The sequence below is a fragment of the Cloacibacillus sp. genome (genome assembly GCA_036655895.1).
In the GTDB taxonomy this organism is placed as follows: domain Bacteria; phylum Synergistota; class Synergistia; order Synergistales; family Synergistaceae; genus JAVVPF01.
Genome location: JAVVPF010000004.1, coordinates 1 through 57,671, shown reverse-complemented (window position 1 = coordinate 57,671; position 57,671 = coordinate 1). Strand labels below are relative to the sequence as shown.

The window sequence follows — 57,671 nt, the reverse complement described above, 5'->3', positions numbered from 1 at the left end:
CTTCAAAGAGGCGGACGAGCCCTGTTTTTACGCCGCCACCCACAAGTCGGAAGAGGTGCTCATGCGCTCCACATCGGGAGGCGCTTTTACCGCGCTTTCGGACGTCGTCCTGCGGCGTGGCGGCGTAGTATACGGAGCGGACTTTGACGACGAACTGTGCGTTGTCCACCGCGCCGCGCGCGCTTCGGAAGGACGCGACCGAATGCGCCTTTCAAAATATGTCCAAAGCGACATCCGCTCCGTTCTTGCTGCAATAAAAGAAGATGCCGCGCGCGGCCCCGCGCTCTTTACCGGCACTCCATGCCAGTGCGCCGCGGTGCGCGCTCTCTTTGACGGCGCGGAGCCGGCGGAGCTTTTTATATGCGACCTCATCTGCCACAGCGTGCCCAGTCCGCTCATCTGGGAGGAATATAAAAAACTTCTGGGCCGCGAACGCGGCGGCAAGGTGACCGCAGCGCAGTTTCGTTCAAAAAAATACGAGTGGAACAGAGACAACAGCAACAAGGGCTTCATCTATAGGGTCGAGGGCGCGCAAGAAGAATTTGAAGATGAAAGATACTACCGCCTCTTCGTGCGCGAGCGCCTCATATCGCGCCCCTCATGCGGCGTCTGCCCCTTCACCGACACCAGACGCCCGTCGGACATGACGATCGCCGACTGCTGGGGAATAGAAAAATATGCACCCGAACTGTGCGACAGACGAGGCGTCTCCCTAATCATGACAAACACGAAAAAAGGCGGCGAGATGCTTGACGCAATGTCAAAGGATATTTCCATCTTTTTGCGTCCCAAAGAGGAGATAACGGCGGAGCAGCAGCGGCTCTCGAAAGCCGTCCCGTTCCCGCAGGAACGAGCCGCCTTTTGGGAGGCCTTCCGGCGCTTCGGCTTTGATGAAGCGCTGAAAATCTATGGGAACGACCGCTGACAGGACACTAAAAATCTGACCGGCGACTTTCCGCCGCGGCAGCATTGTTTGCCCGGTCTTGTTCAAAGGGCGCGCGCTTTTCTTGCGGCCTCCTGTGGCATATAATGCCTCTATAGTTTTATCAAAGCTGATGATTATGGAGGCTCGTTGAATAAATGAAATATCTGATAATCGGCGCGGGCGGCGTCGGAGGGACGCTTGCTGCATACATGGGCCGAGGCGGGTTCGACGTTACGCTCATCGCGCGCGGCGCGCACCTTGCCGCTATAAAGACGGCCGGAGGCGTCACCGTGGAAGAGGCAGGCGGCTTCTGCTTCACAGCGCCGCTTGCGGCCTGTGAGATGGAAAATTACGATGCGCGCCCCGACGTCATCTTTATCTGCGTAAAGGGCTACTCGATGCCGGAGGTCATGCCCTTTATAGAGCGCGCGGCGGCGCACGGCTGCGCCGTCATACCGCTGCTCAACATCTACGGCACAGGCAGCGCCATAGCGCGCCGGCTTCCCGCGGCCGTCACCGCCGAGGGCTGCGTCTACATCGCCTCTCAGATAAAAGAGCCGGGAAAGATTGCGATGAATGGGAAAATCTTCCGCGTAGTCTTCGGGCTGCCGGACGGCAGCGAATCTGAAATCCTGACACGGACGGCGGACGACCTGCGCGCGGCCGGCATAGAGACTGTGCTATCCCGCGACATAAAACGCGACGCATTCCGCAAATTCACCTTTGTTTCAGCTATGGCGGCCTGCGGCCAGTATCACGACGTGCTCGCCGACGCGATGCAGCGAGCGGGGGAGGAGCGCCGGCTCTTCACAGCCCTCGTGCGCGAACTCGTTCTGCTGGCCGACGCCTCCGGCATAAAATTGCCCGTAGAGATGGAGGCGGCAAACCTCAAGATATTGGACGCGCTTGCGCCCGACGCCTCGACCTCGATGCAGCGCGACATCCGCGCCGGAGGACGTTCCGAAATAGACGGCCTCGTCTACGAAGTGCCGCGCATGGCAAAACGTGCGGGCGCCTCCGCTCCGTTATACGAAAAGATAACTGCGGAATTAAAAGCGCGCGGGCTGTAAAAGAACGCCCGCTGAAAACAAGGCCGCTCGTCTTGCAAGCGGCCTTGTTTGTATAATCAATGCCTACGAACAGCCAGATTCTTTTTTATTATTTCTTTTTGCGTATAACAATCGGCATCAATAACGTAAGGGCAAAGATTCCTAGACCAGTGTTGCAGCCGCCGCTCGAACTTTCGCTTGGCGCTGGTGTTGGTGGCGGCAGAATTTCTTTGGTTGCCACAAATAATAATGTTTGCCGTTTCTGCCAGCTGGCGAGTTGAATCCTGCCTTGCCGCCAGAAGCTCCCTAGATGATGTCCGCGCCAAGACAGTTTTCGGTTATTCCATAGTTGCGCCCAGCTACTCTGCCAGAATAGCAAGGCCTTTTAAATAGTTTTGCGTATTTGCTTGTTTTGTAGGTTTCATGGTTGATGCGACCAGTTATGAGATATATAATAGATAGCAAATAGATATTATATAAAGGAGAGCGATGACAATGGCCGTTTCCAGCGTGGAGATCATTACAGTGAGGATAAAAAAAGATGTGAAAAAACAGGCGATGGAAAACGCGGCGGCTGTGGGCATTCCTCTTGCCTCTCTCATCAACGCCTTTGTTACAAAATTCGCGGCAGAGGGAAGGGTTCCTTTTGAGATTTCAGTGCCTCAGAGGCCGAATAAAAGCGTAAGAGCCGCGATAGACGAACTGGAGTCCGGCGGCGGCGAACGCTGCGCCTCAATCGAGGATATGTATAGGGTGGCGGGAATAAAAAGCTGATGCGAGAGCTGGTCCTCTCCGCCAGGTTCAGAAAAGATTTGAAACGCATCTGCCGCCAGCAAGCGCCGCTGGGCGTTATTGACGAAGCTGTGGCCCTCTTGATGAACGATGCGGATATTCCAGCGTCATTCAAAGACCACGCTCTCATAGGCGGATGGAAGAGCTACAGGGAATTGCACCTTGCTCCTGATTTACTGCTGATATATAAAAAAGGTGATGATAACACTTTAAAGCTTGCGGCGGCGGGGAGCCATTCGGAACTTTTTGATAAATAGATTTTTTGCAGATAGTTTTAGAAAACGAGAGGCGCTCCTGATTTTACGGCGGCCTCTCGTTTTAGTTGGTATTGGGTAGTTCTTCCGGGGTTATTCCTCCGGCTTTACCGCGAGGAATCTCAGGCGGACGTAGTCCGCGGTCCATCCCTTTTCTTTGTCAAAAAGCAGCGGGCGGCAGTAGTCCTCCACCTCTTTGTAGAACGACTCTTTCTCGTCCTGCGTGAAGCCGGCGGTGTGGCTTGCCGTGAAGACCTCGAGCCATCCACGGAGGCCCTTTTCAAGGGGTGTGGGACGGTCTATCCTCGCTATGAATTTTACCTTGAAGCCCTGGCTCTCCAGAATGTCGGAGAAGGTTCCAAGCTCAGGATATTTCCACGGGTTGCGCGCCTTATAGTCGATGCCGCGCTTTATGAGCGCAATTTTTATGCCTTCGCGGATGATGCGCACGCAGCCCTCTCCGCCGCATTCGGCTGCAAAGCGGCCGCCCGGCTTCAGAAGGTTCCAGACGCGGCGCACTACGGCGTAGTGGTCAGGCATCCAGTGGATGGCGGCGTTGCTGATCACCGCGTCGAATTTCTCATCCATCTTCAGCGTCTGCGCGTCGGCAACGCGCGCGTCGATGCCAAGCTCCTTTGCGGCCTCAACCATCTCGGGGCTTGAATCCGTCCCGATGACTGAACAGCCCATATCGGCAAGTTCTTTGGTGAGTACGCCCGTGCCGCAGCCGAGATCGAGCACTCTTTCTCCAGCCTTTGGTTCAAGCAGTTCTATAACGGGGCGTCCAAACTTCGGCACGAAGTCCGCGCTGTTTTTGTAACTTTCCGGGTTCCAGATCTGATTCATAGACGGCACCTCTTTCTTTCTATCGCGCCTCATGCGCGGCGCGGCGTTATTTTATTCCGCCTCTACATTATATCGGACTTGTCCGCACTCTGCACTGTTTTACCGCCTATTTTCGCCGGAAAATAAAACGGCGCGCCGCTTGCGTGCGGGGCGCGCCGTTTCTTGACGAAAGGGCGCTCTTTGTTATAATCATAAGTGAAATTAAGTAGATATAACCCCGAGTCTTATTTCCTGTGGAAATCATCTTTCTATGGAGAAAGACCGTTGGGTGTCTCTGGAAACGGAGGCGCCTCCCAGTTGGAAAGGGGAAGCCCGTCATCTGCCCGGCAGCTGCCGTGTCCCTTCCTGATGTCATCATTTTATGAGAGGAGAAAGTGGCATATGCGCAGTTTAAAGGTACTCATTGCCGAATCAGACCCGCTTCTTCAGAAACTATACGCCGACGTTATCAATAACGATAACGCCTTCATGCTTCTTAAGTGCGTCTCTACGGGAACCGCGATGTTTGAGGCCATGCGCTGCATCGATGTCGATGTCGTGCTGCTGGACCTCTATTTGAAGGATTTCAGCCCGGAGGCCGGGCTTGGCGAGCTGCGCAGCGAATTTCCGCGCACCGATTATATCGTCGTCTCTTCCGGCGACAACCCAGAGCTTGTGCGAAAGGCGCTCTGCTCCGGCGTCTTTGAATTTCTTGTGAAGCCCTTTTCCTTTGAGAGGCTGCGGGCGGCGCTGAAAAATTATCAGCTCTACCATCATTCCCTGACTGGACGCACGCGCCCGTGGCAGCAGGAGGACCTTGACGCGCTCATCTCGATGAAGAGCCACGACGCCTCTTGGGCCAACAACCGCTCCATTCCGAAGGGGCTTCAGCTCAAATGCCTCAACGAGATAGAGAGCTTCCTCAAAGCGACGGAGGAGACCTACTCCGCGCAGGAGGTGGGCGATCAGCTTGGCATCTCTCGTTCTACGGCGCGCCGTTATCTTGAGTTTTTGACGATGAGCGAGCGCGTGGTGGTGGAGTACGCCTACCGTAAGGTCGGGCGTCCCGAAAAACGCTACCGCATGGCGCTCTTGTAGGGGCATTTTCTGTTAAGAGATAAAATGGCGCCGGCTGGACCTTTGCGTCCAGCCGGCGCTTTATCATGTCCGCAGCAAGATGCCGCCTATGCGTTTTCTTGGCTTACATCGCCGTTTTTTCCAGTTCTTTTTGTTTCAGCATCTTTAAAAAATAGTAGAGGAACGGAATGCTTGTGGCGAAGCTCAGAACGTCGGAGATGGGCTGCGTCGCCTCCACTCCCGTGAGGCCGAAGATGGCGGGCAGCAGCGTTATCAGCGGCAGGAAATAGATGCCCTGACGCGTGCAGGCCAGGAATGTGGCGCGTCCCGCCATGCCCGTGGACTGGTGCGCCATGTTCGTTGCCACAAAGAGCGGCTGAAGCAGCAGCGCCGCCGCCTGCCAGCGCATGGCGCGCGTGCCTATCGCTATGACCATTGCGTCCTCGCCGCGGAAGAATGCGATTATGTCGGGCGCGAAGAACCAGCAGACGGCAGAAAGCACGGCCATCATCGCCATTCCCGTTTTTACAGTGAACCAGAGGGCGTCGCGCACGCGGCGGTAGTTTCGCGCGCCGAAATTATATCCGGCGACTGGCTGAAAGCCCTGTCCCAATCCTATCATGACGGAGAGTATGAGCGCGAAGGTGCGCCCGACGATGGACATTGCGGCCACCGCTGCGTCCCCCCAGCCTCCGGCCGCCGTGTTGAGCGCCGCCGTCCCGACAGCCGCAAGCCCCTGCCGTGAAAGAGAGGGGCAGCCGAGGCGCAGGATGGAGAAAAAGACGGCGGCCCTGCGCGATATGTTCTTTGGCGAAAGCTTGATGACGCTCTTTCCGCGCGCGAAGAAAGAAAAGAGGATGGAGAAGCTGACGCACTGCGAAAGCAGCGTTGCGGCGGCCGCGCCCGATATGCCCCAGCCGAAGGCGAAGATGAATATAGGGTCGAGCGCCATATTCAGCACGCCTCCGCTCACAAGGCCGCACATGGCAAAGGCCGCCTTGCCCTCGGAGCGCAGGATGTTGTTCATAGAGAGCGAGCTGCAAATGACGGGCGCGCCAAGCAATATCCACCGCGCGTAGTCGCGGGCGTAGGGAAGTATCGTAGGCGTCGAGCCCAAAAGCCTCATCAGCGGGTCGAGAAAGAAAAGGCCGGCCGCGCAGATGACGGCGCCAGTGAACATCGCGGAAAAGAACGAAGTCGAGCCGTATTCGCTTGCCGCGCGCGCGTCGCCCGCGCCAAGCATCCTAGCTATGACGCTTGCGGCTCCCATGCCGAGCGTGAAGCCCGCCGCCTGAAAGATGGACATCAGAGAAAAGACGACGCCCACAGCGCCGCTTGCGCTCGTTCCAAGCTGCGAGACGAAGTAGGTATCCGCCGTATTATATATTGTGGTGACCAGCATACTTGCGATGGTGGGCAGCGCAAGAGAAACGATAAGCGGCCCCACCGGGCCGCAGGTCATGCGCGCGTGCTGCTCCACCGCGTTTTTTGCCGGAGCTTTGAAGAATTTCATTTCATCATTTCCTTCGGCTCTTCCTATTAAAGACGCTATATAGACGCTATGTAAAGTATATATCAATATTTCAGTAATGGCGTCTCTTTGTAAAATATATCAGCTCCTTGTGCGGCGCGTCCGTCGCCCTCTGCGGTTGACTTAATAAATAGTACGTGATAATATTATCCGTAGTCGTACTATATTTGGAGGTTTTAAAAATGTTCCACACAAAGAATTACAAAGAGCTGAACAGGCTGTTTCTTATGTTTGTCCTGCCGGCCATCGGCTCGCAGCTTTTGAGCGGAGTCTATACCATCGTCGACGGCTTTTTCGTCGGCTGGGGGATGGGCCAGCAGGGGCTTGCAGCCATTGGGCTCGCCTTTCCGTTCACGGTGCTGGTGACGGCGATAGGCGCGGGCATCGGTGTGGGCGGGGGCGCGCTCATCGCTATGAGCCTTGGAGAGAAGGACGACGCGCGCGCCGAGCGCATACTGGGGGCGATGGCGGCGATGACGCTTGCCGCGTCGCTTGCCGCAACTTTGCTGCTCACGCCGCTTGCAGAATATCTGCTTACCTATTACAAAGTTTCGCCGGACGTAGCGCGCATGGCTGACGAATACGCCTGGATACTTATAATTTCTTCGCCCGCTCAGGTGATAACGATGGCGATGCTGGGCGCCGTGCGCAATGACGGCTTTCCGCGCAAGGCGATGTATATCATGATAGGCGCCTTCTGCGTCAACATCGTGCTCGACTGGCTCTGGGTCATAGTGTTTCCGTTCCGCATAGCGGGCGCGGCGTGGGCCACCGTAGTCTCTCAGGCGGTGTCGGCCTTATTTCTTTCTTCGCATTTTCTGCTTGGCCGCTCGCACGTCAAGCTCAAACTTTCACGGCTGCGGCTGCCCTTTGATATAGTTAAAAAGATAATCGTCATGGGCGTTTCACCGTTTGGCGTGCAGATAGCGACGGCGGTCACTATGATACTTTACAACTGGCAGGCGCTAGCCTACGGCGGCGACATCGGCGTTGCCGCGTACGCCGTGGTGGGTTACATCGTTCCCGTCGGCGTCATGCTGGAAGAGGGGATAGCGGAGGGCATACAGCCGCTCATCAGCTTCTACCACGGCGCGAATCTCAAGGCTCGCAGGCGGCTGACGGCGCGCCTCGGCTTCAGTGCGGCTATCGGCGTGGGGCTCTTCTGTTCACTGCTGCTTTTCTGCAGCGATATGGTCATCCCCGACTTCTTCTCAATGAGGGGGACGGCGGCCGACGTCGCGGCGCGCGGGCTGCTGCTTTCAGTTCCGGTCTTCCCGTTCCTCGGGCTTGCCAAGGTCGGAGCCTCCTATTATCAGGCGATAGGGCAAAGCGGAAAGGCCTCGTTTCTGACCTACGGCGATCCGTTCGTGCTCCAGCCGCTCTTTTTGTGGACGCTGCCGCTTCTATTTGCTCTGGACGGAGTGTGGCTTTCAATGTTCTTCGCCAACTTTACTCTTGCCGCGATATTCCTTATCATGTGGAGGAACGGCAACTCAAAGCGTCTGCCGATGGCGCGCCGCGGTTCGGTTGTGATTTTTTGACGCGCCGCCTGCAATGCATCTGTAATGGAGGAAGATACATATAAATGGATGACAACGTAAAAGACAAGACGGAGGGGAAAAAGCTGAGCTTTGTGCAGGAGCTTTCCGATATATGGCGGCGCTACGACCAGGTCTATTCACGCTGGGCGGAGCGTCACGGGCTTTCCACAAACGCAATGTCGCTCGTTGAGGAGCTGCAGATGCGGCCCGAGGGAATGGAGCCGGCGGCGGTCGCAGATTATCTCGGCGTGCCGCGCCAGACGATGACCTCCACGCTCGACGCGCTTGAAAAGCGCGGAATAATAGAGCGTCTGCCCCATGCCACGGACCGACGCCGCAAAGTGATAAAGCTGACGGCCGAGGGCCAGACGATGGCGGACGGCCTCGTAGACGAACTCCACCGCTGGGTGACTAACGCGCTTTGCGCCGTGCCGCACGCAGACCGGGCGCGCGCGATGGCCGCGGTTCGCCTTTTCTGCGGAAGACTGGAGTCGACGCTTAGTAGTACTACGGGGGCTTTGAAAGATGAGGCGCTGTAATATTACGGGAGCGCCTGAAAGATGAGCGTCAAAAGGAGTGAGCGTAGTGGACAAAAGAGAGGAAAAGCGCCTTGAGCGGCAGGTCGAACGCGATACCTTCAAAACGGTCTGCGTAGTGACGGCGGTGGTCTTCGTAGTGATAAGCATAGTCTGGTCGTTTATGGGCTATTAACAGCGCCGGCAAACGAACATTGGGACATTGAGCGAAATGAACTGAAAATTTCCGGAGCGCCTTTTGCCTCTTGACGGCGGGGCGCGCCGGACTTATTGTTTTTATATGATCTTCCGGCGGAGGCGTAACGACGCCGCTTGCCTGTCGATATATATCTTTTTAGGAGGTAACTTTATGAACGCTTGGCTGGAAAAACAATTCAAGCTTTCCCAGAACCACACAGACGTGCGGACTGAAGTGCTTGCGGGCATCACCACATTCATGACCATGGCCTATATCATCTTTGTCAACCCCGGCATACTCTCCGCTACTGGAATGCCCTTTGGCTCGCTGCTGGTGGCGACATGCCTTGGCGCGTCGCTTGCCACCTTTTTGATGGCGTTTCTTGCGAACTATCCGTTCGCGCTTGCGCCCGGCATGGGGCTGAACGCGTTTTTTGCCTTCACCGTCGTGCTCGGTATGAAGATACCGTGGCAGACGGCGCTTGCCGCGGTCTTCATTGAGGGCGTCATCTTCATCGTACTCACCTGCACGAAGGTGCGCGAGCAGGTGGTCAACTCCATCCCAAAGACGCTCAAAATAGGCGTATCTGCGGGCATAGGCATCTTTATCACCTTCATCGGCCTCCAGAGCGCGGGGCTCATAGTCAACAACGACGCCGTGCTGGTGGGCCTTTCGCCTCTTGCGCACAACATCCCGGGGCTTCTGGCTCTTGCCGGAGTGCTGATAATGATAACGCTTGAAACGCGCCATGTAACGGGCGGCATCCTCATCGGGATAGTCATCATAACTCTTGTCGGCATCCCGCTTGGCGTTACGAAGATGCCGCAGGGCTTGATGTCGATGCCTCCGTCCATCTCGCCCATCTTTATGAAGATGGACTTCTCCATGATAGCGAAGCCGGAGTTCTGGGTCATAGTGCTGACCTTCTTCTTCGTGGACTTCTTTGACACGGTGGGGACGCTTGTCGGCGTCGCAAGCCGCGCGAACATGCTCGACAAAAACGGCAACCTGCCGAACGCAAGCCAGGCGCTCATGTCCGACGCAATAGGCACGACGGCGGGCGCGGTGCTCGGCACCTCCACCGTCACCACCTTCGTTGAAAGCGCAAGCGGCGTTGAGCAGGGCGGACGCACCGGCCTCACCGCGCTTGTCGTGGCGGTGCTCTTTTTGCTCGCCATGTTCTTCAGCCCGATAATAGCGGTCGTTCCCGCCTGCGCCACAGCGCCAGCCCTCATCATGGTCGGCGGCTATATGATGATGGGCTTCAAGGACATGGACTACAGCGACTGGACGGAGTTCTTCCCCGCCATCATCGCCTTCTTCATGATGCCCTTTGCCTACAGCATCGCGGCCGGCATCGAGTTTGGAATAGTCTCCTACGTCGCGCTCAAGGTGCTGATGGGACGCGGCAAAGAGATAAACTGGATGCTCTACGTGCTGGCTCTGCTCTTTATTTTGAACAGGGCGTTCCTGTAAGTTCAGGAGGACGACGCGAACAATGTTTTTTACCTTCAATCACTTCAACTTCAACGTCCTTGACCTTGACCGCAGCCTCAACTTCTACAAGTGCGCGCTGCATCTGCGCGAGGCGCACAGAAAGGAGCGTGAGGACTTCACGCTCGTCTACCTTGGCGACGGGGAGACCGGCTTTGAACTTGAACTGACGTGGCTCAAAGACCGTACGGAGCCGTATGCGCTGGGCGACAATGAATTTCATTTAGCGATGAGGGTCAAGGACTTTGACGCGGCCCACAGGCTTCACGAAGAGATGGGCTGCATCTGCTACGAGAACCGCGACATGGGCATCTATTTCATCGAAGACCCCGACGGATACTGGATCGAGATAGTGCCGGAAAGATAATCAATAAACTGTTATTTTAAAAAGAGGCTGTTTTCCCATTCATAAAATGGATGGGGAAACAGCCCTTTTTGTTGATGAGAACAAAAAATAGATGCGCTGCCGCGCTTAGTCTTGTGTAAATTGTGCTGGGCTACGAGAATTGCGTATAATAGATAAAAATATACTAATAATAATTTACAATTATCTATTTGTGAGATATAATCCGTTTGTCGAGTGAAAGCTTATTAATCTTAGTTTTTATCCGATACGCGCACAAGTAGTTATGTTCCATTCTCTGTTTTATCATTATATTAAAGGTAGGAGTTGGTTTTTATGGATCAGTTAACGGTACTGGTTTCAAAGGCAAACAGCTTCATCTGGGGACTTTACTGCCTCATTCCCCTTCTCTGCGGCACAGGGCTTTATTTCACGCTGAAACTTAATTTTGTTCAGATACGCAAGTTCGGCCTCGCCATCAAGTACACCTTCGGCGGCCTTACCCTTTTCGGCAAACGCGCCGACAAGGACGGAATGAGCTCGTTCCAGGCGCTGGCCACAGCTATCGCGGCACAGGTCGGAACGGGAAACCTCGCGGGAGCGGCCACGGCCATCGCGATGGGCGGCCCCGGCGCCATCTTCTGGATGTGGATAGCGGCCTTCTTCGGAATGGCTACCATCTTTGCAGAAGCGGTGCTCGCGCAGGTCTATAAGGAAAAGCTTCCCTCAGGGCAGGTCGTAGGCGGCCCGGCTTACTACATCTCACGCGGCCTCAAATGCCCGAAACTTGCGATGTTCTTCGCCGTCGCCCTCATCATCGCCCTTGGCTTCATCGGCAACATGGTGCAGTCGAACTCTATAGCTGATGCCTTCAACAACGCGTTCGGCGTAAACCGCCTCCTCGTCGGAGTCGCGGTCGCGGCCCTTGGCGGATTCGTCTTCTTCGGCGGCGTAGGCCGTATCGCCTCCATCACTGAAAAGATGGTTCCCATCATGGCGGCTGGCTATCTGCTCTTTGGCCTCTTCATACTCATCCGCTACGCCGGACACATCATCCCGGCCTTCGGAATGGTAATAGAGGGCGCCTTCAACCCTGCGGCGGCCACGGGCGGCCTCATCGGCGCCACGATGAAAGAAGCGATACGCTACGGCGTAGCGCGCGGCCTCTTCTCCAATGAGGCCGGTATGGGCTCCACGCCGCACGCCCACGCAATAGCAAAGGTCAAGAACCCCGCCGAACAGGGCTTCGTCGCTATCATGGGCGTCTTTGTAGACACCTTCCTCGTCCTCAACATGACGGCCTTCGTCATCTTCGTCACCGGCGCGCTCGATGGCAAGACAAGCGGCATCGCCCTCACGCAGAAGGCGTTCACGCTCGGCCTCGGCTCCTACGGTATGCCCTTCGTCGCAGTCTGCATGCTCTTCTTCGCCTTCTCAACGATAATCGGCTGGTACTTCTTCGGCGAGCAGAACATCATGTTCCTCTTCGGCGAAAAGGGCCTTACGCCGTACCGCGTCGTAGTCATGCTCTTCGTCTGCCTCGGCTCTGCGCTGAAGCTCGACCTCGTATGGGAGCTTGCGGACTTCTTCAACGGCATCATGGTCTTCCCGAACCTGCTCGCCCTCATCGGACTGAGCAAGGTGGTAAGCGAGGCTCTGAAGAATTTCGACGACCAGGGACGCCTGAAGGCGACGAAGTAACACAAGCGCCGCTTGTGCGAATAAACCCACAAAATAAAAGAGCCGTCCGTTCAGGGCGGCTCTTTTCTCATTTTTTACGCGTAATGTTTGGGAAATAGGCAATATAACGGACGGCTAGTTTATAATAGTCTGTCTATTTGTGTTACAAATGCTCTTTACAAGATATTTGTTAAGTGATAATCTTCTCCCATTTAAATTGCATAATTTAAATAGTTGAGGGGGAGTTTTTATGGATTGGTTTTGGAAGTTTAACGATTTTCTAAACGGGATAATCTGGGGACCCTGGATGCTGGCTCTTCTTGTCGGAACGGGAGTGTGGCTGACGCTGGTGCTTCGTTTTCCGCAGGTGCGCTATTTCGGTCTGATGTTCCGTGAGGTCTTTGGCAACATCACGAAAAAATCAGAGCACGCAGGCAGCATCTCTTCGTTTGCTGCAATGGCGACCGCGCTTGCGGCCACGGTAGGCACCGGAAATATCGCGGGCGTTGCTACGGCGCTTCATCTTGGCGGCCCTGGCGCGCTCGTTTGGATGATGATCTCCGCAATCTTTGGAATGACGACGAAGTTCAGCGAAGTGACGCTAGCGGTGAAATACAGAGAGCCTGACGAGAACGGCGGCTACCGCGGCGGCACGATGTACATCCTTGAAAAAGGGCTGGGCATGAAATGGCTCGCGATGGTTTTTGCCTTCCTCACATTCCTCGCCTCCTTCGGCATCGGCAACATGGTGCAGTCGAACTCAACGGCGGAAGGCATCTCTATGGGCTTTGGCGTGCCGCACCTTGTTACCGGCGTCGTCATAGCGGCTCTTGTCGGACTGGTAATATGGGGCGGCCTTACGAGGATAGCCACAGTTACGGTCTACATGGTGCCCTTTATGGCGATTTTTTACATCCTCGGCGCCTTTGCGATAATAGTCGCGCATTATGAGGCTATTCCCGGCGCGATCAGCAGCGCTTTCTACGGCGCGTTTTTCGACCCGATGGCGCTCCCCGGCGCTCTTGCCGGATGGTCGGTCAAGATAGCGATCACGCGCGGTATTTCACGCGGTGTCTTCTCAAACGAGGCCGGCCTTGGCTCCGCTCCTATGGTGCACTGCACGGCGCGTACAGACCACCCCGTGCGTCAGGGGCTTTACGGGCTGTTTGAAGTTTTCATGGACACGATAATCATCTGCAACCTCACCGCTATCACTATTCTTGCAACAGGCGTGCTGACGGGACAGCCCGAACTTACCGGCGCGCAGCTTTCGCTTGCGGCCTTCAGCTCCGTGCTTGGCCCCGCAGGCGTCATGATACTCTCTGTGGCGCTTTCGCTCTTCGCGCTTTCTACGATCCTTGGCTGGTACTGGTACGCTGAGACGGCGCTCGTCTATCTTTCGCATGGCAAAGGCACCTTCATCAAGCCGTTTAAGTTCTTCTGGATGCTGCTTATCGTGCTCGGCGCGTGGGGCGGTGGAGAAGCGCTTGCGAACCTTTGGAACCTCTCTGATACGCTGAACGGCATGATGGCTATCCCGAACCTTATCGGGCTCTTGCTTCTGACGAAGGAGCTGCGCGTCCTCGTTAAGGATTTCGACCAGAAACGCCGCGACGGAACGCTTAAGGTCTAAGTTTTAAAAATAACGCAGCGGATACGAAAAGAGCGGGCAAAGGCCCGCTCTTTTATATTGGCAAAGGTTTGCTGCCGCCCGCTGTCGTTAATGGCTTCCCATTCTTATCATGTCGCCCAAAAGCGCCTGCGCCGTTTCGCGGCGTCCCGCGCCGGGGCCCGATATGGTGATGTCGCCCAGGTTGTCGGTCTGGATGGTTATCGCGTTCGTCGCGCCGTTTATTGAGGCAAGCGGCGAGGCAAGCGATATTTCTTTCGGCATTACGTAGGGGTGCATACCGAAGCTGTCAAAGCGCACGCCGGCTATAAGCTTTATGGCGAAGCCCGCTTTGCGCGCCTCTTCTATCTGGCGCGGCGTTATCTGGGTGATGCCGATGCGCGTTATGTCCTTCACCTGGACCTCTTTGCCGTATATTATCTTTGAGAGTATCGCCACTTTGACGGCGGCGTCCCAGCCTTCTACGTCGCCGGAGGGGTCGGCCTCTGCGTATCCGAGCGAGGTGGCCTCGATGAGCGCGTCGGCGTAGGTGGCGCCTTCGCCCATTTTGGTCAGTATGAAGTTTGTCGTGCCGTTCAGTATGCCTTCAAAGCCGAGCACGGAGCAGCCCGCTATGCCGTTTTTGACCATGTCGATGAGCGGTGTGCCGCTCATGACGACGCCTTCGTAGGCGAGGCGCGCGCCGCATTCTTCGGCTGTGTGCGTCAGCTCGTCGAACGCTACGGCAAGCGGCCCCTTGTTTGTGGTGGCTACGCTTATGCCGCGCGCAAGCGCAGAGCGGAGGTGCACAAGGCCCGCGCCGCCGGTCTTCATGTCCGTTGGCGTGCATTCGGCAAGCAGCGTCGCTCCGGATTCGTGCAGCAGCTCGTCGAAGGGCACCGCCGCCTGCATGAAGCCGGAGAAGCTGCGGCGTTCGTGAAGCGCGGCAAGCACCGCGTCAAGATCAAGCCCCTCCGCGTTCATTACGACGCCCTTCATGAGGTCGCTTATGAGCACCACTTTGAATTCAAAGCCGTATTTTTCCCTGAGTTCGTCCTGTTTGTCGTGCAGCAGCTCTAGAAGCGCCGTTCCGACGTTGCCGCATCCGGCAAGCGCTATGTTGTTTATCATTATGATTCCTCCAAAAGTACGTTTGTAAATATAATTTGCAGATTATAACATATCCGAAAAATATGTGTAAAAATAAAAGAAAAAATTGTGGATGACAACAAAAAATACCGCGCGCGCAAGTTTTTTTGAGGACTTTCGCGGCGCGGCATTCAATATTTGTGATATTGACGCGTTGTTGTTGGCGAAAATTGAATTACTGTTCCTTTTTCTTTATGTGCTCCTTGATGTCGGTGAGGCTGACGCGCGTCAGCTCGGAGTTAGGCAGCGTGCCCAATATCTCCCATGCCATGTCGAGCGAGTAGCCGATCTCGCGGTCATCCTCTTTGCCCTGGCGCAGGAAGCGCTCTTCAAAGAGGCGGCCGAAGGATAGGAAGGCCTTGTCCGTCTTTGAGAGTTCGTCTTCTCCGACGACGCCTGCAAGCGAACGGACTTCCTGAACGCGGCTGTAGGAGGCGAAGAGCTGGCTTGCGACGCTCGGGTGGTCTTCGCGCGTGAAGCCTTTGCCTATGCCGTCCTTCATAAGCCTTGAGAGGCTTGTGAGGACGTCTATCGGCGGGTAGATGTTCTTTGCGTCGAGCTCGCGCGACAGCACTATCTGACCCTCGGTGATGAAGCCGGTGAGGTCGGGGATGGGGTGCGTGATGTCGTCGTTTGGCATCGTAAGTATCGGTATCTGCGTGACGCTTCCTTCGCGTCCGCGCACGACTCCGGCGCGCTCGTAGAGGGCGGCGAGGTCGCTGTAGAGGTAGGCGGGGTAGCCTTTGCGGCTGGGTACTTCGCCCGCCGCGACGCCAAGTTCGCGCAGCGCTTCGCAGTAGCTGGTCATGTCGGTCATTATGACGAGGACGTGCATTCCAAGCTCGTAGGCTAAATATTCGGCTGTGGAGAGCGCCATTCGCGGCGTCGCTATGCGTTCGATTACCGGGTCGTCCGCAAGGTTCAGGAAGGTGACGATGTTGTTTGAATGTCCGCGCGACGAAAGCTCCTGCGTGAAGTAGGCGGCGTCGTCATGTTTTACGCCGATGCCTGCGAAGACGACGGCGAAATCTTCCGATCCCATTACCTTCGACTGAGTGGCTATCTGCACGGCGAGCTGGTTGTGAGGCAGGCCGTTGCCGGAGAAGATGGGGAGCTTCTGCCCGCGTATGAGCGTCATCAGCGTGTCTATCGCGGATATCCCGGTGTGAATGAAGTCGCGCGGGTACTGGCGCGCCATCGGGTTCAGCGGCAGGCCGTTGATGTTGACGCGGCGTCCGCCGTATATTTCGCCGCAGCCGTCGCGCGGCTCGCCCAGGCCGTTGAAGGTGCGTCCGAGCATGTATTTTGAAAGGTGGACTTCAAGAGGCTTGCCCAGGAAGCGAACTTTCGTCGTGTTGGGGACAAGCTCTTCTGTGCCGGTGAAGACCTGCACGAGAGTCGCCTTTTCGCTGAGCGATTTGACCTGTCCGTGACGGCGGTTGCCTTTGCTGTCGCGTATGTCGACAAGTTCGCCGTAGCCCACGCCCTTTACGTTTTCAACGAGGATGAACGGCCCCTCAATATCTCTTACGCCAATATATTCAGGCTGTGCCATTCTTACTCACCTCTCAGCTTTCTTGTGCGCTCCGCGGCGACGCGGTCGAGGTGTTCGTCGATGCGTTTGCGCACGCCGTCGAAGCCCTCTTTGTCGTCAGGGGCCAGCTCGCGAAGGTGCGTGATGGCGTCCACGGATTCGTCCTCTTTTATGAGCGAGATCGGGATGTCCTTGCGGACCAACTCGATCGCCTTGTGGTAGAACTCAAGGATTATCTCAAGGATGTTGAAGCCCTTAAGCGGCGGCGAGTATGAGTCGGAGCCGAATGAGTTCTGCTGCAGGTAGCCGTTTTTGATGAGGAAGGCTGTGAAGGCGATGAGCCGCTGGTCGTCGGGGAGGACGTCCTCGCCGACTAGCTTTATGACCTGCTGTATTTTATTGTCTTCCGCGAGTATGTTGCGCACTTCGTCGCGAAGCTCGCCCCAGCGCGGGTCTACGTTGGTGCAGAACCAGCCGTCTACTTCCGCCGCGTACTCGCTGTAGGAGTCTGTCCACGAGATGGCGGGGTAGTGGCGCGCGTTTGCCAGGTTTTTGTCAAGCCCCCAGAAGCAGCGGATGAAGCGCTTCGTATGGCGCGTGACAGGCTCCGTAAAGTCGCCGCCCGGAGGTGAGACGGCTCCTATGACGCTTACGCTTCCGTTTTCTCCGCCGATGGTGACGACGCGGCCGGCGCGCTCGTAGAACTCAGCGAGGCGGCTTGGCAGGTAGGCGGGGAAGCCCTCTTCGGCCGGTATTTCTTCAAGGCGTCCTGAAAGCTCGCGCAGCGCCTCGGCCCAGCGTGAGGTGGAGTCGGCCATGATGGCGACGTCGTAGCCCATGTCGCGGAAGTATTCCGCTATTGTGATGCCTGTGTAGATGGAGGCTTCACGTGCGGCGACCGGCATGTTCGAGGTGTTTGCGATGAGTATGGTGCGCTCCATCAGCGGACGGCCAGAACGCGGGTCTTCCAGTACGGGGAACTGTTCAAGGACGTCCGTCATCTCGTTGCCGCGTTCGCCGCAGCCGATGTAGATGACGACCTGAGCGTCGCCCCATTTTGCCAGCTGATGCTGCGTCACCGTCTTGCCTGTGCCGAAACCGCCGGGGATGCAGGCGGTGCCGCCCTTAGCAAGCGGGAAGAGGCCGTCTATGACGCGCTGCCCCGTGACGAACGGCTCGTTGGGCAGCAGCCTTTCGCGGTAGGGGCGCGGCGTGCGCACCGGCCATTTCTGTATCATCGGGATGGCCACTTCGCGGCCGAAGGCGTCTTTGACCTTCGCTACGTCGCTTCCGGCTTCGTGTTTTCCAGCGGGCGTTATCCATGTTATCTCGCCTTCGAAGTCAGGAGGGCACATCACCTTATGCACAAGAAGCGGCGTCTCCTGTATCGTGGCAAGCACCATGCCGCCGGAGACGAGCTCGCCGACTTTCGCTACGGGAGTTACCTCCCAGATGCGGTTTTTGTCTATCATGTTGACCGAGGTGCCGGGCGTGATGTACATGCCCTCTTTTTCAAGCAGCGAGTCCAGGGGGCGCCCGATGCCGTCGAAGAAGCTGCCTATGATGCCAGGGCCGAGTTCTATTGAAAGAGGCTCGCCTGTGCCTTCGACAGCTTCGTATATCTGAAGGCCGTCCGTGTCTTCGTAGACCTGGATGGTGGCGTTTTCAGAATCCATTTTGATTATTTCACCCATAAGGCGCTTCGGGCCGACTTTGACGACCTCACGCATACCAAAGTCGCGCATCCCGCTTGCCTTTATGACCGGTCCGTTTACGGACTCTACCAGACCCTTATGGGGAGCTTGGCTGTTGTTTTTGCGTTCCAAATGTAGTTCCTCCTAAAGCAGCGGCAGGAGGCGTTCGGCAAGAGAGTCCGCCATTTCCTGGGTTATGTTCTGCCAGTCCATATTGACCTGCCTGTGTCCGTCCGCCGTGGCCACCCAGCAGCCGCCCAATATCGGGGCGGGGTCCGGGGCAAAGTTTATTTTGACATTGGGCATCAGTGCGCAGACTTTGTCCACCACGGAGACCGCAAGGCCCATGTCCACGGCCGAAAGGCGCACCTTTACCGGCACCGTGACGCCCAGCGAATGTATCGCGTCGATGCACATCCCCGCCAATATGTCGGGGTAGTCCGCCCTCTCGCGCAGCTGGACGAGCTTGTCCTGAAGGCGTCCCATCGCGTCGGAGAGAATGCGGTTCTGAAGGCGCAGCGTCTCCGTCGATTTTTCGCGCTCCGCGGCCAGTATCTGTCTGCGGCGGATGTCCTCCGCGCGCTTTCTGGCGTCCTGGAGGATGAGGTTTGTTTCGCGCTGCAGCTTTTCAGTCTCGCGCACCATCCAGTCGTCCGCCTCGCGGCGGCCCTGCGCCATCTGAACTTTTTTCTCGCTGTCGGCGCGGTCCAGGATTATATCTCTAAGGCTGCCTATTTTTTCGTTTGATACTTCTTTCATCACATTTTCACCCCAATGGCTTCCTGTACATATCTGGTAAGAAAATCCGGGCCCCTCTTTGTGCCGAATCTGTCGGGTATCTCCACGACGAGCGGCAGGTCGCCGCGTTCGCGAAGCTGCTGGATTATCTCCTGAGCCATCTCCGCCGCCTTCTCCGTTACTGCGAGTATGGCGACGTCGCGCATTCCGAGCGCCTTGTTGATTGCGTCGTAGGTCTCGTCCGGCGTGTGAACGAGCGTCCCCTCAATGCCGGCAAGGCGCATCCCTACCAGAGAGTCATGGTTGTCGCTCACAAGATAGGCTTTCATTTATCTTAAGATCGCCTACAGTTTCTGAATTACGAGCAGTGAAATGATGACGCCGTAAATCGCGATGCCTTCGGCAAGTCCGAGGTAGATGAGCGTCGTTCCGAGCATTTCGGGCTTTTCACCGACGAGGCCGAGAGCCGCGGCTCCGACGTTCGCAACGGCAAGTCCGGCGCCGAGGCAGGCGATGCCGGTGGCGCAGGCGGCGGCGATGAAGCCAAGGCCCGCTCCTACGGAAACTTCCTTAGCGACGACAGCCGCGCCTTCAGCGGCGAATGACGCGCCCGAGAAGAGGGCAAGGATGGCTCCCGTCAGCACGAGGAGCGTGGAGCCTCCAAGTATTACGCCGTAAAGTTTCTTTCCTCCGGAAAAACCTCTGCGCTGGAGCAGGTATCCAGCGATCATCAAAGTTACTACAGTGCCGCAGCTTAACATTAAACCGAACATAAGTATCTCTTCCTTTCTGATTCTCTAATATTCTATTATTATCTTTAATTTACTGACAGATGCCGTTGCTACAGATCGTTTGCGCCTGGCTGTGAGAATTTGCCGCCCTCTTTTTTCCAGCCGACAGGCTTGAAGGCGCTTCCCCCTCCCTTGTAGAACTTTCCGAAGAACTCGTAGTATTCAAGACGGAGCGTCTGTATGAAGACTATCAGCCCTTCAAGGCAGACGATCACCATGTTGCCGATTATCAGTATTATGCCCTTCATCACTATGCCGCCCGGAAGCGTATGCACCATGTCCGAGAGCATTATTACCGCAAGCGAGAGCCCCACGTGGTTCAAAGCGAAGGCCGCGAGCCTTACGAATGAGGCGGTGTTCGAGACGAACGACATGAGGTTGTGCATTATTTCAAACATGTTGAGCACCGGCGATTCTCCGTCGCCCTTCTGGTGCAGCAGGTAACGCGCAAGCACGTCGCGCAGTATCATAACCACTATGAGAGTGCCGATGCCGCCCCACATCAGGTCGGCCGTCAATTCGGAGATGGGCGAGCCTGTGATGTATATCATGCCGAGCGCGCAGAGCGTCCAGTAGAGGAAGAGCCCAGCCATGCCCTGCCCGTCAAAGAGCAGCCGTCCGAAGTCCTTCGCACGGTACTGTTTTATCATGTTCAGCACCAGCCCGAGGCTTATCATAAAGACGCCGAGGCCTATGGAGACTCCCAGCAGTTTGTTGACGTCGTACATCGGGTTGAGCCACACGGCGGGTATTATGCCCTCCATGCCGAAGATGCTGCCGTACATTACGCCGAAGAACATCGACGAAAGCGACGCCATCTTCATGACCTGGCCGAGCGAGCGCTTCATGATGCCGCGCTTTACGAGCATTATCGCGCCAAGGAAGATGAGCAGTCCGTGGCCAACGTCGCCGAACATAAATCCGAAGAAGAGTATGAACGAAATGGCGACTATCGGCGACGGGTCTATCTCTCCGTACGAGGGCAGGCTGTACATCGCTACGATGTCCTGGAAAGAGCGGAAGAACGGGTTGTTCTGCAGCTTTGTCGGGATGCGTATGCCGGAGTAGGTGATGTTCTGCGTGTCCTCCACCATCAGAGTGGTGAGGGGCGCCTCTTCGGCAATAGTTCTGCTTATCTGCTCGTAGGTGTCGGCCGGTATCCAGCCGGAGAGCACGAACATGCCGCTCACCTCGCCGCGGCCCTTGCAGACGTCGTAGACGCGCTGCATGGTGTATAACTGCGAGAAGAGCAGTTCATAGTCGCTTCTGTGCTCGCGCAGCATGTCCTTCGCCGCCTTTGAGAGTCCGCGTATCGCCTTTTCATGGTTTGCGATGCGTCTGTCGACAAGCGCCAGTGGGTCGTCGCCGTCAAGCTGCGCGGCCACGTCCTTCAGCGAGAAGTCTTTGAAATAGACCGCCTCAAGCAGCTTTTTCGTCGAATCCTCGTAGCCGGGCACAGTCATTATCAGCACCCAGGTGTTGCCGCCGTTCGTCGTCAGCTCGTTGATGGCGATGGGCGATTCCTCGCCGCTTTCCGTGAGCCTTGTGTAGTTTTCGTTTGAGAGGTAGCCGAAAAAGGTCTTTGCGAACCTTCCTTCTGCAAGCTCCTTAGGCCCGAACTCCGTGCCGGAGAGCGCCTGCACGAAAAGCTTCGTGGCCGAGAGCAGCTCCTGCTCCTCAACGAGGACGTGCCTGCGCTGTTCCCAGACGCGCAGACGCTTTGAGAGCTGGTCCACCTTCATGCGCGCGTTGGAGAGAGTAAAGTCGCGCGTGATGGTGACGGGCTGCGGGTCGGGAATGACCTCGCCCGCCACCTTCCATATCGACGAGATCTTGATGAGCAGCTCGTCGTAAGGATTTTCCGTCTCTGTGGTCAATTTGGAGCGCAGAGACCTGTCGTTGACCAGAATGTCAAGCGGCAGCGGCTGGAAGCCGCCCGTCAGCACCATCCGGCGCGCGACGGGTTCCATTTCGGACTGCGGTCCAATCATGGTCAAAGCGACCATTTTCATTACTGCCATGCGGGTTCACCCCCATTGATTATCGGCCTTATCAGGTACTGGGCCGCGGAACGACGGTCATAGTCATAACGCACATCTTCTATCATCCTGATGATGTCCGTCACTTCGTGGTCTTTAAGAATGAAGTAGGCGATGGCGGTATGGAAGCCCGGCACTCCGTTGCGCAGGATTGAAAGCGCCTTAAGGTAATTGTAGCGCTTTATCGACATCTCAAGAGCCAACTCTTTGTCCTCCTGAGCCAACGCTTCGCGGAATATCCTGCCGTAGGCGGGGAAGGCCTCTTCCATTATCTCGATGCGCTCCTCCCAGTTTGTGCCTCTGGAAATGGCGCGCAGATGATGCGTCTTGACCTTGTGCTTTACTGGCAGCATCCGGCTTATCGTCTCTTCAATAGTCATATTGTAATACCACGCGCACCTGTGGAAATTGTAGAGGTTCAGCAGGTCTACCCTGGAACCGAAAAGCGGCTCCAGCACCGCGCGTTCGTCCGCCGGGAGCTTTTTGATGTCGGCGTAAAGATCGGTCTCCACCAGATGGTCTATCGCAAGCTCAAGCGAGAAAAGGGAATTTTCCCCGTTCAGCAGCCTGCGCACCGGCTCCCTCAGCACTTTATAGTACTTTGAGTCATGCAGCGCGTCCAGCACCTCTTTATAATCGCGGCAGTTCAGCATAGCCTCGTAAGGCAGAGTGGAGCCGGGCACGCGAAAAAGCCTCTGGCGCATGATGTCGCGGTCGAGGCGCTTGGAATGCGTCCATCTGAAGATGCTCTTTAACTGCTCCGCCTCATACCAGGAGAGCCAGTCGATAAAGAGAGTGCGCCATGGCCCCTGAAGGTAATAGAGGAACGAGTCCGCCTCAGACAAAATCGAAGAGCGCACCGAATTTTCAAGGTCTATGCGGTGCACCTTAGTCGGAAGCAGCAGCTCCAGCTGGTCTTTATACCCCGCCGTCTGTTTTAGGAAGGCGGCTATCTCCGAGGTGGAGTTGAGGTTCAGCAGCGCCCAGTATTCGTCAGCCCTCAACAGCTGGCTGTAGAGCACGTGAGCCTTTACCCCTAGGGCGGTTGCGGAACCGTGTGAAGATGACACTAACTTCAGCCTCTCTTCTTAGAAATAAAATTCTCGGCGGTCTCTGACACCATCGAACTGATGACAGGATTTACGTTTTCTTCAAAACGCTTCTGCATACGGGCCCTCTCCTCTTTGCCAAGGCTCGCTATCTGCGACGCCTCGGTCTTTGCGGAATTGAGAGCCGTCTCCATGACGCCTTTGGCCTGCTCGCGCGCGGAGGCCATTTGATTGGTGCGTTCAGCCGCGAATTTTTCCTGCGCGTTGCGAAGCAGCGATTCGGCCTCGCTCTTTGAATCATCGACTATTCTTTTGGCCTCAGATTCCGCGCCCAAAAGAACTGCCAGAACCTCGTGCAGAGTACTCATTTATAATCCCCTCCCCCTGAAATTGTGAGAAATTATTCTTTTATCTTTTTCTGAGCCAGTTTCATGCGTGTGAAGTCCTCTCGGTCGCTCTCCTCCAGAACGTCGCTTATAAAACGTATCTCATGCAGGTCCTGCGGGATCACGACCTTTTCAAGCGCGTTGACCCTGCGGTGCGTCTTGCGTATCTGTACGGCAAGACGGTAGACGCTAGTTTCTATCTCTGCAAGCTGCGTCAGAAGCACCATAACTTTGCGAAACTTCTCGTACGCCGCGTCCATCGCCCCCGAAGAGCCGTGGAAAGAGTAGCTTGGCGTCGCCTCCGAAGAGACAGGGTCGACGTCCGGGATCTCCACGCCCATTACGGAGCGCAGACGTACCGTGATGGCCGACGTGATGGGCACCGACTCTGAAATATCTTCCACAGTGTCTATGCCTAATGAGATATTCGCCTTCTGCAAAGCGTCGTAAGCCTGCTTGAAAACCTTAGCTACGTCCTCCTGCAGTTTTTTTGCCGCGTCGATATAGCGCACAAGCTCCATCATAAGCACCTGACGCTTTTGATCCAGCAGGTCATGGCCGGACTGCGCCATCACCATGTCCCTGGTCAGCTTTACAAGATTACCCCTAGTGGGCGCCAGCTTTGTTGCCACAAAATTTCCCCCTAATCAAAACTGCGCAGGATTAAAATCCAAAACTATACTATAATCTATCAAAGATCAGGACAAAAGCCTGACGCTTATTTACACATTACTTAGACAGTCCCCCCACATAAGTGAGGGAGCTATTTGAGGTGCATTTTAACGCTTAATCGATGCTTCGTATAGGGGGAAAATTAGTGATGTTTTTGTTATTTATCGCAGAGACGGCGCTGGCCCGCATTCCTGGGCTATCTGCGGCAGGCGCCAACCTTGAGGCGCTCGCCTACACGGCGCCCGCAGACGCGGACATGCTCTACTACGACCGCCCGAAAGCCTCGGACTCTCTTCCGTTCGACCCGTTCGGACACCCGTCGCCCGCGCTCATAACGCGCGCGTGCCTGCTTGAAGCGGGCTTTGACAAAATGGCCTTTCGCGTAGGTTCGTCCATAGCTCCCGCCGCGCCTCACGTGACGCTGAGCGAAAGGCCCGGAAGCGACCCGCGCAAAGAAAAAGCTCTGCCCGACTGGGACAAGATAGCGGCGGCAGCCGAAGCCGCGGCGCGCGGGCTGGATAAAAATATCAAAGAGGCGGTCATAGCAGAATCCGTTCCCGGCGGCACCACCACCGCGCTGCTAGTCATGCGCGCGCTAGGCCACACCGGGACCGTCTCCTCCGCCGGCCCATACAACCCCCTTTCGCTAAAAGAGCAGATATGGCGCGACAGCGCCGCGCGCCTTGGAATAACCGAAGGCGGCCTGAAAGGACGCGGCATAGAGGCCGCCGCCGAAACGGGAGACCCAATGCAGGCCGCCGCCGCCGCCTTTGCCGCAGCGCTCCCCGACAGCGTCAATATAACGCTCGCCGGAGGCACCCAGATGATGTCCGTCGCCGCCATCCTGCGCGACATGGGCGTAAAACGCGACCTGCTCGTCGCCACCACGAAATACGTGCACCAGGACAAAACAAGCTGCCTTGAGGAATACGCCGAAAAAATCGGAGTCCGCTGGTACGCCGCCCCCCTTGACTTCACCCATTCCCGCTACCCCGGCCTTGCCGACTACGAAAAAGGCTTCATAAAAGAGGGCGTAGGAGCCGGAGGCGCCGTCTGGTACGCGCAACAACACGGCGTCTCAATGGAAAGGATACAAGCAAAGACCGAAGCGCTGTATGGGAAGCTGATGGGGGAGAAATAGGGACTTGAGTCTATTTTTGCCCTATAGCTGGTATGAAATTGCAGGATAATTTTATTCTGCCACCTGAGTAAAGGACCTAACAATAACTCAGAGTATTAATGTTGCAGACACAAACTAAATCAGCCGTTGTACGAGAGAATCAAAAATTAACTAAGAGGGGTTTGTAACATCGGTATATATGATAAATCTCTTTCGGCATGAAAAAAGAGATCAATAGTAAACGTGAGAATTATCTGTTAAAATTCTACATTAGAATAGTAATAGAGGTTTCAGCTTGGCAGAATTGCTCAATTGTAATAATAAGGAGAATACTTTATGGTTCTAAATTCAGCACTTTGTGATAACCAACAGGATGATGTTTTTGCGCGCCTTAGGTCCGGGATCCAAAATCTTCCGACACAGCAAAAACTTATCTGCTCATATATATTGGACCATCACCAGCAAGTGGCATTTTATACCGTTGAAGAATTGGCGCAGGCCTCTAAGACTAGCCCCGCTACGGTGGTCAGGGTAGTCAAACGGTTGGGATATGACAGCTATAAAGAACTCCTGGAGCAATTACAGAAAGTAATGATGACCACTAATAACTCTGTCTGGTGGGAGTTGGAACAGGTATTAAACGAAAGTACGGACTCCGAACAAGAACCTGTGCTCTCATGGGTGTCACGAGATTCAATAGAAGGAATCAAAAACTCGCTCTCTCGTCAACTTATGGATTCTTTTGACAATGCGATAGAACTGATGTTGAATGCCAGGAAAATTGGGATTGTAGGGATGCGCTCCAGCAAATATGTGGCTGGATTCCTCCATTTTATGATGAACCAGCTCTTTTCTAATACTCAAATGCTGGCCTATGCTGGAACTGATGTCATATATGACGAGGTGCTGAACCTTGGCAAAGAAGACCTTATAATAGCGGTCTCTTTGGGAGGACCTCATTTTGTAATACTTACACAGGAGATCCTTGCTTTTGCTAAGGGTAAAGGTATTCCTTCAATACTAATAACAAACGACATGGGCAATCCTGCCATTGACTCCGCCACGGTCACTCTATGCGTTGGGCGCGCGAAGTATCACTACTCAATAGTTCAGGCGATGGTGCTTGCAGAAGCTATGATCACAGAGCTTGCTCAGAGGAAGAAAAATTCTGTCAGGAAGAAACTTAAAAATCTTGAAGAGGTGCTGGAAGACAAAGGAGTAACAATGCCGTAAGTCCCGCTGCAAAAGTATTTATATTATGTCGGCATGCTAAAAAGAGCTGCGTCAACGCAGCTCCTTTTTTATTCCCATCTATTGAAATATTTATTTCAATAGTATATAATACATGAAAAATTACAGCTCATCAAAAGAAGGAAATAAAATAACGAAGGGGAGTGGCATTAATATCATGCCAATGCGTAAAGAACTGGTTATCAAAGCGCTTAAGTGTGAAGAGGTAGGTAGGATACCGTGGGTTCCATTCACGGGCGTCCATTGTGCGAAGTTATTAGGAATAGATGCGGAAAGTTATTTGAAATCCCCGCGAAATATTGTAGATGGAGTAAAACTTGCTGCCGAAAAATATTTTGCAGACGGCGTTTGTTCTGTTTTTGATCTCCAGATAGAGGCTGAGGCCCTTGGTTGTTCTTTAAAATGGTCCAAAAACAACCCTCCCGCGGTTGCTACCCATATTTTAGAAACAAAGAAATTGGAAGAACTGCCTGAACTGACTAAGGAAATGGGGCGCATAGAGGAAGCTCTTCGAGCTACCTCTATGTTGAAGAAAGAAATTGGTGAGAATGTGGCCATCTTTGGTCTGATCTGCGGACCGTTCACTCTTGCGCTTCATTTGGCCGGGGCTAAATTTTTGACTGATATGATAGAAGATCCGGACCATGCTAATAGAATTCTTACTTTCTGTGCAGAGGCGGCTAGAAAAATGTCTGCATGGTATGTTGAGGCTGGGGCTGACGTTGTAGCGCTTGTAGATCCTATGACAAGCCAAATTTCCCCAAGACACTTTAAGAAATATGTAATGTCAACGGTTGCGCCGTCAATCAAGGAAGTTAAATCCCGCGGAGGGCTCGTGACCCTTTTCTGCTGCGGAGATGCCACAAAAAATATTGAACTGATGATGCAGTGCGAGCCTAACGGTATAGCCTTTGACGAACAGGTGAGCGTTGCTAACTCTAGATTGCTTTCCGAAAAATACAATGTCGCCATAGAGGGAAATATGCACCTCACCACGACGCTCCTTTTTGGAAGTCCTGTCGAATGCGTTGACGACGCGAAAAAATGTCTGGAAGAAGGCGGAAAAAAAGGTTTTATTCTTTCTCCTGGATGCGATCTGCCGTTTGATACCCCTGAATATAACCTTGAGGCAGTTGGTAAATATGCCGTGCTTGGAGAAGAGCCGTCCAAAATCAGCGGTTTTCTTTCTCTTGATGAAGCTCTTGCTGGATGCGACGCAGCCGCGGAAGGTTTTGAAGATGTCATCATAGAACCGGGTAAATTATTCGTGGAGGTTGTAACGCTGGATTCCGAGGGGTGCGCGCCATGTCAGTATATGATGGAGTCACTGTTCAGAGTAAAGGATAGGTATGGAGATAAGCTAAGCTATCGAGAAACTCTGATAAAGAGTCTTGGCGGGATCAAAAGGGTAGGGGCAATAGGCGTGAAAAATTTACCGTCGATGTTGATCAACAACGAACTCGTATTTGATAATATCGTACCGACAGAGGAAGAATTGATAAAAGAATTGGACAAGAAACTCTCAAATATATAACTTCAGTGCCAAAACTTCGTATACCACAGAAGGTAGCGTTCGCCATATAGAAATAAAAAAATTAAAACATAACAATAAAGACTTGAAATATTTCATATCATATTGTATAGTATAAAAAATAAATAAACCAAAAATAAGAAGGGATATGGGTGTGTTTTTGTGTATGTAGTACCTTAGCCAAAAGATATATTAGGAGGGAATTGTAATGTGTGCTTTTTTGCAAAAGGTAGATAATGTAATAGAAAACATAATGAAGATTATATTACCAACCCTAATAACATTGATTGCTATTTTAATGACACTACAGGTAATATTGCGCTATTGTTTACACATGCCAATGCAAAGCGTGGAAGAACTTATTCTAGTTCCTAGCTTGTGGCTCTACTTCTTAGGGTCGATTCAGGCAACCAGGAAAGAATCTCATATGAATGCCCGTTTACTGGAAATATATACAAACAAACTCTCCCACATTGCAATTATTAGATCTCTGAGTGCTCTAGGAGGAGTGATAATTTCTTCGTGGTTAACATATTGGGCATATGACCTTTTAAAATACTCTCTTAGAATGAAAAAAACAAGTATGGTTCTGGGGTTTCGACTAACAATTGTTGAATGTATGCCTTTTATATGCTTTGCACTAATGACGGTCTATATGTTTTTTGAGTTGATACGTTACTATAAAATGGCCAGGCAAACACCCGAATTAAAAGGAGAAATTTAGTTATGGACGTTATGACCGTTGTCTACATAGCATTTTTGGTTTTAGTTCTGTATCTATCTTTAGGGGGTCCATTGCCTCTGTGTTTTGGTGCGGCATTAATGGTCATGCAATATGTTGGTGGTATAAATATGAAAGGGCTGATTATGCAGGGATTGTACGAAATTACCAATCCCGTGATGTTATCAATCCCCCTGTTTATCTTTGCCGGAAAAATAATGGGTGAGAGTGGAATAGCAAAAAGTTTGCTGGATTTTGTAAACCTTGGGGTTGGGCGTATTAGAGGTGGTTTGGGAGTTGTTTCTATTGTAACATGCGCGGTATTAGGAGCTATATCCGGTAGTGCTCTTACTGGAATTGCTGCAGTTGGTCCTATTATGATCCCACGAATGGAAGAAGAAGGTTATCCGCGAGGATATGCAACAGGATTGGTCACGATAAGCTCTATTTTAGGTCTTCTGATTCCGCCTAGTATAACGATGATTTTATATGGCTGGATTTCTGAAACCTCAATTTTGGCGTGTTTTGTTGCTACGTTTATACCGGGCGTAGTAGTGGCTATCAATTTTTCTATAATGAATATCATTATGGTAAAGAAATTCGACCTGACATTAGAGGCAAAATTGAGCGGCGAAGCGCGAAGGAGTGAAGTAAAGAAAAGAACAGTTAAAGCAATCCCTGCCTTGATGTTTCCAGTGATAATCCTTGGTGGAATCTATGGTGGCGTCATGACTACAACGGAGGCTGCCGCTGTCTCGGTTATATATGCGCTTATTGTTGGATTTTTCGTCTATAAAGGGCTCAAAAAATCGAACTTTATTGAATCCGCTATGGATTCTGGAATGGCAGTGGCATCAATAATGTTGATGATAATGGTGTGCTTAATTTTAGGGCAAACCCTCACATTGCTAGGAGTTCCACAAGCAGTATCAGCAGCGATACTTAACTTTTCGAGTAACGTATACGTCATTCTATTCTTAATCAATATCCTCTTTCTTGTCTTGGGTATGCTTGTTACTGATGCAGTCAGTGTGCTCTTAGCAGTCCCGCTCTTATTGCCAGCCATTATGAATCTAGGGATTTCGCCGGTTCATTTTGGAGCTATTGTTGGAGTTAATCTGGCAATGGGAGTTGTTACCCCACCGTATGCCAGTGCGTTATTCTTGGGTATTCGGGTGGGAAAAGCTCAATTCACGGAAGTGTTAAAGCCAGTGATGATTTTTCTTGTCATAGGCTACGTGCCGGTCCTTATTTTGACTACTTATATCCCGGAAGTATCTCTCTTTTTGCCTAAACTTCTTGGTCTGATGTAAGTATTTAATATAAGAAAATAAATTATACTCAGGAGGAATAACAATGTTGAAGAAATTAGCTATGTTGATAACCGTGTTTATGTTTATGATGGTCGTTGTTTCGCCAAGCAATGCCGCTAGTGTGAAGTGGAAACTTGCTCACAATCGTCCCGTTACAGATGATATACATGCTAATATGCTTGAATTTGCAAAAAATGTTAAAGAAAAAACACAGGGAGAAGTTATTGTCGAAATATATCCTGCGGGGCAACTGGGGTCAGCAGAGGCGGTCTTTGAGCGGATGGGGCTCGGCACAGTGGATATGCAGTGCGCCTGGATGAATACCACCCTAGATAAAAGATTGGAGATTTATAATTTCCCAGGATATACAGGTAGCTATAAAGAAGTTGAAAAAGTTTATCATGTAGGTTCTCCTTTTATGAATCTTTTACAAGAATTATGTGACCCGTTGGGTGTTAAGCTTCTAGGATCCTATGCCCAATATTTGGCTGGGGCTGCTTTTGTCCAATTACCCAAAGATGTAAAGAATCCTAATGCAAAACATAAACAGAAACTTCGGGTACCGTCGCAGAAGATGTTTTCGTGGATGTGGGAAGGTTTTGGATATATGACAACGCCCTTGCCATCAAGTGAAGTTTTTACTGCTTTACAGACGAAAGTTATAGACGGTATTGCAACACAGGGCGCTCAAACAATCTATATGAATAGTAGAGATATAGTTAAATATTGGGTTGCTGCTGATACGAATTACGAGCCATGGTTTATTTGCGTGAGTCAGGAATCTTATGATAAATTATCGAAGAAAAATCAGAAGGTAATCTCAGAGGAAGCTAGAAAGATAGAAGCTAAGAAATTTTTAGATGCAGAACCGATAATGAGAAGTTATGAAAAGAAATTACAAAAACATGGCGTTAAAGTTATTGAACTTACATCTGTAGAAAAAAAAGCTTTCCAAGAAAAAATAAAGAAATATGTTCTACCTAAAATGGAAAAAGAACTTGGTAAAGATTTTTATCAGAGGACAATCAAGGCGTTGGAAGATTCATTGAAATAATATTTTCTATACGGCGGTAGTGCATAAAATATTTATTGACAAATTGTCAATCCAAATGCAACTACCGCCAAATTTATAGAGTTATCCCCCCACGATGTTTTACCTATATGTATGCGCCTTCCCTTATCTATAAAAATTCAATATTTATAACTAAAAAGCCATGCTATCACCGCGGGCTTTTTAAGGGGTGCTATTTATATCAATGAAAGAATATCTCAACGGACACAGTGAAAAACTATATGAATATGTTTTGAATGAGCGTTATTCCAAGGCTCCCAAGAGTGTGCAGATCATGTTAAAAAGGATAGTGCTTGACACTTTCGGCGCTATTATTGCCGGTACGGAAGCACCTGTTAGCCGTATCACGCGCGGCGTAGTAAATCAGCAGTACGCGATTGGAAAATGTACGGTGCTTGGACAGGAGCAGCAGCTTTCTATGATAGGGGCTTCGTTTGCTAACGGAGCGTCTGCGAACGCTTTGGATTGCGATGACGGCAACAGGCCCACAAAAGGCCATTGCAGCGCGTCGATTCTTCCGGCCGTATTTGCAATGGCAGAAGAGATGCAGCTTTCAGGCGAACGTTTCTTGGACGCTCTTCTTGTCGCTTACGAAATCGGAATAAGAGCGTCGGTGCTTGCCCATAAATTGCGTCCCGATTATCACTCTACTGGTTCATGGAGCGGGTTGGGGATCGTTGCCGCGCATTGCAATATTAAAAAATATGATATTGAGACTTTCTTCCAGGGATTGGGGATCGCAGAAGGATGGGGCGCGTACTCTCCTATGATGCGTGGTGTAGATTATCCCAACATGTTGAAAGATGCGATAGCGTGGGGCAGCATGTCGGGAACCGTCTCCGCTTTGATGGCGGAAAACGGGCACACAGGAATCCCTCCTCTTTTTACATTTAAAGAGGCCGAAGAAGAAATAGATACTCTCGGAAATAAATATCGTGCTGAACAGAATTATTTTAAGCCATTCTGCGCCTGTCGTTGGACGCATGCCGGCGCTTATGCGGCAAAAGATTTGATGGATAAATATCATCTAAATACCGACGATATTACAGAAATCAAAATATGTTCGTTTATGGAGGCAATCAGGCTCCCCTATTCGGAACCCTCCAATACAGAGAACGCGCAGTACAATATAGGTTTCCCGATCGCCTCCTATCTCGTTTATGGTCAGGTTGGCCCCCGTCAGGTCCTGAATGAATTTAAAAATGAAAAAATCCTCGCTTTGATGTCAAAGATGAAGGTCGAACATGACCCTGAGCTGCAAGCGCTGTTCCCCACAACCACTAAAACACGCCTTGTGATAACTATGGCTGACGGCAGCATCTATGAAAGTGACGCGATGCAGCCGGAAGGGGATTATAACTACAAACCCTTTGATGATGCCGCAATAAAAGAAAAATACGAACGATTCGTCATTCCGGTGTTAGGTGAAAAGAAAACACAGGAATTCTATGAAAAGGTAATGGAAATGGAGCACTTTGATAAAGCGTCCGAGATACTAAGCGGGCTTGATTTAATCAGTTAGCGGGAAAAATACCAGGAGGAGATACAGATGAGGAAGATGAAAAGAGAGAGTGTGAAACATTATATTTCACCAGAATATAAGCTCCGCATTCTCAACAATGAAAAATGTCAGAAAATAGATTCGTATGCACGGCGGATCATGGAAGAAGTGGGGATGATAATCGGAGACGATACTGTTCGTTCTTTACTTCTTGACAACGGGGCAACGGAAATTGGAAAAGGATATATTTCCATACCGAGCTGTATGGTGGACAAAGCGCTTAAAAGCGTCCCATCAGGATTTAAACTATATACCGTCAACGGCGAGCTGGCTATGGATGTTAATAAAGTGAATAAATACTTTGGCGGGTCCACCAGCAGCCTGTCATATGTAGACCCTGTGACCAGCAAAATCACCAGTCATACAATGGAGACCTCCTCCCACGTAGCCAAGGTGGCTGATGCGCTTCCAAATGTAAATTACCTTGCGAGTAATGGTCTGATATCAGACTGCCCTCCCACTATAGCCGGTCGTATGAATTTCTCCAATACGCTGAAATATACCACGAAGCCCATGTATTTCAGCCCGGACTATGCCCCTACGTATAGAGACATCATTGATTTGGCGAGGGATATAAAGGGCGGAGCCCAGGGACTTAGAGAAAAGCCGTTTATCTTTGGATATTGCGAACCAGTCCCTCCTTTTAATCACAGCGGGGACAGTCTCAAAAAGCTGATGATGTGTTCTGAGGCCGGCGTGCCTTGCGTCTACATGCCATATTCGATGCGTGGCGGCACCTCCCCGATTTTTCTCGCGGCTGCTCTTGCTCAAAATTTTGCGGAAATTCTTTCTGGTCTTGTGATCCAGCAGTTGGCGTATCCTGGCGCTGCGTTTATTGCAGGCAGTATGCCGACGATTCTGGACATGAAAACAACGACGGGTTCATACGGCGCGCCGGAGTTCCATTTTGGAATAGCCGCCTCAGCTGAGATGGCAGATTATTACAATATACCGTTCTTTGGCACAGCCGGATGCACAGATTCTCAGAATCTTGATATGCAGGCCGCCTCAGAGGTTACGATGGCTCTTCTTTCTACCGCGCTTACCGGCGCCGATATCGTTCATGACTTTGGTGTTATGAACCATGCCTCAGCGATATCCCCGGAATTATATGTGTATACAAATGAAGTATTGGATATGTTGCGGGTCTATCAAGGCGGGATAGATTGTTCTGACGAGGCGTTCCTCTTTGAGACGATTAAAAAGGTCGGCCCGAGAGGACACTATCTTGAAGAAGATTCAACTCTTGAGAATTTTAAATCAGTCTGGTATTCAAAAATATTTGACAGAAGCCTCACTGGCGAAATTGCGGCGGATGCATTTAGTAAAAAGATAAAGGATAAAACACTGGAGCTGATAGAGGCTCCTGTCAATCCAGAAATCGACCCGTCAATGCTGCAGATTCTTGAAGAGCATGAAAGTAAGTGGAGAAAACTGATCGATTGACGCACCAAATATTAAAACAAATACATCACATTTTAGAGAAGGAGAATAAAAATGAGTCAACTATTTGAGACTATAGCAGAGGCGCTGGTCGATGGTTCTGTAAGTGTGGTAACGACTAATGTGCAAAAAGCGATCGACGAAGGGATCCCTGCGCAGGAAATATTAAACAAGGGTCTGCTTTCCGGTATGGATGAGGTCAGCGTCCTTTTTAAAGAGGGGGAGATGTTTGTCCCTGAGGTCTTGGTTTCCGCAAAGGCGATGCAGGCTGGCGTGGCGCTTATAAAGCCGCTTCTTTTAGCCTCTGGAGCAGAGGCTTCCGCGAAGATACTGATGGTTACCGTAGAGGGTGACCTGCACGATATAGGCATAAAACTTGTCGGTATGATGTTGGAGGGGGCCGGTTTTGAAGTTATCAACATCGGTGTAGACGTCCCTGCGGCTAAGATCGTGGAGAAGGTCAAAGAAATCAAGCCGGAAATATTGGGGCTCTCCGCAATGCTTACCACCACTATGGCAACCATGAAAGATGTAATAGACGCACTAAAAGAGGAAGGGCTTACAGATAATATGCCGGTAATGGTTGGCGGCGCTCCGCTTTCTCCGATGTTTGCGGATAAGATCGGTGCAAATTATTCGTCAGATGCTAATGAAGCCGTAACTGTTGCAAAGCAGCTTTTGTCTCTTTCTAAATAAATTGACTGAATATGGAGGTTTTTGAAATGAGTAAGATGGATTATCTTAAAGATATGCCAATCGCGGTACTGGGTGGCGGTGCTGTTGGAAAAACTTGTGCTGCGGATATGAAACTGGCCGGCAGGGAGGTTCGCCTCTTTGACATGTCGCCATTTGCAGAAAAGACTCTGGCGCACCTTGACAAGACCGGAATAGAACTCGACGGTATTCAGAGGAACCTTTATGGTTTCAATCGTTCTGGAAATGCTAAATTTGACATGTTGACAAGCGATATGGCGGAGGCTGTAAAGGGCGCTGGACATATTGTTGTAGCTGCCCCAGCTTTCGCGCATGAACACTTTTTCCGTCAGTTGATCCCTCATCTTGAAGACGGACAGGTTATAAGCATTTTTACAGATAACTTTGCATCGCTCATCTTGCGCAAGATGATGAGGGAGGCCGGGTGTCAGAAAAAGGTCATTGTAGGCGCATGGTCCAGCGCTCCCTACGGAACGCGCATAGAGACGGTCGGCGGTATGATGCTTCCCCATGTAGGTGTGAAATACCGTGCAATAACGCTTCGTGGCGCTACGCTGCCGATGACGGATTGGGAGGATTTTGTAGAAGCCTCAAAATCTCTGCCCTGTATTGATGCGGTGACGTATGGAGACGGCGCTTCAAAAGGCAATACCGTCCTTGACATTGGCTTTGCCAACATCAATCCCGTCATTCATGTTCCAGCCTCTCTCCTTGGTGTTTCAACTATGGAGAACTGGGGAAAAATATTCGGCAGCTTTGATAAAAGCGGCTACTCTATGTATGCGCATGCTCTCTGCCCTGCTATATGCGAAGTTCAGTATCAGTTCTACAACGAAGAGATAGCCATTGCTGAAGCTATTGGTGTCGGCGTCCCGAAGTATTCGTATGAGTCGTTCTTTAACCGCCGCAGTATTCTGGCGCAGGAGTATATGGGGCTTGACAAAAATGGCAAAGATAACATGTGGCTGCCGCTGGATGAACCTACGACGGAGGCAAACACAGGCCCCAACAGCATCCATCACAGATATATAACCGAGGACGTCCCAGTTGGCTGCAAAATCTACCATGAACTTGGGAAGGCTTATGATGTCCCTACGCCTATTATTGATTCCATGATTATCCTTGCGGGCGCTATGCATAAGAAAAATTTCTTTAATGAGGGCTACACGCTCGAATATCTTGGCATAGACAATATGTCAAAAGAAGCGCTGCTTGACTATCTGAATAACGGCGCGTACAGAAAATAACTACCGAATCGTTTTCACGATGGCTGTAAAGATGGCGGTTGAGCTTTCATCCGTATCTTTACAGCTTTTTTGTTTGAGCTTGCTTTTGAAACTGCAGGTAGGCTGTATGAATATTATATTGATTAATGATGCTGCAGGGGAGCGTTATGACATATATTAAGGGTGTAGTTTTTGTGATTCTAGCCACACTATGCTGGGGAAGCGGTAGCCCTATAGCTAAATTGATGGTAGCGGCGGATATTCATGTCATTTCGGTCCTCATCATCAGGAATGTACTTGTTGCGTCCATTCTCGGAGTATGGCTTTATTGCATCAAGAAAGAGGACCTTGTGTCTGTGTTCAGGAACGATATGAAATTTTATGGGAGTGTATCCTTCTTTTCAATTATGTGCAACACAGGGGGGTATGCGATGTCATTGATTTACCTTTCAACTTCGGAAGCAATAATATTACATTATACCTTTCCATTGTTTACCATGGTTATTTCCCTGTGGGCGGCCCATGAAAAGCCGGTCCTGCTTGATTTTATAGCTGGCACATTAGTAATTGTGGGCGTCTATATTGGAGTAGCTTGCGAAAGTTATGGAAATAGGTCTGGAATATCGATTGCTGGCGTCCTTTGGGGGTTGTTGTCCGTCTCCGGAATCAGTCTGCTAGTGATTACAACAAGGGAAAAGGCCAAAAAAGGAGATGTTGACCAGTGCAAAATTTTATTTTATGGCAATTTATTCGGTGGGTTTGGGTTGTTCATCTGCAAGTCGTTTTTTTTAGGCTGGGATGATATCGGCAATTTAACCTTTTTTTATTTAACAGTGACCATGCTTCAAGCCGTGATGAGCACTTTGCTTGCATACGCTCTATTCTATGCTTCATTTAATTGCATCCCGGCTACTTTAGTAAGTATACTCTCCGCATTTGAGATAGTCGTCGTCTTTTTGCTCAGCGCCGCGATAGTTGGCACATTTCCAACCTTGCATGAGATAATTGGCGGCCTGTTGATTATTATTGCCATCATAGGCTCCACTATAAAGGGAACGAGCAAACCGATATAATAATATTTTAAATATATCCTTAAGCCATTTGAAATATTTATTTCTTCGGTGTGCTATAATGAAAATAATATTTTATGTAGGGAAGTGGTGTTTTGGTTTCTCAAGCAATGCGCAAAAAAGGCATATTAGGCATCGATGCAGGCGGAACCTTTACAGACCTTGTTTTTTTTGAAGATACCGAGGCAGGTGTCGTTGCTAAAGTAAAGACGCCCACACTGCATGACGATTTAATAATGACGATTGAAAACGGATTACGACTGATTCTTCAGCAAATCCACCCAGAACAGGTACAAGCCGTAAATCTCGCCACTACATTGGCAACCAATGCGATAGTAGAAGGCAAGCTCCGCTCTAGCGCCCTAATTTTAATAGGGTATGCGGACGACATCGTTGAGAAATATAAAACTGAGAAAAAATTTGGCACAGACTTCGTATATCAGGTAAAAGGCGGTCATGATGCTAAAGGTAATGAAAACGCCGCTTTTGATGAAGAGGCGTTTGTAAAGATATGTAAAGATGAGCTGCACAATGTGAGTACGGTGGCAATTTCCGCCTATTTTTCGGTCCGTAATCCCTCGCATGAATTACGAGCCAGGGAACTTGTCTGTGACCTCCGTCCTGATATTGTCGTTACATGCGGTCATGAACTGGCGACAGATTTGGATGCGCTGAAAAGAGCTACTACCGTTGCGCTAAATGCTGGCTTGATACCCATTATCATAGACCTCCTCAACTCCGTCGCAAAAGTTTGCGGCAAATATGGCGTCGTGGCTCCCATTATGGTGGTACGTGGAGACGGCTCTCTCGTTAGTATGGACTGGGCGCGTGTCCATCCAATAGAGACGGTGCTTTCCGGCCCTGCCGCCAGCGCTCTTGGAGCCTGTTATCTATCGCGTGCCGCAGAGCGCAAAAACCGATCCTGTGTGGTTGATATCGGCGGCACTACGACAGATATCATCTATCTGAATAAAGATGGAAGGCCTGCGCTTTCGACAGATGGCATCACCGTAGGAGGGCACCGGACTCTCGTAAAATCAATTGATATACTGACCTTTGGCCTTGGAGGAGACAGCAGGGTAAGGTTTTCAAAAAAACAAGAACTGCTTATAGGCCCTGGCCGCGTAAGATCTCTTTGTTCTGCCGCTTCGGAATATCCTGTTATCTCCGAGTATCTTGAAGAATTGTCAACCCGCTCAATACAACAGGAACCTCTTATCGTTTTTAAAGGAAGCGAGGCTTTGGCGGTCACGTTTTTTGAAAAAAACATACTCTCAATGCTTCAAGATGGTCCCCTGCCCGTGAATAAACTGTTGGAAAACGAACGTCTTTTCAATATGGCGATGGTGCAGCTTGATGAGATGGAACAGAGAGGGCTTATACAATTCGCCGGTTTTACGCCCACAGATGCCCTTGCTGTACTTGGGAAGATTAGTAAATGGGATAGACGGGCTTCCGAATTTGGAGCCCGCATCCTTATGGCGGAGACTAGAGACACGACCGAAGATATTTGTCGTGAAATATGTGAAAAAGTTAGCCGCCTTGCGGCAAAAAACGTTTTTATGAAGAGTCTCTCAAAAGAATTGTTCCACTACGCTAAAGGAGGGGATGGGGAGCGATTGATAGACTATGCCCTTTCCCCCGCATTAAATGGAGCTTCGGCCATACAGCTTAAACTTAATGCTGATCTTATTGGTGTCGGAGCGCCTTCGTGGGCATTTATAGAAAAAAGCGCGGAGCTGCTCGCTCGACGGTCGATTTTACCTACCGACGCTGAAGTGGCTGGCGCGGTCGGAGCGGCTGTCGGCACATTCTATTTGCGATATGCGGTACTCATCGCGCCACTGCAGGCCGGAGGGTATCGAGCCCATTTACCGATGGAGATACGGGATTTTGAAGTACTCGAAGAGGCTGTCCTTTGCGTTATCAACGACGTTTGTCCGTGGCTTACAGAACGTGCGAAAAACGCTGGGGCAAAGATCCCGTTGATCAGCTATCAACGGGAAGATGAAGATGTAAGGATAGCCGGTGGTGCGCGCAAAGTGCATTTATGCACTCATATATATTTTACTGTTACAGAACAGTAACTATTATTGAAGGAGCTGACGCCTATTGCAGAACTCTTCAGGCAGCGTCCGTTTTTGCGAACAAAACATGAATGTGGAGCTCTGCGGCGAAAAGGATCTTCATGCACTCGCATGCAGGGCGGGTGTGGATATATCACACCCATGCGGCGGCAAAGGCATCTGCGGAAAATGCAGGATGGCTGTAGGTGGTACATCCCAACCTTATACCGAAACTGAAATGAGGATTCTGACAGCCGATGAGAGAAAAAATAATATTCGCCTTGCATGTCAGATAAAACCAGAAGCCGGGATGACTGTAGCGTTGGTTGATAGAGCGGATGAGTCCATGCAGATACTCCACGGGTTAGGCTGCGGAACGGAGATGGTTGTGGAGGCAGCGTTCTCCCACGCTAATCTTGGCGTTGCGCTTGATATTGGCACTACCACACTTGTAGCCTACCTCATAGATACAGTGCGCGCTGCTGTTCTTGCGGTAACTTCCGCGGTGAATCCTCAAACAATGTATGGCGATGATGTAATATCAAGAATAAGTTACATAGTTGACAATCCAGAAGGCCTTGTTGTCCTTAATAAGAAACTAATACATACTGTTAATGACATGATAAGGAATCTGCTGGAAAAGAACGGCGCCCAACCTGTAAATCTGTCTCAAATCATAGTTTCTGGCAATACAACCATGGAGCATATCTTTGCCGCCGTGGACCCCCAAAGCATAGGTAGAGCGCCATTTCGCCCACCTTTTATCAGCCTCAACGAGATAAAGGCGTCTAGCGTTGGACTGAACGTCGTCCCGAATGCTAAAGTCAGTTTTATTCCTAACATATCCGGGTTTGTAGGCGGTGACATAACGTCTGGGATCTTCTATTCTGGCATGGTGGAAAGCGAGAAGCTGTCTTTGTTGATAGACATAGGTACCAATAATGAAATGGCGCTTGGCAACAGCTCCTATTTATTGTGTTGCTCGGCGGCGGCAGGGCCGGCCCTTGAAGGGGCTAAGATCTCTCAGGGAATGCGTGCTTCGTCCGGTGCAATAGATACTGTGGCAATTATCAACGAAGAGGTGGATTGTACTATAATAGGCAACAGGCCCCCGAAGGGAATATGTGGCTCTGGCCTTGTTGACGCTATCGCTTTGATGATAAATGAAAAAATAATCGAAACAAATGGTAAGTTCGCTTCATTATCTCAAGGGTCTTTATATCATAGGATGGATAGAAGGAACAAGAGATTCCTGCTGACAAATACCACGGATCCAATTTATATAACTCAGAAGGATATTCGTGAGATACAGCTTGCCAAGAGCGCAATAGCTACGGGGATAGAAATCATGCTGCAGGAGGCGGGAAAAGATCTAAAAGAAGTTGAAAAAATATATATGGCTGGCGCCTTTGGTAATTATATTAATATTCACAATGCGCAAACTGTCGGGATGCTGCCAATGATATCGGATAAGAAAATTCATCCAATAGGTAACAGCTCCGGATTGGGCGCCATGAAACTTCTATGTTACCCGCAAGGATTAAAACGCTGTTGCGAGATCAGCGAAATGGCGACGCATATAGAACTGGCCACGCATAAAAGTTTTCAGGAATTGTTTGTAAAAAACATGCTGTTCTGAGGAGAGGATGCTGTCGTGGAGACTATAACGCTGGATACGATACATTTTACCGCGTCCGATATGTTTTCAAGATATCCGGAAGATAAACGAAAAAGATCCGTCTCACGGGAAATGACAGACGCTGCGGAAAGGGCGTATGCAGAGGGCGTAAAATGTGTTGCAATGCGGTCGGCCATAGAGATCTACCCAACAGTGGAGTGCAGCAGCGCAAATGAAAATATTGAACTGTATATTTCTGAGCGGCTCACAAAACAAGTGCATCTAGGTCGTAGCGTAGGGTATATGATTCCGGCTAAAGAGATTGCCGTGGTACTATGTACTGTAGGTGCGCCGCTGGTTTTGCTCTTGCAGAAATATGCCAAGGCGAATGATTGTCTTATGATGTATTACATTGACCTTTTCGGCATACTTGCCTTGAATGAACTTGCAGCCGCCATGAGAAAGTATGTGGAAGATATAGCTGCTTCAAAGGGATGGGGGGTTGGTCCGTCTATGAAACCAGGTTCAGCTGCCGGATGGGGAGTTGAAGGGCAGCGTGAGCTTTATAGCCTTGGACATGGCGAAAATATAGGATTGACAATCAACGCAGCCTCCTTTTTGATTCCCCACATCTCAAACTCCTTCATAGTAGGGCTCGGTCCTCACTACTTGTCAAATCATGTAGGTTCGCTATGCTCTGAATGCCTAAGGTATAGGGAATGCCTATGGCGCAGAGAAAATATAGAGGAAGAAGCTAATGGAACGCAAAATAAAAGGAGCCTATAGCAATGAAAATACTCACACTTGATGAAATCACTTTTACCCCCCAGGCAATGTTTGCGAGGTCTCAGAAAAGTCGCCGTAGAAAGTCCCCGTCTTCCGAAATGATAGAGGCGGCAGACAGAGCGTATTTAGAGGGATTAAAGTGCTTGGAGATGCGGTATGTCGTCGAAATATATCAAAAATTGGAAAATGAAAGTGACGCGGAAAATATAACCCTCTCTCTTCCTGGAGGCAGCGCGGAAATTTTACATGTGGGCCCCCGCGCCGGTTATCTGCTCCCCGCTAAAGAGATTGCTGTAGCGCTCTGCACCGTGGGAACTCCCCTTATCTCTCTGATGAATAAATATGGAGAATCTGGAGATTGTCTTATGATGTATTATCTTGATCTTTTTGGTGTGTTGGCTCTATCCGACGTATCCACGGCGATGAGAAACTATGTGGCAGACGCGGCTTCCGAGAAGGGCTGGGGCGTAGGGCCATCAATGCAGCCTGGTTCTGTCGCGGGCTGGGAGGTTTGCGGACAGCGCGATCTGTACAGGCTTGGATACGGCGAAAAGCTAGGTCTGAGTATTAACGACGCTTCCTTTTTGATACCGCATATCTCAAATTCATCGTTGATAGGCCTAGGGCCGCACTATTCAGCAAACCATGTGGGGTCGATGTGTCACGAGTGTCCCCGACGGGAAGAATGTTTGTGGCGGCGAGAAAATATAACAGAAGAAAATCAAAAGTAACAAATTGAGGGCTCAGCGTGATAAGCTGAGCCCTCAATTTTTATCCATCGATTAAAGTTATGTCAAATTATTTAAAAAAATATTTAATCATTGCAATATGGGGATTATTATGATAGAATCTTTTAAAACTTCAACATCTGATATCTGTTGTATCAGATATCAGATATCAGATGTTGAAGAAAAAATATCTCTAACGCTGAAGAATGCGAAGGTGATTTTGTGAATATCATGGCGCCTAAGTTCTATACAAAACCACTCAGAGAACAGGTATGCGACTATCTGAAAAAAGAGATAGGCTCTCACCGGATTCGTCCGGGCGATACGCTGAACCTGAGAGAGCTGAGCTCGGAACTGGGAATCAGTATTACTCCGCTGCGGGATGCACTGCTCCAGTTGGAGTGTGAAGGAATGGTAAACATTCTGCCGCGCAAGGGGATAGTCCTTCGGGAATTCTATCTGAAAGATATAGAAAATTATTATGACATGATAGCCACTCTTGAATGCCGCGCGCTGGAAACTGCAGTATTTAATCTGACTAAGGAACACCAGAAAGTAATGCGGGAGATCAACGAACAGATAAGAGAGTGCGCTTATACAAAGGAGTTCGACAACGGCAGAGCGCTCAACAAAACATTTCATCTGCTTTACCTGAGCCTCTCAGAAAATAGTTACATACAGACCTTGTGGTCAAATACATGGTCCCGTTTGTTTTACTGCCCCACAAATATAGTGCATTCTATAGACTGGGAGCTTGTATGTTGCGATCAGCATGACAAGCTTATAGATGCCATTGAAGAGAAGAATCTCCACCACATTTTTTCTTGCATCAAAGATGAACACTGGTCGTTCAAAAAACAGAAAAAGTATATAGTACGTTACTATGATTTCAGTGTAGAAAATAAAACCTCCGAAACATCTGAAGTTTAATTTTAATGAGACAGAAGGTGAGATATGGTCAAAGTTAATGACGTCCGTTTCTATTTCTCATTTATCATGAACAGAAGGAGTGTGTTTGATGAACGTATTTGAAAACCGTTGTAAAAAGGCGTATGAAGCTCTTCAAAAAGCTGGTTTTGAAAAGGCTCTGCTCGGAGATCCGATGTCGATCAACTATTTTACAGGGGTGCATGTCACGCCTTACGAAAGGTTCTACGGCCTCGTCCTGGATGCCACGACTGAAAAGCGTATTATGGTCAATCCGGGAGTTGATAAGGGGTGTATGAAAGGCCGGGTGCAGGAAATTGTCTATAGTGACGCTGACGGCCCGAAAGAGAGCATTAAAAGGGCTGTTGGGGAATGTACGAAACTAGCTGTTGAGACTAAATATTACTCAATGGCTTTAGGTGAAATTTTAAAGGAAGTATGTAACGGCGTCGCAGATATAGGCGATGTGGTCGCCAGGCTGCGTATGTATAAAGATGAAGACGAGATCCGCATCATGCAGCGTGCGGCAGACATCGTCGATGACGCCCTGGTATATATTTCTGATAAAGTGACGGTAGGCATGACCGAGAAGGAACTTAATCTCATGCTCTATACATATATGGCAAAGATCCCCGGCGTCATCACAGACGAATTCATAATTCTGGTACTCGGAGCCGAGAATTCGGCTAATCCGCACGGGGTATCTGGAGATTATACTTTTAAAGAAGGAGATATCATCCTTATCGACTTCTGCGCCTATTATGAGCACTACTGGTCCGATATCACGAGATGCTTTTTCTTGGGACACATAGGTAATCATGAACTGGAAAAGATATACAACATCGCTAAAAACGCGAATCTGGCGGCTATCGCTGCTGTGCAGCCTGGCGTCGCCGCGAAAACGATAGACGAAGCCGCAAGAAAATATATAACCGACGCAGGCTATGGAGAATATTTTCTGCATAGGACGGGACATGGTTTGGGCCTCAGCGTTCACGAAGAACCGTATATAACGCCAGTCAATGATCTTATCCTGGAAGAGGGAATGACTTTTACCATAGAGCCTGGCATATATCTGGAAGGTATAGGCGGTGTGCGTGTTGAAGACGATATCCTGGTTACTAAGGACGGATGCCGCGTGCTAACGCATACATCAAAGAATTTATGCGACCATCTTCTGAAATGTATGTAAAAACAGAAGCGTCGCGCAGAAAAAGTATTAAATCATGAGGAGCGATACTATAAAGGTGGAGGCTCATGTCGTAACGGGAGAGAGCCTGGGAACTTTCTCTATTTAAAAAATTACAACATGCGCCTTTGGGACAATGCTCAAACCACCGAAATATAGTGTAACCGAATCCTCAAAAAAATAAAAGGAGGATGTTACTGATGGTCGGCACAACTTCTGCAACTGGCAGCAGCCTAAAAAGAAATATGCCCACATTGCTGATACTTATCGTTTCTGGAGCGTTGATTTACGCGCTTCCGTATTTCAGATATTACTACTATGATGCTTTTGTAAAACTTTTTAACATCACCAATACCCAGATGGGTGCTCTTGGAAGCGCCTTCGGCGGAACAGCCATTATAGGCTATATGTGCGGAGGGTTCTTTGCCGACCGGTGGCCTACGCGTTATCTGCTGACTATCTCTTTGGTAACGACAGGGCTGTTGGGCTTTGTTCTGCTGACATATCCGCCCTACCCCGTCGTTCTTGGGATACATCTCGCCCTTGGTATTACCTCCATCGTAACCTTTTGGAGTGCGCTTGTTAAGGCTATCCGTTCTCTCGCCAATTCGGACGAACAGGGAAGGGCGTTTGGCCTCTTCGAAGGTGGCCGTGGAGTTGTCAATATGGTGCAGTCAGCACTGATTCTTTCTCTTTTCGGATATCTTGCCGGAAAATTCAGCGACAAGACAGCACTCTCAGCCGTCATAACGGTCTATTCCACAATTTGTCTGTTGCTGGGGCTTCTTGTCTATAAAATGTACAAAGATCCCGAGGTGCGCGAGGGAGAAAAGGTGGAGCTTTCGAAAAAAGTTTTTGACAAAAAAGCTTTCATGAAAGTTGCGAAGATGCCTACGACATGGCTTTGCACTATCATTATTTTCACTTCGTACTCAACCATCATCAGCTATTTTTATATTACACCTTATGCCACGCTCGTATTCGGAGCCTCGGCGGTATTTGCCGCAGCGATGGGATATTTTTCTCAATATTGCCGCCCTGTAGGATGTTTTGCGACCGGTGTGATAGCAGACAAGGTCGGCTCATCGAAGATGCTGACGGTGCTCTTTATTATAATGACAATAGGTCTGGTCTCACTTGTAGTGATGCCTGGCAAGCCCTCCGTCATTTACTTGCTCCTTGTATTCTGCGCCGCAATATATGCTTCTATGTACGGTATCCAGTCTCTCCATTTCGCAATCTTGGAAGAAGGCGATTACCCGCTCTCAACAACGGGAGCCGCGACGGCTATCATCACTCCTCTTGGCTACAGCACCGAAATGATCATGCCGATAATTGCCGGTATCTGCCTTGATTCAAACCCCGGAGCCGCTGGTTATAAGATATTTTTTAGCATACTTATTGGACTTAGCGTGACCGGCCTTGTAACATCGCTCGTATGGCAGTATGTGACGCGCGAAAAACGAGCCCTGCTCAAAGAACAGAAAGCCGCAAAAGAAAAAGCAATGGCGGCTGAAGCTGCCTAAAGCCCTAAACCACCTCTCGCAAATCCAAGGGCTGCCTCAACTAAAGAGGGGATCATTGGTTCGTACCTCATCAATGATTCCCTTCTAGACCTCTTATTCTTAATTTTCGATCCTGACGAAATTTAATACTCAATCGAAGGAGTGAGCAAAATGACTTTTGATGAAAAATTACAGAAGATTCACGAAGCCTCTATACAGTTGCTTGAGAAAGAAGGCATCCGTTATCCGAGCCCTGAGGCGCTTGCCATATTTAGAAAACACGGCGCGGCCGTTGATGGTGATATCGTCAAAATAGATGAAAAGACACTGATGAAATACGTGGAAAAAGCGCCTGCCAGATTTACAATAGAGGCGCGCAACCCGAAATACAATGTGGATATGGGAAGCGGCGCGCATTACGCCATCCCCGCTTATGGAGCGCCCTATGTACAGGATTTCGACGGCAGCACCAGATATTCTACGCTCAAAGATTTTGTGTATTTTTTTAAACAGATAGAGTCGCTTGACGATTTTAATGTCAATGGCGGCATCCTTTGCCAGCCAAATGAATACGAGGCTTCTGTCGTCACTCTGTTGATGTGGTATACACTGCTGCGCGGATCGGAAAAGGTGCTATTCTGCCCAGCTGGAGGAGAGAAAGAAACGCGGACGATGATGGAGATGGCCGCGGCACTCTTTGGAGGCAAAGAGGAGTTCAAAAAGAGCCCCAAAACAGTCTATCTTGTGGACAGCCTCTCTCCGCTGCAGATGGACGCAAGAACTGTAGATGTGATCCGCGTACTCGCCGAGTACCGCCAGCCATTCTCGTTCACATCGGGCGTTATCACTGGCCTGACAGGTCCTGTAACACTTGCCGGTGCAATTGCTGTAGGAAACGCGGAGATACTTTCCGGGATCGCACTCGCTCAGATGATAGAAGAAGGCGCCCCCGCCATATATGGTATTCCAGTGAGTGGTGCAGACATGAAGACGAGCCGCGCAATTTTTGGGGCGCCGGAGATGTGCGTAGGCATACGCTACGCCGCGAAGCTCGCTAAATTTTACAACCTTCCAAGCAGGGGGCCCGCAGCAATTACTGACGCGGCATACCCCAGTATGCAGTCAGCTTTTGAATCAATGATGACAATGTCTACCTGCTTTTACGAGGGGCTGGATTTTCTTCTGCACACAGCCGGCTGTCAGGATAGTTTTAACTCGATGTCTCCAAAGAAATTTGCCGTGGATGTGGAACTTTTCCGCAGGATGTCCTATCTCGATAAAGACATCACAGTCACCGACGACACACTGGCGGTTGAACTCACGATGGCGACGGGACAGGGAGGAAACTATCTCACCTGTGACCATACTCTTGGCAACTTCAAAAAATCGCTCTATATCCCCCAGATAGGATTGCGCTACGCGACGGATCAAGAAAAAGAATTTGACGCGCAAGTGACAAAGTTTCTCAAGAAAAACGCTGAGAAATACGTCCTGCCTCAAATAGAGAAACAAACTCTCGCGGAAATACGCTCTGCGGCCGTTGCTTTCGGTGTCCCAGAGGATTGCCTGAATACGGCGGACCATCTGTTGCAGGAAAAATTTGAGATAATCTAACGCCGAAATATTGGATAAGGGGGGTACTCTATTATGGTAAATGAAATACTGGCGGCTATCGCAGAATCTGTGCTTGACGGCAATGTTTCCAAAACAAAAGAAAATGTCGCCTCGGCCAGCGCGAGCGGAATAAATGCTTCGGCGATACTTAACGACGGGTTGATAAAGGGTATGAATGAGGTAGGAGCGCTTTTTCGTGACGGAGAGATGTTTGTTCCTGAGGTGCTGGTTTCGGCCAAAGCGTTACAGGCCGGCATTGAAATAATAAAAGAGGACCTTGCCGCCGGCGGTGTGCGAAAAACCGGAAAGATACTCACGGTGACAGTAGAGGGAGACCTTCATGACATCGGCATCAAACTTGTAGGGATGATGCTTGAGGGCGCGGGATTTGAAGTGCTTCACATGGGGGTAGATAAACCGGTGAAAGAGATCATAGAAAAAATCAGGGAATACTCTCCTGACATCCTTGCCATCTCTGCGATGCTCACCACCACTATGTCCACCATGAAAGATGTTATCGACAGTGTTGTCGAAGAGGGGCTAGGCGCTCATGTGGCAATAATGATAGGTGGAGCTCCTACCTCTCAGCCTTTTGCCGACCAAATTGGCGCAAATTATTCAGCAAATGCCAGCGAAGCTGTAATTGTCGCCAAAAAACTGATGAACATGGCGTGATGGTGATAGCCATGACAGATAAAACAAAAAAACAGAATGGAAAAGAGCTCGTCTTTAAATCACTGCGCTGCGAAGAGGTGGAGCGTGCGCCGTGGGTGCCGTTTACCGGAGTTCACTGCGCGAAGCTGCTTGAGATGGACGCAACGGAATACCTTCTCTCTCCCGAGAATATGGTGCGCGGTGTGACGGCTGCCGCGCAAAGATATCTTGCAGACGGCGTCTGCTCTGTATTTGATTTGCAAATAGAGGCGGAAGCGCTGGGGTGTTCTTTGAAGTGGTCTAAAAACAATCCTCCAGCGGTGGCTTCGCATGTGCTTGAAACAAAAAATATAGAAGAGCTCCCTGTTTTTACAAAGGAACTCGGGCGCATCAGGGACGCGCTTCGGACGACTGCGGTATTGAAAGAGACGTTGGGAGCAGATACTGCCATCTTTGGCCTGATTTGCGGTCCTTTCACGCTGGCGCTGCATCTTTCTGGTGCAAGCTTTCTTACGGACATGATAGAAGCTCCGGAGAGAGCACAACGGGTCCTCGAATATTGTGCGGATGTTGTGAAGAAAATGGTCGCATGGTACGCGGAGGCGGGAGCGGACGTTATAGCGCTGGTAGATCCGATGACGAGCCAGATATCTCCGCGCCATTTTAAAAAATATGTGACCAATACCGTTGCTCCTGCGATAGGAGAGGCGAAGTCCCGTGGAAAATTTGTGACGCTCTTTTGCTGCGGAGACGCAACAAAAAATATAGAGCTGATGATGCAATGCGCTCCAGACGGCATAGCCTTTGACGAGCAGGTGAGCATTGCTGCTGCGAGAGAGCTTTCGGCAAAATACAATGTTGCAATAGAGGGCAACATGCACCTTACGACGACGCTGCTCTTCGGCAGCCCGAAAGAATGCGTAGACGACGCCAGGAAGTGCATAGAGGATGGCGGGCGCAGCGGTTTTATCCTTTCACCTGGATGTGATCTTCCATTTGATACACCGGAACGCAACCTTGAGGCAGTCGGCCGATTTGCCGTACTACACGAAGAGGCAGCGTCAGACAGCGGTTTCTTATCGCTAGAAGAGGCGCTTGCCTCATGTGATACAGAGGCGGAGGGATTCGCGGACGTTGAAATCGAAGACGGAAAACTATTTGTTGAAGTGGTCACACTTGATTCTGAAGGGTGCGCCCCATGTCAGTACATGATGGAATCGCTCTTTAGAGTGAAAGACCGTTATAAAGGCAAACTTACCTATAGGGAAACATTGATAAAAAGCCTCGCCGGTATAAAAAGAGTCAGCAGACTTGGCGTGAAGAATCTCCCGTCTATGCTCATAAACAACGAACTTGTCTTTGACAACCTAATCCCAACAGACGAAGAGCTGATCCTCGAATTAGATACAAGAATTGTCAGCTAATACAAAGCACAGGAAAAAGCCCGCTATCAAGGAGGATGATGGACATGGAACTTACAGCATATTTTTGGTTTATTATGGCTTATATCGTGGTAGTGTTATGTTATGGGCTGTATATCGCAAAGACCCAGGTCAAGAATAATGAAGAATTTGTAACATGCGGGCGCAGACTGCCGCTGTGGGTCGTAGTCGGAACTTTGATCGCAACATGGTACGGCGGAGGGGGCATAACCGGGACCGCGAACCTCGTCTACTCTAGAGGTCCGTGGGCCGGCCTCATTTATGAACTGGCCACCCCTGTCGCCATAATATTGGTTCTTTTTCTTGCCGGCAGGATAAGAGAAAACAAGAATATCACTATCCCCGAACTTTTCCGCGAAAAGTATGGAGATGCGGCCGCGGTGCTTGCGACCATCTTTATAGTGCTTGCCTACATCGGCATCTGTTCATACCAATTTAAGGGCGCGGGATACGTACTGAACCTCACAACGGGGCTATCTGTCGAGAGCGGAACGCTGCTTGCCGCCATAGTCATAATATTACTCTCCGTCACTGGAGGTCTAACGTCAGTTGCCTACACCGACGCGGTAAGCGCTATCTTTATATTCGTATCCATGGGTGCCGCGGTTCCTGTGTTGCTATCTCAGACAGGCGGCTTTGAAGGGCTGATAGCCCAAATCCCTGCAAATCATCTGAGTTTTTCGAGCGGAGACAAATTCATAGATACTATAGGTTACGGTGTGGCAACGCTCTTCCTGGCAATGGGCGACCAGAATCTTTTTATTCGGTTTGCAGCCGCAAAAGATAAAAAAACCGCAACCAGGTCTGCGTTTCTGTTCATCATCATCAGTACGATGCTTTCGTGCATGACGGTGTTCATTGCGATGAACGCGATTCCGTTCCTGCCAGATATAAAACCTGACACAGCGTTACTTGCGGTGGCTATGCACAGGATGCCCTTCTTCCTGGGCGGCTGCGTGCTTGCAGCTGCGGTCTCCTTCATGATTACGACTGGCGACTCTTTTCTTTTATCGGCAGGCACCAACCTTACGCATGACGTTCTGGAACCATATGTTATGAAAGGATGCTCTGAGGAAAAGAAACTGAGGACTATCAGGATATTGATCGTCGTCTGCGGAATATTTTCTTATATATTGATCACTACATTTAGAGATATTCTCGGAATAATTATGTATGCCTACACAATATACGGGGCGGCTATCACTCCCGCGCTTGTCGCGGCGCTCTGCTGGCCGCGCGTCACGCGCGCTGCCGGCCTTTCATCCATTATAGCAGGCGGAGCCTCAACACTGATATGGGAACTGTTTCTCAAGAACAGGATATCGACACTAGACAGCGCTCTTGTAGCTGTTCCTATCTCCATTGCCGTGTTGATAACAGTTACATTTCTTACAACACCAGGCTTCAAGCTAACTAAAGCATAGGGGAGACAAAAATGTTCAGAAAATCAAAAGTGGGAAATTATATGACGGTATCAAGGCGAAATTAGAAGAAAATGCCGAAATACTTATTGAGGGTAATATTATACGAGAGGTTGGGCATAATCTTCCTGAACCGGAGGGGACATTACTCATCGACCTCTCCTCGATGACGGTAACTACAGGTATGATAGACGGACATGTACATCCACAGTTTTTTGACTACAAAGAACTTTATAATGAGTACATAAATCTTTCAACGACATTGTTGGCACACGCGAACCAGGTAAATCGGCTGACAGCGCCGGATGGAAAAGGTATTTATTAGAAGATCCAGATGCGTTGAGGGATTGTTCCTTCGTTATGAAAGATGGAGTGGAGTATGCCGCAGAGAGTCGGATATAGCGGCGAAATGGCATCTTGTTTTTCGCTCGTGGAAGTAAACGCTAGTTTATCGGTGTGCCACATGAACACACATAGTTTTATATATTTCTAGTGATATGTATAGCAACCTCCCGCAGTGTCAGTGAGTTATGTTTTTTGCCCGTACTGCCCGTTAGGGCGCAGTTGAGCAATTATTTGCATTGGTAAACAAGACCTGTTGTTACGTTTATAGGTGGTGCCATCTCCTCTGGCCTGTATCGTCGTTTAGCTATGTTGCTTGTGGCACAGCCGGCACGGTAAAAATGTAACTTTATCCGCATTGCTCCTGCGAACGCCCAATGACCGCAGGAGATTTTATCCTTCTGGGCTGTGAGAAGCTGAACGGAGCGTGTAGCGCGCGGCCGTTCAGCTTCGTTCTTTGAATACATTTTGTTGGATTTACCGCGCGGACGAGCCTTCAATCATAGAACAACAGATTTGCAGAACTAAGCGTGAGTTTGAAAATCTTGGACCAGCGACTAGAATTGCCGTTTCAGCGGCTATTTATTGTTATGGTCCAGGGTTGCATACCATACGCGCGCGGTATATAATGCATAATATAGTATATATCGTATATGATATATTGCTATTAAGGTTTGGAACACGGACGACATATTATAAAGAGAGGTATGAAGGTGGACTATAAACTTTTTAATAATGTAAATCTGATAGATGGCAATGGTGGAGAACCAGAAGAAAATATATCTCTTTTAGTAGAGAATGATACTATCAAAGATATTGGGAAAAACCTACATGCGCCAGTTTCTTCGGAGGTGTTTGATTGTCGCGGGAATACTATAATGCCAGGTTTGATAGATGCCCACATGCATCTCGGCCTTGTTGAAATAGAGGTAATAAACCTTTCTCGACGCAATGCTCCAGGGCTGATGGCAGCCAGAATGTTCAAAAATCTCAAGGAGGCGCTGGACCAGGGATATACTTACGCGCGCGACACTGGGGGGGCGGATCTTGGATTTAAACAGGCTGTTGAAATGGGTTATGTTTCAGGGCCGCGTCTTAAAGTTTGTGGGAGCGTTATCGCACAGACTGGTGGGCACGGAGATGACCGTGTAGCCTCGGAGACACGCGTCTATACAGAGCCGTATATGGGCTTTCGTGCAACTATTGCAGATGGAGTGCCGGAAGTTTTGAAAGCGAGCCGTGAGAATGTTCGCCGCGGCGCTGATTTTATAAAAATCATGTGTGGTGGCGGGTGCGCCAGCCCTACTCAAGGACCAGAGACTTCCCAATATACCCTTGATGAACTTAAGGCGGCTGTAGAGGTTGCCGAGTCGGTGGGCAGCTATGTGGCTTCTCACAGTTATTCTAACCGGAGCATTTTACTCAGCGCCAATGCCGGCATACGTACCATCGAACATGCAAATCTTATGACAAAAGAAACAGCGGCTATTGTGGCTCAAAAGGGCTCTTATATCGTACCAACGCAGATAACTTATGAAATAGTAATAGAAAAAAGCAGAGAGCTGATTTCTCCATTTATATACGATAAGTTCGTATCTGTTTGCGAACGCGGGTACGAGGCTATACACAATGCTATGGATGCCGGTATACCTATAGGGGGTGGAAGCGACTTAACCGGAACTAATACGAAATATGCTTCGGGCGCAATAGCCTATCAGGCAAAAGCGCAGGGAGCAATGGGGGCGATAGTTTCTTTTACCAAAACTAATGCGGAGATTTTGAAGGTGGACAATATAACAGGTACGCTCGAAGTTGGCAAACTCGCCGATATTCTCCTCGTCAAAGGCGATCCTCTTGACAATATTAATCTTTTTAAGGATCACCAAAATAATTTGCTTCTTATTGCCCAGGGAGGAAAAATCCACAAAAATCTTCTGAATCGGTAACTCGTTAATTTATGCAAAAAACTTTTGGGTTGGAGGGATAGTTTAAAATGAAAAAATCAATGCTCTCATCAGAAACCGCAAACAAAGGAATCAAAGTACCGCACGTATGGACCATCATTCTATTCTGCCTCATTCTTGCTGGAGTTATGACCTATATAGTTCCCGCCGGTGTTTATGATCGAGTTGAAGTCGCCGGCCGGCAGGTCATAGACCCATCTACTTTTCATTATGTGAAACAGACTCCGGTATCACCCTTTAATTGGTTTGTAGCTATAATAGATGGACTTACCGCTTCTATGGCTATCATGTCTATGATATGGTTCACGATTGCGGCTACCGACGTATATACGGAAAGCGGCACTCTGCATAAAATGGTTGGCTGGATAATGAAAGTATGCCGCGGAAATTACCTTATGATAATGGGTGCTCTTATGGCCTTTTTTGCTATTCGCGGGGCCATGGGAGCTTTTGAGCTTCACATTCCGTTTGTACCGATGACCATAGCATTAGCGCTTGCGTGCGGGTGTGATGTTATGACGGGACTTGCTATTGCTATGATTCCTACATTTGCCGCTTTTGCGTATGGTCCTATTAATGTTTATACCGTCGCCGTGGCACAGGGCATAGCCGGTCTGCCCGTTTACTCTGCGATGGGTTTCAGGGTTGTCGTATGGCTCGTTATGATGGTGGTTACCTTTTGGTTTGTACTGCGATATGCAGCCAAGGTTAAGGCAAACCCTTCCGCAAGTGTGACCGGTTTTGTGAACCCGTCGGCTGCCGATATTGATATTGAAGCGCTTCAGAAAGAAAAGATGACAGGACGTCAAAAGATATTGACTGTAATGCTGCTTGTTACAATCGGACTCCAAATGGTGGGGCCAATGTTGTGGCAGTGGAATTTTGCACAAATAGGAGCTTTGTGGCTAATTTCTGGCATTATTGCAGGAGTTGTAGCAGGTTTCAATAATGAAAAAATATGCGAAATTATGGGCAAGGCCTGCGCCGGTATATTTGTTGGGGTAATATGCATAGGTTTTGCCAGATCGGTATCTGTCGTTCTTACAAATGGAAATATACTTGATACAGTCATTTATGGCCTTTCTATTCCCCTCAAGCAGGTGCCGTCGTCACTCTCTGCTCTTGGAATGCTGATCATTCAGTCGATCATTAATTTCTTTATTCCCTCTGGTTCTGGGCAGGCCGCAGTGACTATGCCAATAATGGCTCCTCTTGCGGATGTTGTTGGGCTTACGCGGCAGACCGCGGTTATGGCTTTCCAACTTGGAGACGGTTTGACAAATATGATAATACCGACAATGGGAGCGCTTGTAGTTTATATTGGAGTTGCTAAAGTCTCATTTTCTACATATTTCAAATGGGTCTTCCCACTATATCTTATGCTAATGGGCGTCGGGGCCGTAGGACTCCTAATCGCAACATTTATTAAGTTAGGCCCATTTTAAAAAATCATTGCCATATTAGTACCTATCTCTGTGGCCGTGTAAGCGCGTGTAGTTTTAGCCGCTTGCACGGCCTTGCCTTTATGGAGAAATATTTTTATAATGGTAGTTGGAGCGTTTCTATGCCCAAATCTGGAGGATTCTATGATGCAGCCATTGATAAAAGTCCCTACTCTGAGCGAATTAGCCTATGAAAGCATAAAAGAACAGATTCTTTCATGCCGTATCCGTCCAGGGGAGAAAATAAACATTGACCACTACTCGGAGAGCCTTGGTGTCAGTACGACGCCAGTTCGAGAAGCGCTTTCGAAACTGCAGCAGGAGGGGCTTGTACACTACATTCCGCGCACAGGGTGGAAAATATCCCGAATATCTAAGCAGGAATTTCGGAAATTACAGGAATTGAAATCGCTGCTCGAAATAACGCTTGCGGAACGCGCGATGCCCTTTATAAAGCCGAAAGATATTCCCCAGATGATAGTTTTAAATAATCAAATGAAAGAGCTATTTAAACCGGGCAGTGATGGAAAACCAGATTTAGAAAAATTGCTTGAAGCGAATGATCGGTTTCATATGTATATATTTAATTTCTATGATAATGACCTCATGATTGAAATACTGCAGCAGACATGGAATAACTTAAGGTACGCAAGACTTATATGGATATCGTCAGAAGAATTCCTGAATAATTTTTACGATGAACATAATGAAATTATTAAATCAATAAAAGATAAAGACGGTGTAGCTCTAAGAAATGCAGTTGAAAAGCATCTTTGTTGCGGTTTAGGATATATGGAAGCCTGCTTAGAGGATAAATGACATAACAAGAGTAATATGCCTTGCCACTAATGGCAGCAGTTACCATACCACCGAACTTTATTAAGATAAGGAACAATCCTATCTTACTTATTCGCAGAGTAATTCTTCATTAAAGTTGCGCCGTCCATTATGTGGCGTAACTGGATTTTAATGGGTAAACGCAAAGCTGGCTGCAACGCTGGCTTTGCGTTTTTTATTATTTGCGCGGGGATAGTTGTTATAAACCAGTTGACGGAAAACCATTTTTCGTACTATTATATTGATAAATAACTGGAATTATTATTTTCTACTGTTCTGCAGAGCAAGAACAGAAAACTAAGGAGGGAATGCAATGATTTCGTTTTTGATCGCGCTGGCATTTCTTATCGGAGGCTACTGTATTTACGGAGCTTATATCGAGAGGCTTTTTTCTCCCGACGACAGAAAGACTCCCGCCGTTCAACATCCTGACGGCGTCGACTATGTGCCGCTTGAAACGTGGAGGATATTCCTTATCCAGGTGCTGAACATAGCGGGGCTTGGTCCTATATTCGGCGCTCTTTCGGGCGCTCTGTGGGGCCCTGTGGTCTATTTCTGGATAGTCTTCGGAACTATTTTTGCGGGCGCGGTGCACGATTACCTTTCAGGAATGCTTTCAGAGCGTCACGACGGCGCCAGCATTTCCGAGATAGTCGGCATTTACCTCGGCCCAACAATGAAAACGGTGATGCGCGTCTTCTCCGTCGTGCTGCTGGTGCTTGTCGGCACCACCTTCTCGACAGGGCCGGCAGGGCTTCTTGCTATACTGACGCCCGAGGCGCTGAACGCTAATTTCTGGCTCGCCGTCATCCTGGTCTACTATTTCCTTGCGACGCTTCTGCCAATCGACAAAATAATCGGCAAGCTCTATCCGATCTTCGGCATAGCTCTCATCGTCATGTGCCTTGGCGTAGGCGGCGGCCTAATTTTCGAAGGCTATGATATGCCTGAGATTTGGGACAATTTCTATAACCAATCGCCGACGGGGCTGCCGATATGGCCGCTTATGTTTATCACGGTCGCGTGCGGCGCCATTTCCGGCTTCCACGCTACGCAGTCTCCTTTGATGGCGCGCTGCCTGAGAAGTGAGCGCGACGGCAGAAAAATATTCTACGGCGCTATGGTGGCAGAGGGCGTTATAGCCCTCGTCTGGGCCGCGGCCGGCGTATCCGTCTACAACGGCACTCAGGGCCTTGCGGCTGAGATGAGCCAGGCGGGGCTTTCCAACCTCGTCTATAATATATGCGTGACGCTTCTTGGTTCCGTTGGCGGCGGACTTGCGCTTTTGGGCGTCGTCGCCTGCCCGATAACCTCCGGCGATACGGCTTTCCGTTCCGCGCGTCTTACCATCGCCGATTGGTTCGGTATCGATCAGAAGCCGAACGGCAAGAGGCTCATGCTTTCCGTGCCCCTGCTGCTCTGCGGCGCGCTCCTTTCGCAGATGAATTTCTCAATAATCTGGCGCTATTTCTCATGGTCGAATCAGACTCTAGCCATGATGGCGCTTTGGGCGTGCGCCGTCTGGCTTGCGCAGAAAAAATCCAACTTCTGGGTGGCTGCGGTCCCCGCTACCTTCATGTCGGCGGTCTCCTCTACCTATATACTCGTTGCCCCCGAAGGCTTCGGCCCGTGTATATCAAGCATGATGTCAGGCACAGCCGGGCTTAAAGGCGCCGCGATGATCGAAGCGGCCGCGAAGTTCGGCTACCCGGCGGGGATACTCTTTGCCGCCGTCTGCTTCGGCACCTTCTATTTCAAGTGCGTGAAAAAGGCATAACGCCCGCGTAAGACAAAGCAAAACTTGCCAAACAACTGACGAGGCCCCGCATCCGTCCAAAAGACGCCGCGGGGCCTCGTGCTCATTTTTGCTCTACAAAGAAACTGCCTGTCGCCTGAGTTCTTCCAGTTCCTTATGTTCTTCTTCAGGGCTTATTTTAGGAAAAGGCAAAGGTGGTATTATGCCAAATCGGCGGTTTGTCTCTTCCCAGTCAGATGGAAAAAGAAAAAGCCCTGGTGGTGTTTGGCGCAGCGCTTCTTTGAAATCCTCATCCGTAAAGCCGAACCTTTCTCGCGCGAGCTCCTCTGTTTCGGTGGTTTTTTTCGCTAAAATAAATACAAGGAGCGCGTTTCTATCCACGTGATGCCATCTGTCGCCCCACCAGAATACATGCTCGTGAGCGAAGTTTCGCAGTTCATTTTCGTTGCAGGCGTTGACGTTCATAATACAT

At 50.1% G+C, this 57,671-nt stretch carries 51 protein-coding genes and 1 riboswitch (1 of these 52 running past the window's edge); of the genes, 38 read left to right on the top strand and 13 right to left on the bottom strand.

The features are described from left to right. From RRY12_02530 to RRY12_02515, 4 genes are all read left to right on the top strand, one after another. On the top strand, positions 1-925 hold the 3' portion of the coding sequence (locus RRY12_02530) for a Coenzyme F420 hydrogenase/dehydrogenase, beta subunit C-terminal domain (protein MEG2183529.1). 185 nt of this gene lie to the left of the window's left edge; only the last 925 of its 1,110 coding nucleotides appear in the window; the start codon falls outside the window, past its left edge; the stop codon is at positions 923-925. Between the two features lie 155 nt (positions 926-1,080). Further along, on the top strand, positions 1,081-1,995 hold the full coding sequence (locus RRY12_02525) for a 2-dehydropantoate 2-reductase (GenBank protein MEG2183528.1): 915 nt from the start codon (positions 1,081-1,083) through the stop codon (positions 1,993-1,995). A gap of 474 nt (positions 1,996-2,469) precedes the next feature. After that, the gene (locus RRY12_02520) at positions 2,470-2,748 is read left to right on the top strand and encodes a type II toxin-antitoxin system RelB/DinJ family antitoxin (protein ID MEG2183527.1); all 279 of its coding nucleotides are present in this window, start codon (positions 2,470-2,472) and stop codon (positions 2,746-2,748) included. Then, on the top strand, positions 2,748-3,023 hold the full coding sequence (locus tag RRY12_02515) for a type II toxin-antitoxin system YafQ family toxin (protein ID MEG2183526.1): 276 nt from the start codon (positions 2,748-2,750) through the stop codon (positions 3,021-3,023). Before RRY12_02520 ends, RRY12_02515 begins: the two co-directional genes overlap by 1 nt. 90 nt (positions 3,024-3,113) lie before the next feature. On the opposite strand, the gene RRY12_02510 is transcribed toward RRY12_02515, so the two are convergent. Further along, the gene (locus tag RRY12_02510) at positions 3,114-3,866 is read right to left on the bottom strand and encodes a methyltransferase domain-containing protein (GenBank protein ID MEG2183525.1); all 753 of its coding nucleotides are present in this window, start codon (positions 3,864-3,866) and stop codon (positions 3,114-3,116) included. A 203-nt stretch (positions 3,867-4,069) separates the two neighbouring features. Further along, positions 4,070-4,188, top strand: a riboswitch (molybdenum cofactor riboswitch). Positions 4,189-4,247: 59 nt separating this feature from the next. Between RRY12_02510 and RRY12_02505 the strand changes: the two genes are divergently transcribed. Beyond that, positions 4,248-4,943 carry a response regulator gene (locus tag RRY12_02505; protein MEG2183524.1) on the top strand — a complete coding sequence of 232 codons (696 nt, stop codon included), beginning with the start codon at positions 4,248-4,250 and terminating at the stop codon, positions 4,941-4,943. A 103-nt stretch (positions 4,944-5,046) separates the two neighbouring features. Here RRY12_02505 and RRY12_02500 read toward each other — a convergent pair whose 3' ends face one another. Continuing rightward, on the bottom strand, positions 5,047-6,435 hold the full coding sequence (locus RRY12_02500) for an MATE family efflux transporter (GenBank protein ID MEG2183523.1): 1,389 nt from the start codon (positions 6,433-6,435) through the stop codon (positions 5,047-5,049). Between the two features lie 200 nt (positions 6,436-6,635). Here RRY12_02500 and RRY12_02495 point away from each other — a divergent pair, with 200 nt between their 5' ends. From RRY12_02495 to RRY12_02465, 7 genes are all read left to right on the top strand, one after another. Then, entirely contained in the window at positions 6,636-7,994 is a 1,359-nt protein-coding gene (locus tag RRY12_02495) for an MATE family efflux transporter (protein ID MEG2183522.1), read from the top strand. Positions 7,995-8,038: 44 nt separating this feature from the next. After that, complete coding sequence (locus tag RRY12_02490) at positions 8,039-8,533, top strand: MarR family transcriptional regulator (protein ID MEG2183521.1); 495 nt, start codon at positions 8,039-8,041, stop codon at positions 8,531-8,533. Between the two features lie 46 nt (positions 8,534-8,579). Beyond that, positions 8,580-8,705, top strand: coding sequence for a hypothetical protein (locus tag RRY12_02485; GenBank protein MEG2183520.1), 126 nt, complete (start codon positions 8,580-8,582; stop codon positions 8,703-8,705). 174 nt (positions 8,706-8,879) lie between these two features. After that, the gene (locus tag RRY12_02480) at positions 8,880-10,184 is read left to right on the top strand and encodes an NCS2 family permease (GenBank protein ID MEG2183519.1); all 1,305 of its coding nucleotides are present in this window, start codon (positions 8,880-8,882) and stop codon (positions 10,182-10,184) included. 22 nt (positions 10,185-10,206) lie between these two features. Further along, complete coding sequence (locus RRY12_02475) at positions 10,207-10,569, top strand: VOC family protein (protein MEG2183518.1); 363 nt, start codon at positions 10,207-10,209, stop codon at positions 10,567-10,569. Positions 10,570-10,881: 312 nt separating this feature from the next. Beyond that, entirely contained in the window at positions 10,882-12,246 is a 1,365-nt protein-coding gene (locus RRY12_02470; protein MEG2183517.1) for a sodium:alanine symporter family protein, read from the top strand. 229 nt (positions 12,247-12,475) lie between these two features. After that, a complete protein-coding gene (locus tag RRY12_02465) occupies positions 12,476-13,858 on the top strand; it encodes a sodium:alanine symporter family protein (protein MEG2183516.1) in 1,383 nt (460 codons plus the stop codon). Positions 13,859-13,945: 87 nt separating this feature from the next. Here RRY12_02465 and RRY12_02460 read toward each other — a convergent pair whose 3' ends face one another. The 10 genes from RRY12_02460 to RRY12_02415 all read right to left on the bottom strand — a co-directional run bounded on the left by RRY12_02460 (position 13,946) and on the right by RRY12_02415 (position 23,846). Beyond that, the gene (locus RRY12_02460) at positions 13,946-14,965 is read right to left on the bottom strand and encodes a homoserine dehydrogenase (GenBank protein MEG2183515.1); all 1,020 of its coding nucleotides are present in this window, start codon (positions 14,963-14,965) and stop codon (positions 13,946-13,948) included. A 193-nt stretch (positions 14,966-15,158) separates the two neighbouring features. Further along, complete coding sequence (locus tag RRY12_02455; protein ID MEG2183514.1) at positions 15,159-16,538, bottom strand: V-type ATP synthase subunit B; 1,380 nt, start codon at positions 16,536-16,538, stop codon at positions 15,159-15,161. A gap of 2 nt (positions 16,539-16,540) precedes the next feature. Further along, the gene (locus RRY12_02450; protein MEG2183513.1) at positions 16,541-18,343 is read right to left on the bottom strand and encodes a V-type ATP synthase subunit A; all 1,803 of its coding nucleotides are present in this window, start codon (positions 18,341-18,343) and stop codon (positions 16,541-16,543) included. Positions 18,344-18,355: 12 nt separating this feature from the next. Next, complete coding sequence (locus RRY12_02445; protein ID MEG2183512.1) at positions 18,356-18,970, bottom strand: V-type ATP synthase subunit E family protein; 615 nt, start codon at positions 18,968-18,970, stop codon at positions 18,356-18,358. Beyond that, entirely contained in the window at positions 18,970-19,278 is a 309-nt protein-coding gene (locus tag RRY12_02440; protein MEG2183511.1) for a V-type ATP synthase subunit F, read from the bottom strand. Before RRY12_02440 ends, RRY12_02445 begins: the two co-directional genes overlap by 1 nt. Positions 19,279-19,293: 15 nt before the next feature. Then, positions 19,294-19,722, bottom strand: a complete 429-nt coding sequence (locus RRY12_02435; GenBank protein ID MEG2183510.1) for an ATP synthase subunit C — start codon at positions 19,720-19,722, stop codon at positions 19,294-19,296. Between the two features lie 68 nt (positions 19,723-19,790). Then, positions 19,791-21,761 carry a V-type ATPase 116kDa subunit family protein gene (locus RRY12_02430; protein MEG2183509.1) on the bottom strand — a complete coding sequence of 657 codons (1,971 nt, stop codon included), beginning with the start codon at positions 21,759-21,761 and terminating at the stop codon, positions 19,791-19,793. Next, positions 21,752-22,849, bottom strand: coding sequence for a V-type ATPase subunit (locus RRY12_02425; protein MEG2183508.1), 1,098 nt, complete (start codon positions 22,847-22,849; stop codon positions 21,752-21,754). Before RRY12_02425 ends, RRY12_02430 begins: the two co-directional genes overlap by 10 nt. A 5-nt stretch (positions 22,850-22,854) precedes the next feature. After that, positions 22,855-23,196, bottom strand: coding sequence for a hypothetical protein (locus RRY12_02420; GenBank protein MEG2183507.1), 342 nt, complete (start codon positions 23,194-23,196; stop codon positions 22,855-22,857). Between the two features lie 32 nt (positions 23,197-23,228). After that, positions 23,229-23,846 (bottom strand): V-type ATP synthase subunit D, encoded by a 618-nt coding sequence (locus RRY12_02415; GenBank protein MEG2183506.1) that lies wholly within the window; start codon positions 23,844-23,846, stop codon positions 23,229-23,231. Positions 23,847-24,031: 185 nt separating this feature from the next. Between RRY12_02415 and RRY12_02410 the strand changes: the two genes are divergently transcribed. From RRY12_02410 to RRY12_02285, 26 genes are all read left to right on the top strand, one after another. Then, a complete protein-coding gene (locus tag RRY12_02410) occupies positions 24,032-25,027 on the top strand; it encodes a TIGR00303 family protein (protein ID MEG2183505.1) in 996 nt (331 codons plus the stop codon). A 315-nt stretch (positions 25,028-25,342) separates the two neighbouring features. Then, the gene (locus RRY12_02405) at positions 25,343-26,239 is read left to right on the top strand and encodes a MurR/RpiR family transcriptional regulator (GenBank protein ID MEG2183504.1); all 897 of its coding nucleotides are present in this window, start codon (positions 25,343-25,345) and stop codon (positions 26,237-26,239) included. A 112-nt stretch (positions 26,240-26,351) separates the two neighbouring features. Further along, complete coding sequence (locus RRY12_02400; GenBank protein ID MEG2183503.1) at positions 26,352-27,791, top strand: uroporphyrinogen decarboxylase family protein; 1,440 nt, start codon at positions 26,352-26,354, stop codon at positions 27,789-27,791. A 205-nt stretch (positions 27,792-27,996) separates the two neighbouring features. Then, the gene (locus RRY12_02395; GenBank protein MEG2183502.1) at positions 27,997-28,512 is read left to right on the top strand and encodes a TRAP transporter small permease subunit; all 516 of its coding nucleotides are present in this window, start codon (positions 27,997-27,999) and stop codon (positions 28,510-28,512) included. 2 nt (positions 28,513-28,514) lie between these two features. After that, positions 28,515-29,822, top strand: a complete 1,308-nt coding sequence (locus RRY12_02390; GenBank protein ID MEG2183501.1) for a TRAP transporter large permease — start codon at positions 28,515-28,517, stop codon at positions 29,820-29,822. Positions 29,823-29,865: 43 nt separating this feature from the next. Beyond that, positions 29,866-30,876, top strand: coding sequence for a TRAP transporter substrate-binding protein DctP (dctP, locus tag RRY12_02385; protein ID MEG2183500.1), 1,011 nt, complete (start codon positions 29,866-29,868; stop codon positions 30,874-30,876). Positions 30,877-31,078: 202 nt separating this feature from the next. Then, positions 31,079-32,416 (top strand): MmgE/PrpD family protein, encoded by a 1,338-nt coding sequence (locus tag RRY12_02380; GenBank protein ID MEG2183499.1) that lies wholly within the window; start codon positions 31,079-31,081, stop codon positions 32,414-32,416. 27 nt (positions 32,417-32,443) lie between these two features. Then, on the top strand, positions 32,444-33,901 hold the full coding sequence (locus RRY12_02375) for a trimethylamine methyltransferase family protein (GenBank protein ID MEG2183498.1): 1,458 nt from the start codon (positions 32,444-32,446) through the stop codon (positions 33,899-33,901). Positions 33,902-33,952: 51 nt separating this feature from the next. Continuing rightward, the gene (locus tag RRY12_02370) at positions 33,953-34,594 is read left to right on the top strand and encodes a corrinoid protein (protein MEG2183497.1); all 642 of its coding nucleotides are present in this window, start codon (positions 33,953-33,955) and stop codon (positions 34,592-34,594) included. Positions 34,595-34,620: 26 nt separating this feature from the next. Beyond that, complete coding sequence (locus RRY12_02365) at positions 34,621-35,859, top strand: NAD/NADP octopine/nopaline dehydrogenase family protein (GenBank protein ID MEG2183496.1); 1,239 nt, start codon at positions 34,621-34,623, stop codon at positions 35,857-35,859. A gap of 146 nt (positions 35,860-36,005) precedes the next feature. After that, positions 36,006-36,911: a DMT family transporter gene (locus tag RRY12_02360; GenBank protein MEG2183495.1), complete on the top strand. Its 906-nt coding sequence runs from the start codon at positions 36,006-36,008 to the stop codon at positions 36,909-36,911. Positions 36,912-37,003: 92 nt separating this feature from the next. Further along, positions 37,004-38,995 (top strand): hydantoinase/oxoprolinase family protein, encoded by a 1,992-nt coding sequence (locus tag RRY12_02355; protein ID MEG2183494.1) that lies wholly within the window; start codon positions 37,004-37,006, stop codon positions 38,993-38,995. Between the two features lie 25 nt (positions 38,996-39,020). After that, a complete protein-coding gene (locus RRY12_02350) occupies positions 39,021-40,613 on the top strand; it encodes an ASKHA domain-containing protein (GenBank protein MEG2183493.1) in 1,593 nt (530 codons plus the stop codon). A 15-nt stretch (positions 40,614-40,628) separates the two neighbouring features. After that, entirely contained in the window at positions 40,629-41,378 is a 750-nt protein-coding gene (locus RRY12_02345; GenBank protein MEG2183492.1) for a hypothetical protein, read from the top strand. A gap of 2 nt (positions 41,379-41,380) precedes the next feature. Further along, complete coding sequence (locus RRY12_02340; protein ID MEG2183491.1) at positions 41,381-42,109, top strand: hypothetical protein; 729 nt, start codon at positions 41,381-41,383, stop codon at positions 42,107-42,109. Between the two features lie 228 nt (positions 42,110-42,337). Continuing rightward, a complete protein-coding gene (locus tag RRY12_02335; protein ID MEG2183490.1) occupies positions 42,338-43,036 on the top strand; it encodes a GntR family transcriptional regulator in 699 nt (232 codons plus the stop codon). Positions 43,037-43,124: 88 nt separating this feature from the next. Then, positions 43,125-44,225, top strand: coding sequence for a Xaa-Pro peptidase family protein (locus RRY12_02330; GenBank protein ID MEG2183489.1), 1,101 nt, complete (start codon positions 43,125-43,127; stop codon positions 44,223-44,225). A 197-nt stretch (positions 44,226-44,422) separates the two neighbouring features. Further along, positions 44,423-45,748: an MFS transporter gene (locus tag RRY12_02325; protein MEG2183488.1), complete on the top strand. Its 1,326-nt coding sequence runs from the start codon at positions 44,423-44,425 to the stop codon at positions 45,746-45,748. A gap of 150 nt (positions 45,749-45,898) precedes the next feature. After that, complete coding sequence (locus RRY12_02320) at positions 45,899-47,341, top strand: trimethylamine methyltransferase family protein (protein MEG2183487.1); 1,443 nt, start codon at positions 45,899-45,901, stop codon at positions 47,339-47,341. 33 nt (positions 47,342-47,374) lie between these two features. After that, complete coding sequence (locus tag RRY12_02315; GenBank protein MEG2183486.1) at positions 47,375-48,016, top strand: cobalamin-dependent protein; 642 nt, start codon at positions 47,375-47,377, stop codon at positions 48,014-48,016. A gap of 11 nt (positions 48,017-48,027) precedes the next feature. After that, positions 48,028-49,419 carry a uroporphyrinogen decarboxylase family protein gene (locus tag RRY12_02310; GenBank protein MEG2183485.1) on the top strand — a complete coding sequence of 464 codons (1,392 nt, stop codon included), beginning with the start codon at positions 48,028-48,030 and terminating at the stop codon, positions 49,417-49,419. Positions 49,420-49,463: 44 nt separating this feature from the next. Next, on the top strand, positions 49,464-50,861 hold the full coding sequence (locus RRY12_02305) for a sodium:solute symporter family protein (protein ID MEG2183484.1): 1,398 nt from the start codon (positions 49,464-49,466) through the stop codon (positions 50,859-50,861). Between the two features lie 1,052 nt (positions 50,862-51,913). After that, positions 51,914-53,146: an amidohydrolase family protein gene (locus RRY12_02300; GenBank protein MEG2183483.1), complete on the top strand. Its 1,233-nt coding sequence runs from the start codon at positions 51,914-51,916 to the stop codon at positions 53,144-53,146. Positions 53,147-53,193: 47 nt separating this feature from the next. Then, on the top strand, positions 53,194-54,609 hold the full coding sequence (locus tag RRY12_02295; GenBank protein ID MEG2183482.1) for an AbgT family transporter: 1,416 nt from the start codon (positions 53,194-53,196) through the stop codon (positions 54,607-54,609). A 141-nt stretch (positions 54,610-54,750) separates the two neighbouring features. Further along, positions 54,751-55,425, top strand: a complete 675-nt coding sequence (locus tag RRY12_02290; protein MEG2183481.1) for a GntR family transcriptional regulator — start codon at positions 54,751-54,753, stop codon at positions 55,423-55,425. 331 nt (positions 55,426-55,756) lie between these two features. After that, positions 55,757-57,220 carry a carbon starvation protein A gene (locus RRY12_02285; protein ID MEG2183480.1) on the top strand — a complete coding sequence of 488 codons (1,464 nt, stop codon included), beginning with the start codon at positions 55,757-55,759 and terminating at the stop codon, positions 57,218-57,220. 93 nt (positions 57,221-57,313) lie between these two features. On the opposite strand, the gene RRY12_02280 is transcribed toward RRY12_02285, so the two are convergent. Next, on the bottom strand, positions 57,314-57,671 hold a 358-nt coding region (locus tag RRY12_02280; protein ID MEG2183479.1), incomplete at its 5' end, for a hypothetical protein.

Coding starts and splice junctions, on each gene's coding strand:
- RRY12_02525 (MEG2183528.1), top strand. CDS start 1,081: ATGAAATATCTGATAATCGGCGCGGGCGGCGTCGGAGGGACGCTTGCT.
- RRY12_02520 (MEG2183527.1), top strand. CDS start 2,470: ATGGCCGTTTCCAGCGTGGAGATCATTACAGTGAGGATAAAAAAAGAT.
- RRY12_02515 (MEG2183526.1), top strand. CDS start 2,748: ATGCGAGAGCTGGTCCTCTCCGCCAGGTTCAGAAAAGATTTGAAACGC.
- RRY12_02510 (MEG2183525.1), bottom strand. CDS start 3,866: ATGAATCAGATCTGGAACCCGGAAAGTTACAAAAACAGCGCGGACTTC.
- RRY12_02505 (MEG2183524.1), top strand. CDS start 4,248: ATGCGCAGTTTAAAGGTACTCATTGCCGAATCAGACCCGCTTCTTCAG.
- RRY12_02500 (MEG2183523.1), bottom strand. CDS start 6,435: ATGAAATTCTTCAAAGCTCCGGCAAAAAACGCGGTGGAGCAGCACGCG.
- RRY12_02495 (MEG2183522.1), top strand. CDS start 6,636: ATGTTCCACACAAAGAATTACAAAGAGCTGAACAGGCTGTTTCTTATG.
- RRY12_02490 (MEG2183521.1), top strand. CDS start 8,039: ATGGATGACAACGTAAAAGACAAGACGGAGGGGAAAAAGCTGAGCTTT.
- RRY12_02480 (MEG2183519.1), top strand. CDS start 8,880: ATGAACGCTTGGCTGGAAAAACAATTCAAGCTTTCCCAGAACCACACA.
- RRY12_02475 (MEG2183518.1), top strand. CDS start 10,207: ATGTTTTTTACCTTCAATCACTTCAACTTCAACGTCCTTGACCTTGAC.
- RRY12_02470 (MEG2183517.1), top strand. CDS start 10,882: ATGGATCAGTTAACGGTACTGGTTTCAAAGGCAAACAGCTTCATCTGG.
- RRY12_02465 (MEG2183516.1), top strand. CDS start 12,476: ATGGATTGGTTTTGGAAGTTTAACGATTTTCTAAACGGGATAATCTGG.
- RRY12_02460 (MEG2183515.1), bottom strand. CDS start 14,965: ATGATAAACAACATAGCGCTTGCCGGATGCGGCAACGTCGGAACGGCG.
- RRY12_02455 (MEG2183514.1), bottom strand. CDS start 16,538: ATGGCACAGCCTGAATATATTGGCGTAAGAGATATTGAGGGGCCGTTC.
- RRY12_02445 (MEG2183512.1), bottom strand. CDS start 18,970: ATGAAAGAAGTATCAAACGAAAAAATAGGCAGCCTTAGAGATATAATC.
- RRY12_02440 (MEG2183511.1), bottom strand. CDS start 19,278: ATGAAAGCCTATCTTGTGAGCGACAACCATGACTCTCTGGTAGGGATG.
- RRY12_02435 (MEG2183510.1), bottom strand. CDS start 19,722: ATGTTCGGTTTAATGTTAAGCTGCGGCACTGTAGTAACTTTGATGATC.
- RRY12_02430 (MEG2183509.1), bottom strand. CDS start 21,761: ATGGCAGTAATGAAAATGGTCGCTTTGACCATGATTGGACCGCAGTCC.
- RRY12_02420 (MEG2183507.1), bottom strand. CDS start 23,196: ATGAGTACTCTGCACGAGGTTCTGGCAGTTCTTTTGGGCGCGGAATCT.
- RRY12_02405 (MEG2183504.1), top strand. CDS start 25,343: ATGGTTCTAAATTCAGCACTTTGTGATAACCAACAGGATGATGTTTTT.
- RRY12_02400 (MEG2183503.1), top strand. CDS start 26,352: ATGAAAAATTACAGCTCATCAAAAGAAGGAAATAAAATAACGAAGGGG.
- RRY12_02395 (MEG2183502.1), top strand. CDS start 27,997: ATGTGTGCTTTTTTGCAAAAGGTAGATAATGTAATAGAAAACATAATG.
- RRY12_02390 (MEG2183501.1), top strand. CDS start 28,515: ATGGACGTTATGACCGTTGTCTACATAGCATTTTTGGTTTTAGTTCTG.
- dctP (MEG2183500.1), top strand. CDS start 29,866: ATGTTGAAGAAATTAGCTATGTTGATAACCGTGTTTATGTTTATGATG.
- RRY12_02380 (MEG2183499.1), top strand. CDS start 31,079: ATGAAAGAATATCTCAACGGACACAGTGAAAAACTATATGAATATGTT.
- RRY12_02375 (MEG2183498.1), top strand. CDS start 32,444: ATGAGGAAGATGAAAAGAGAGAGTGTGAAACATTATATTTCACCAGAA.
- RRY12_02370 (MEG2183497.1), top strand. CDS start 33,953: ATGAGTCAACTATTTGAGACTATAGCAGAGGCGCTGGTCGATGGTTCT.
- RRY12_02365 (MEG2183496.1), top strand. CDS start 34,621: ATGAGTAAGATGGATTATCTTAAAGATATGCCAATCGCGGTACTGGGT.
- RRY12_02360 (MEG2183495.1), top strand. CDS start 36,006: ATGACATATATTAAGGGTGTAGTTTTTGTGATTCTAGCCACACTATGC.
- RRY12_02340 (MEG2183491.1), top strand. CDS start 41,381: ATGAAAATACTCACACTTGATGAAATCACTTTTACCCCCCAGGCAATG.
- RRY12_02335 (MEG2183490.1), top strand. CDS start 42,338: ATGGCGCCTAAGTTCTATACAAAACCACTCAGAGAACAGGTATGCGAC.
- RRY12_02330 (MEG2183489.1), top strand. CDS start 43,125: ATGAACGTATTTGAAAACCGTTGTAAAAAGGCGTATGAAGCTCTTCAA.
- RRY12_02325 (MEG2183488.1), top strand. CDS start 44,423: ATGGTCGGCACAACTTCTGCAACTGGCAGCAGCCTAAAAAGAAATATG.
- RRY12_02320 (MEG2183487.1), top strand. CDS start 45,899: ATGACTTTTGATGAAAAATTACAGAAGATTCACGAAGCCTCTATACAG.
- RRY12_02315 (MEG2183486.1), top strand. CDS start 47,375: ATGGTAAATGAAATACTGGCGGCTATCGCAGAATCTGTGCTTGACGGC.
- RRY12_02310 (MEG2183485.1), top strand. CDS start 48,028: ATGACAGATAAAACAAAAAAACAGAATGGAAAAGAGCTCGTCTTTAAA.
- RRY12_02305 (MEG2183484.1), top strand. CDS start 49,464: ATGGAACTTACAGCATATTTTTGGTTTATTATGGCTTATATCGTGGTA.
- RRY12_02295 (MEG2183482.1), top strand. CDS start 53,194: ATGAAAAAATCAATGCTCTCATCAGAAACCGCAAACAAAGGAATCAAA.
- RRY12_02290 (MEG2183481.1), top strand. CDS start 54,751: ATGATGCAGCCATTGATAAAAGTCCCTACTCTGAGCGAATTAGCCTAT.
- RRY12_02285 (MEG2183480.1), top strand. CDS start 55,757: ATGATTTCGTTTTTGATCGCGCTGGCATTTCTTATCGGAGGCTACTGT.